This window comes from Brevibacterium sp. p3-SID960 (genome assembly GCF_025144725.1).
In the GTDB taxonomy this organism is placed as follows: Bacteria; Actinomycetota; Actinomycetes; order Actinomycetales; family Brevibacteriaceae; genus Brevibacterium.
Map to the genome: position 1 here is coordinate 1 of NZ_JALXKS010000003.1, position 57,671 is coordinate 57,671.

Genomic DNA, 57,671 nt, shown 5'->3' on the forward strand with positions numbered 1-57,671 from the left:
GGGACCCGGCCGGATGTGGTGCTCACGACGCAGGCGACGCCGGCATCGGCTGGCTAACGGCGGTGGAACACGCTGGCCGGCCACAGGCGGGCGAGCAGCGACGTGCCGCGCGGCGTCACACGGTCGTAGTGCGTGCGTACCGACTCGACGGCCTCGTCGATCCCGGGCTTGTCGATGTGCGGTGCCGCATGCTTCAGGTCGCTGCGCGACCGGTCCAGATAGCGTGCCTGGTCGACAGCCTCCCCGAGATCCTCGAACACAGCCGGCAGGTAGTCGGCATCGGCTGACTGCTCGGCGACCGCATCGCGCAGCTCATTGAGGTGGTCGCGCACCGGGAGCGAGGCGGCCGGCGCCAGCTTGTAGTCGACGCCGAGCGCATGGATCTCCTCCCACACCGCCTCGGGATCAAGCGGTTCAGCCAGGCGCCTGCGGCGCTGCAGAATACGCACCAGCGCCGGCAGCGCGGCCAGCAGGAGCAGCGCCAGAACCGCCATGGGGATCCACCACAGAGGCATGCCGTCGGCCTCAGCGTCAGCTCCGGCGGTCTCGTCTTCGGCTGCCGGGGTGGTCTCCGCGGCTGTCGGCTCCTCGGAGGCCTCTTCTGTGGCCTCCTCGGTCGGCTCTTCCGTCGGCTCATCTTCAGCGCCTGCGCTGCCGTCGGTCTGCGACCACGGTGGGGGAGTGCCGGCTGGCCCGCCGGGGGTCGGCTCGAAACGCACCCAGCCGATGCCGTCGAAGTACAGTTCCGGCCACGCATGCGCATCCGACATCGCCACTTCGTATGCATTCTCCCCGGTCTCCTCACCGGGAGCGAACCCGACTGCGATGCGCGCAGGGATTCCAAGCGAGCGCGCCATCGCGGTCATCGTTCCGGAGAACTGCACACAGTAGCCGGACTTCTCGGAGAGGAAGTCGGCGATCGCATCACTGGAGGCCTCTTCCGGTGCGTCGAGGGAGTACTCGAACTGATCCGAGCGGAAGTACTCCTGAAGCATGACGGCCTGCTCCCACGGGTTGCCGGCACCAGCGGTGACCTCGTCAGCGGTATCGCTGACGACGCTCGGCATGTCATCAGGCAGTGCGAGGGTGTCGGCGAACTGGCCGGCCGTCACCGGCTCTGAGGATGTCAGCTCCTCAGCAGTCGGCTCGACCGAGGTGTAGGTGACGCTGTACTCCTGATCGGCGGCGATCTCTCCGTTGCCGACGATCGTGAGCGTGTCTTTGTCGAAGATCCAGCGCCGTGACACGCCATCGACCTGCGCCGGCGCGTAAGGGGCCGGCAGATAGGACTGATCGAACCCGCCGACGTTGACATTCATCGTCTGCTCCGTCGTCGTCGTGTCGGTGCTGACGCCCTGCGGGTTCGGCAGTCCGTCAACGGCGATGGCGAAGGGATCGATGTCGAACTCTGCGGGCTTCCATGTCTGCCCGTCGAACTCCGAGACCGAGGTCAGCCGGATCGGCGGCTGCAGCGGGTCGCTGCTGGAATAGGCGAGGACCGGTTTGTCACTCTGGTCGGCGAGGTTGCTGCGCAGGTCGAGGAACGGGTTGACGACGGTGATGTCGGCCTGCTGCGCCTGCCGGGGCGGACGCACCGAGACGTCCGGCAGCAGCACTGGGATGCCGACACCGAGCAGCAGCGCCAGACCGCCGGCCAGCAGCGGGGGCAGCGGGCCGAACGATTCCGCCTGCTCGAAGTACGGGGCGAGCATGAGCACGATGAAGGCGGCTCCGACGGCAGCGAAGTGCCACCAGCGCAGTTCGTTCGGGGCCAGGAACACCGGGATGCAGTAGACGAGCAGCAGCAGCACTCCGGCGACCTTGGGCACGTGCAGGTCGGAGACGAGCCCGTCGATGAGCATGGTGATGAGGCCGAAGCCGACGATGAGGATGGTGGTGAACCCGGGAGTCGAATCGGCAGGCGCGATGACCTTGTACATGTCATCGATTCCGGCGCCGAGCCGGGCGAACAGCTCGAGCATCGATGCCGGCGTCGGCAGGATCCCGAACGCCAGGGTGTGCGGCACACACAGGATGAGGACGGCGAGGAGGCCGATGACCAGCTGCAGCAGCACGGTCAGGCCTGAAGCCTGGATCCGGGAGCTCATGCGCAGCAGCGCACCGGAGAGTGCGACGACGAGCACGATGATGAGCACCGGCGGCAGCCAGTTGAAGTCGATGAACACACTCGACATCGCCGCTGCCAGCAGGGACATCGAGGCGATGACGGCCAGTGTGCCGATCCACAGACGTGAGTTCATCTGCGCCTCCTTCCCAATCGCTTCCATTCCTGCGGGATCGCATGCCCGGTGGCGGACACACCGTCGACGCCGCCGGCGTCGAGGTCGAGGTCCGCGGCGATGAGCCGGCGGCTGCGGGTGCCGCGCGGCAGGGCCGACTCCAGTGCGCTCGCCCGCTGTGGGGTCATCGCGCACACCGCCACATCGGCAGCTCCCGAGACCCCGCGAAGGGTGCCCGGCAGCTCGGTGCCGCCGGTTTCGTAGCTGGCCAGGGCCAGGCGCAAACGCTCCGCCCCGCGGGTCTCGCGCACCGGATGCAGTGTGCCGTCGATGCAGCACAGCACCTCGTAGCCGGCCGAGAAGTACACGGAAGCCAGCGACTGGGCAGCCGAGATGAGCACCTCGGCGGCCGGATCGGGATGGTCACCGGCACCTGCGGTGTCGAGCAGGATGACAGCGAAGGGATGCTCCTCCTCGGCCTCGTGGCGGACCATGAGCTCATCGTGGCGGGCAGTGGAGGACCAGTGGATATGGCGCAGGTCGTCGCCGGGGACGTACTCGCGGGTGTCGAAGTCCCTGCTCGTGCCCCCGCGCAGCGCGCGCGAGGTGTCGGCCATCGGCTGGGCGAGCCCGGCCTTGGGCGGGCGCGGCATCTGCTCCAGGCGCGGGGCGACCGCGATGTCGAAGCCGCGCAGCAGCGTGTGCGAGACCGCTGAGAGACCGAAGGGACCCTCGAAGGACACGGCCACCCCGTCGACACCGCTGACCCCGCGCTGGGTGGGTGTGCATTCGGCCTCGACGGTCACCGAGGACGAGGCGCTAATGCCCGGTACTCGGACGCCCTGGTCCTCACCGAGGCCCGGCCGGAAGGTCAGGTCGACGCCGAAGGGGCCGATCGGCAGCGGGGTCCGGTTGCGCAGGGCCGCGCGCAGCAGCAGGGGGCGGCCCACCTCAGCGACGGGGGTGCCGTCGACGCTGCGCACGGCCGCGGTAAGCGCGACCTCCATCCGGCGGCTCGTGATGACCGCCAGCAGCAGGCTGAGGGCGACGAGGCCGATGAGCAGGACCCCGGCCGGCAGCATGCCCGGCAGTGAGAACCGGTATGCGGCGATGATGAGCGCGATGCCGGCGATGAGGAAGACGAAACCCGAGGTGGTGAGCCTCATGAGCGCACGGGCGTGCGGCTCAGCGTCGCCCGGATGATCTCCGCTGCGTGTTCGTGGTCCTCACCGTCATGGGTGATGATCCGGTGGGCGAGCACGTCGACGGCCAGCGCCTGCACATCGGCGGGGGTGGCGTAACCGCGGCCGTGCAGCACTGCGTGCGCCTTCGCCGCGCGCAGCAGCTGCACCCCGCCGCGTGGGGAGGAGCCGAGTGCGACGGCCGGGTCGCTGCGGGTGGCCTCGAGCAGGGCGACGACGTAGGCGCGCAGCTCGTGGGTCGCACCGATGTGGCGGACGATCTCACGGGCCTGCATGATCTCCTCCAGCGAGGTCACCGCCGACAGCTTGGCCAGTGGGTCGTGGTCGACGTGGTGGTCGAGCAGTTCGATCTCCGAGGCCTGATCCGGGTAGCCGATCGAGACTCGGGCGGTGAAGCGGTCGCGCTGCGCCTCGGGCAGCGAGTAGGTGCCCTCCATGTCGATGGGGTTCTGGGTGGCGACCACCATGAACGGCGCCGGCAGCGGATAGGTGGTGCCGTCGATGCTGGCCTGCGATTCGGCCATGCACTCCAGCATCGCCGACTGCGTCTTGGGTGAGGCGCGGTTGATCTCATCGGCGATGACGATGTTGGCGAACACAGGCCCGGGCCGGAACTCGAAGTGGCGTGACTGCTGGTTGAACAGGTTGACGCCGATGACATCGCTGGGCAGCAGGTCCGGGGTGAACTGGATGCGCTTGACCGAACCGTCGACGACGCGGCCGAGCGACTTGGCCAGCAGCGTCTTGCCGACCCCGGGGACGTCTTCGAGCAGCAGATGGCCGCCGGCCAGCAGCGTGATGAGCGCGATCTGCACGACCCGGTCCTTGCCGTCGAGCACCGCGTTCATCGCCCGGCGGGCGTTCTCGGCGATGCGCTGAACATGCTGGATGCGCGGATCGACACCCTGCTGTCCGGCCGGAGCCGCCGGCTGGCTGCTGATGAGCGGCGCCTGGGCTCCGCTCGGCTGCGACCCGACCGCCGATGAACCGTGGGCGGGCTGCTGCGACTGTGGGACGGGATAGCCGGACTCGCGTGCCTGGCGGCGCGAAAGCGGCTGCTGCGGATCGCTCGGAATGCTCATAGGCTCCATTGTCCCCGACGAGGCGGTTCGACTCCACCTCGCCCGCCTCGTCGCCCCCTCTCCACCCCTCAACCCGCTCGCCACCACCGGCTGCACCACTTCCCACCACCGGTCACCCCACATCCCTCCACACAGCCCCCAGAACCTGCCGTTTCAGGCCCGCGGCCGCCTCGGCGACGGCCAGAAGCACACTGCTGCCAGCTCAGCCACGGTCTCGGGTGCAGATCTTTGCCCAAAAACCCCACTTTCTACCACTGGTCTGACCAGCGAAAACATCGAGAAGTTCGCCACAGATAGGCCGGTGTATAGAAAAGGTGGGGGAAAGTGGAGTACAGTGGTTGCTATCGGAACCGGGTGGTTTCGAAAGGGGTGAGCGACATGTTCTTGGGGACGCATCTCCTGCGCCTTGATGACAAAGGTCGGCTCATCCTGCCTGCGAAGTTTCGCAACGAGCTTGAGAACGGTCTCGTTCTCACCCGCGGCCAGGAGCGCTGCCTCACCCTGTTCTCCACGCGGGAGTTCGAGAGCGTCCACGAGCAGATGCGATCGGCGCCGATGACGAGCAAGGAAGCGCGGGACTACCTGCGTGTCTTCCTCTCCGGAGCCTCCGCAGAACAACCGGATAAGCAGGGGCGCATCACCGTTCCGCAGATCCTGCGCCGCTACGCCGGCCTGGGTCGCGACGTCGCAGTCATCGGCATGGGCAACCGTGCAGAGATCTGGGATGCACCGACATGGGAGACCTACCTGGCAGAGACCGAGCAGGGCTTCGCCGATCGGTCCGACGAGGTGATTCCCGGTGTGATCTAGCCGCTGGGCTGAGATCCTCGCCCGCCTGATGGTTTTGGGATACTTCCCCGGTTCCAAAGCCCTCCGGTCCTGACGCACTTCCCCGGTGGCAGGGCACAGGCGGACGAGGTTCTGGCCCCAGCGGCATCGCGCACCACCGCGACCAGCACCATCACCGCTCGACGATGAAGAGGAGGAGACATGGCACAGGCACCGCACACCCCCGTCCTGCTTGAGCGCTGCGTCCAGCTCCTCGGCCATGGGGTCGCCGCCGCCGAGGCGGAGGGCATCACTCCGGTCATCGTCGACGCGACGCTCGGGGCAGGTGGGCACAGCGAGGGCATCCTCGATGCCTTCCCGCAGGTCATGCTCATCGGCATCGACCGCGACCCGCACGCCCTTGAGGTCGCAGGCACGCGGCTGGCCGGTTACGGAGAGCGCTTCGAAGCCTTTCACGCCACCGACGATGAGATGGCGTCGGTCATCGCCCGCGCCGGGCACAGCGCCGTCAGCGGTGTGCTGTTCGACCTCGGGGTCTCCTCGATGCACCTCGATGAGGACGCCCGGGGTTTCAGCTACGCCCGCTCAGCTCCGCTGGACATGCGGATGGATCCCGATGATGAGCTCACCGCCGCGCAGGTGCTCAACACCTACCCGGAGGCGGAGCTGGCACGCATCCTGCGCGACTACGGCGAGGAGCGCTATGCCCGCAAGATCGCCCGCGTCATTGCGGCCGACCGGGAAGAGACGCCCTGGGAGACTTCCGACCAGCTTGTCGCGATGCTCCAGCGAGTCATCCCGCAGCCGGTCGGGCAGCGCAACCGCTCGCATCCGGCCAAGCGCACGTTCCAGGCGCTGCGCATCGAGGTCAACGCCGAACTCGACATCCTCCGCTCAGCCCTGACCCAGGCGCTCGACGCTGTGCATGTCGGCGGGGTCGTCGTCGTCGAGTCCTACCAGTCGCTGGAGGACACGATCGTCAAGCGCGCCTTCCGCACCGGTCTGGAGAGCCAGGCACCGGCTGGCCTGCCGGTCATCCCACCCGAGCTGCAGCCCTGGCTGACCGCACTGACCCGCGGGGCCGAGAAGGCTGCGGCCGAGGAGATCGAGAGCAACCCGCGGGCCGCCTCCGTGCGCCTGCGCGCCGTGCAGAAGACCCGCCGCATAGACCGCACGAAGACAGCAGCATCGCAGATGAAAGGTGACCGTTCCTCATGAGCCCCGTCGCCCGCGCCGTCACGACCTCCGCCGTCCCGTCCCGCACGGCCCGCTCACGCACCGCGCCGCTGACCCGCAGCGAGGCGTCCCGCCTCAAGCTCATCGTTCCGGGCCTGGCCAAACGCCGCACACCGGCGGGCCTGATGTTCGTGGGGCTGCTGCTCATGGGGCTCGTCGCCGTGCTGCTGCTGAACATCTTCATCTCCCACAGCTCCTTCCAGGTCGAGAAGCTCACTGCTGAGCAGCGTCAGCTGCACAGCGAACGCGACCGGCTGACCGAGGACATCTCCTACCGGGAGAGCCCGCAGTCGATCACCAAGTCCGCCGAGGAGATGGGCATGCGCCAGCCGACGCACGTGAAGTATCTGCGCCTGTCCGACGGGTCCGTCATCGACCCCGGCGAGGTGCCGGCTCTCAGCGAAGGCTCAGCAGAAAAGGTGCCGGGCCCGCGTGCCGATACCCGTGAAGCCGTCCGCCCGAACCTACGATCAGATGAGAAGCTCCCGGCAGTCGGCGACTCCGGCGCAGAGGAGCTCAGCCCACCGCAGCTCACCGTCCCGCGCTGACACCGGAACCGGTGCTCGGGGGCTGCAGAGCACACAGGCCGAACAGCAGACAGCCGAACACCTGGGGGCAGACGTCATGGGCAAGCCGCAGCAGCGGAAAACCGCCGCACGCACCGGCGCTTTCCAGCGGCGGCGACCCGCCGGCCAGACAGCGAAGCGATCCGCCCGCACCGGCAGCACCGGCGTACGCACAGCTGGAGGCACTCGCGCCGCAGGCAGCACGTCCCGCACCCCGCGCAGCACCGCAGCCACAGCCCAGAGGCCGGCGGGCAGGGCAGCCGGGCCCAAGCGCACACCGGCGGCCACGCCGAAGACCCGCAAGCCCAAGCCCGTCCGGGTGGCCGATCCGCAGAAGCGGATGAAGCTCATCGCCATCTGCGCCGTCGCCCTCATCATCGCGATCACCGGCAAGCTGTTCTACATCCAGGGGATGGACACCCGCCGGCTCGCCGAGCGGGCTCTCGACTCCCGGCTCGTGACCCTGGCCCTGCCGGCCTCCCGCGGGGTCATCCTCGCCGCAGACGGCACCGTGCTGGCCGACAACGCGATGCGCTACCGGCTGGTGGCCGACCAGCAGAACGTCGGCCAGTACAAGAACAAGGACGGCGTCATCATCGGCGCCTGGGGTGCAGCCGAGCAGCTGGCAGAAGACCTCGACACCGACCCGGGCCTGCTCTACCCGATGCTGCACGGCGACCGGCAGTGGTCGGTCGTCGCCGACGGCATCACCGCCGAGGTGTGGCAGGCGATCAAGGCGCGTGAGATCCCGGGCATCACCGCTGATGAGTACGCCATCCGCTCATATCCGGCCGGTGCGGTCGGCGGCAACCTGCTCGGCTTCGTCGGCTCCGATGGCCAGGCGCTGGCCGGCCTCGAACTCCAGCACGATGACACCCTGCGCGGTCGCGACGGCGAACAGCAGTACGAGCGCGGCCTGTCCGGCGACATCATCCCGCTGGGCGACTCGAACATCACCCCGGCGGTCAACGGCCAGGGCCTGCAGCTCAGTCTTGACTCCGATGTGCAGTACTACGCCCAGCAGGCGATCGCCGACCAGGTCAAGAAGCACGAGGCCGAATGGGGCACGGTGACGATCTTCGAAGTCGGCACCGGACGCATCATCGCCGCCGCCGAGGCGCCGAGCGTCGACCCGAACAACCCCGGCGAAGCCGATGCCGAGGATCGCGGATCGCGGATCTTCTCCGGCTCCTTCGAACCCGGTTCGACAGCCAAGATGGTCACCGCTGCCGCGCTGCTCGACACCGGCAAGGCCGCCCCGACCGACGAGTTCGTCGTGCCGGACAAGTGGAAGGCCCCCAACGGCGAGGAGTTCCGCGACTCCAGCAGCCACCCCGACCAGAAGCTCACCGTCGCCGGGATCCTGGAGGAGTCCTCGAACACCGGTACGATCCTCTCCGGTGACAAGCTCACCCTTGAGGAGCGCTACGAGTACCTGACGAGGTTCGGGTTCGGCCAGCCCAGCGGCATCGACTTCCCCGGCACCACCCGCGGCCTGCTGTACCCGCCGGACGAATGGGACGGCCGCACCAAATACACCGTGATGTTCGGCCAGGGCGTGGCAGCCACCTCACTGCAGACCACAGCGGCGATGGCCACCATCGCCAACGGCGGGAAGAAGGTCGCCCCGCAGCTGGTGACCGGCACCGTCGACGACTCCGGCCGCGTGACCGATATCGCACCAGCCGATCCCGAACAGGTCATCAGCGAGAAGGCCGCAGGCGAGCTCATGCGGATGCTCGAAGGCGTTGTCGCCGAGGGCACTGGCCAGTCCGCGCAGGTCCCCGGCTACCGGGTGGCCGGCAAGACCGGCACTGCCCAGGCGCCGAATGAGAACGGACCCGGCTACGACGGCTACACTGCTTCCTTTGTCGGTGCGGCACCGGCCGAGGACCCGAAGATCGCCGTGTCGGTGACCCTGCAGCGGCCCCGCAAGGGCTACTACGGCGGCACCGCAGCGGCCCCGGTGTTCTCCGACGTCGCAGGATTCACCCTGCGCCATATGGGTGTGCCACCATCGACCGAGGAACCCGATCTCTACCCAGGGGAATGGAAGTAATGCGGATCACCGAACTGCAGCTGCCGGACGACGTCGCCGTCACCGGCCCGGCTGACACCGCCGTGCACGGCGTCAGCCACGACTCGCGGCAGACGCAGCCCGGCTGGCTGTACGCGGCCCTGCCCGGCGCCAACGTCCACGGCGCCCAGTTCGCCGCCCCCCTCATCACCGCAGGCGTGCGCGCCGTGCTCACCGACCCGGCAGGCCGGCAGCTGATCGCCGAGGCCCTGGCCGGCGACCCCGCTGCCCCGCAGATCGACGAGCTGTGTCTGCTCATCACCGCCGACCCGCGGGCTCGGCTGGGCAGCATCGCCGCCCAGCTCTACGGCACCGATCCGGCCGCACCGCAGCTGCTGGGCATCACGGGCACCAACGGCAAGACGACGACGAGCTACATCCTCGACGGTCTGCTCACCGCCTTGGGCCGGACCACCGGGCTCATCGGCACCGTCGCCACGACGATCGCCGGGCAGACCCAGCCGGCCGTGCGCACCACTCCTGAGGCCCCTGAACTGCACGCCCTGTTCGCACGCATGCGCACAGCCGGCGTCGACACATGTGCAATGGAGGTCTCCTCCCACGCCCTGGCCCAGCACCGGGTCGACGGCGCCCGCTTCGCGGCGGCTGGATTCACCAACCTCAGCCAGGATCATCTCGACTTCCACGCCAGCATGGAGGAGTACTTCCAGGCCAAGGCGTCGCTGTTCACTCCGGCGTTCTCAGAACGCGGTGTCATCATGCTCGCCGACGACTACAGCCGCCGGCTGGCAGCCACCGCCTCTGTGCCGGTCGCCACGATCTCCCGTGCGAGCGCCGAAAACCCCACCTACCTCATCGCCGAGGAGTCCGGCCCGCACTTCACCCTGCACACACCAGCCGGAGCGCTTGCCGCCCGCGCCCCGCTGCCGGGCAGCTTCAACGTCGCCAACACCGCCCTCGCCCTGGCACTGCTGCTCGAATCGGGCACCGAACTCAGCGCCTTGGCCGCCGTCTCAGGCTCCTTCGACGTCACCGTGCCCGGCCGTATGGAGCAGGTCAACGACGCAGCACCACTGGCCGTCGTCGACTACTCCCACACCCCGGATGCCATCACGCAGGTGCTCGACGGGCTGGCGTCATCTGGCCGCCCGCTCGTCATCGTCTGCGGTGCCGGCGGTGACCGGGACCCGTCCAAGCGCCCGGATATGGGCGCTGCCGCCGCCCGAGGGGCCGACGTCGTGATCGTCACCGACGACAACCCCCGCTCCGAGGACCCTGCCGCGATCCGCGCTGCGGTGCTCTCCGGTGCCGAGGCGGCCCGCGCCTCGGGAACGGCCCGCGCCGCCCGCATCGAGGAGATCCCCGCCCGTTCCGAGGCGATCATCGCCGGCGTCGCAGCAGCGGGGGAGACCGGCACAGTGCTGGTGGCCGGCAAGGGGCATGAGACCGGCCAGGAGATCGCCGGAGTGGTCCATCCCTTCGATGACCGAGAACACACCCGGCGGGCCTGCGCTTCACGGCCTTCAGGCGTCCCAGCAGGTAGAGTTCAGGATTGATATGAAGAGTTTTTCTGCAGGAGAAGTCGCCGCTGCTCTCAAGGGCAGCCTGTACGGCGTATCTGAAGACACGATGCTCACCGGCGGGGTCGTCACCGATTCCCGCGACGTCGGCCCCGGCGACATCTACGTCGCCCGGCGCGGTGAGCAGACCGACGGGATCACGTTCGCTCCGGCAGCCGTCGAAGCCGGGGCCGTGCTCGTCATCGCCGAGGCGGTGCCCGCCGTCGACGGCGAGCACCTGCCGACACTGCACGTCTCCGACGCCACCGCAGCCCTCGGCCAGCTCGCCTCCCTCAATGTCTCCGCGCTGCGCGAATCCGGCGAACTCACCGTCATCGCCATCACCGGCTCAGCAGGAAAGACCACCGTCAAGGACCTGACATCTGATCTGCTGCTGTCGGTGGGGGAGACCGTGTGGCCGCCGAATTCCTACAACAACGAAGTCGGCGTGCCGCTGACCGCACTGCGGGCAGACGAGACCACCCGGTTCCTCGTCCTCGAGATGGGCGCACGCACGATCGGCAACCTCTCCTACCTCACCTCCCTCATCCGCCCCGACATCGCCGTCGAGCTCAACGTCGGCAGCGCCCACTCCGGCGTGTTCGGCTCCGTGGAGAACACCGCACGGGCCAAGTCCGAGCTCGTCGAATCGCTCACCAGCGGCGGCTGGGCCGTCCTCAACGCCGATGACGCGCGGGTGCGCGCGATGCACGATGTGCTCGCGCCCGGCGTCAACACCCTGTGGTTCTCCTCGAACCCCGGCTCCGAGGGCGCACCGGTCGTGCGCGCCGGCGACATCGAATCCCACGCCTCGGGCCGGACGTCGTTTCAGCTGCAGCTGCCCGACGAGGAGCCCCTGCCGGTCGAACTCGCCCTGCTCGGCGAGCACCATGTCGACAACGCGCTGGCCGCAGCCGCCGTCGCCCACCTGTGCGGTGTCGAATCGCGGACCATCGCCACCACCCTGGGCACCTCCGGTGCTGCCAGCCGGTGGCGGATGGAGCTCATCGACTCGCCCAGCGGCGTGACCGTGCTCAACGACGCCTACAACGCCAACCCCGACTCGATGGCCGCAGCGCTCAAGACGCTGGCCGCGATGGGCCGCGGCGACGACGAGACTCCGCCCAGGCGGACCGTCGCCGTGCTCGGAGAGATGCTCGAACTCGGCGAAGACTCCGTCACCGCCCACGACACCGTCGGCCGGCAGGCTGTGCGGCTCAACATCAACCGCACGATCGCCGTCGGAGAAGGGGCTCGCCCGATCTATCAGGCAGCCCACCTCGAAGGCTCCTGGGGCAACGAGGCTGTCTGGGTGGCCACTGTCGCCGAGGCCCGCGACCTGCTCAACGCCGAGCTGCAGCCCGGTGACATTGTGCTGTTCAAGTCCTCACGCGATGCCGGGCTGCGCTACCTCGGCGATGAGATCGCCGGAATCTCGGGGGCCCAATGATCGCAGTCGTGCTCGCCGCGTGCCTGAGTCTGCTGTTCACACTCGTCGGCACCCCGGTCTACATCCGCCAGCTCGTCCGCCGCGGCTACGGCCAGTTCATCCGCGATGACGGACCCGAATCACACGCCACCAAACGCGGCACCCCGACGATGGGCGGCGTCGTCATCGTCTCGGCGACGATCGCCTCCTATCTCATCGCCCATCTCGTCACCGGCTCCTGGCCGACGGTCTCGGGACTGCTTGTGCTGTGGCTGGCCGCCGGGCTCGGCGCGATCGGCTTCCTCGACGACTACATCAAGGTCTCCAAGCAGCGGTCCCTGGGCCTGCGCCCGCGCGGCAAGATCATCGGCCAGGGCTTCGTCGGCATCACCTTCGCGATCCTCGCGCTCAGCTTCCCCAACCGCTACGGTGTGACCCCGGCGTCCTCGGCGATCTCCTTCATCCGCGACACCAGCGTCGACCTCGCCTTCGCCGGCGTCATCTTCGGCACAGTGCTGTTCATCGTGTGGGCCAACCTCATCATCACCGCCGTGTCCAACGCCGTGAACCTCACCGACGGCCTCGACGGCCTGGCAGCCGGCGCCTCAGCCGTCGTGTTCCTCGGCTACGTCATGATCAACACCTGGCAGTCGACGCAGAACTGCTCGCTCATGTCCCAAGCCCGCGCCGGCTGCTACGAGGTCCGCGACCCCCGCGACCTCACGATCGTCGCGGCAGCCCTGGCCGCAGCCTGCATCGGCTTCCTGTGGTGGAACACCTCACCGGCGAAGATCTTCATGGGCGACACCGGCTCGCTGGCGATCGGCGGTGCGATCGGCGGCCTGGCGATCATGTCGCGCACCGAACTGCTGCTCGTCGTCATGGGCGGCCTGTTCGTCATCATCACCCTCAGCGTCATCATCCAGGTCGCCTCCTACAAGCTCACCGGCAAACGCGTCTTCCGCATGGCACCGCTGCAGCACCACTTCGAGCTCAAGGGCTGGGGTGAGGTGACGATCGTCGTGCGCTTCTGGATCATCGCCGTGCTCTTCGTCGTCGGCGCGATCGCACTCTTCTACGCCGAATGGGTGTCCAACCTTGCCCGCTGACAGCCACGGCAGCCCAGACAACCCGCTGGCCGGGATGAGCTTCTCACCTCCACCGGCCGCCGACCTGCCCCTGCACCCCGAGGGCTGGGAGCCGGTCGACTACCCGCACGCCGAGAACATCCCGGCAGCTCTGCACGGACCGACCCAGAGCCTGGACGGACTCACCATCGTCGTCACCGGCCTGGGGGTCTCCGGCTTCCCGATGGCCGTCCACCTGGCCGAACGCCACGCCGACGTCATCGTCGTCGACGGCGATGCCGAACGCGACCTCAGCGAATGGGAGACGATCCTCTCCGTCTTCGACGTCGACATCCGGCGCGGACCCGAACACGTCACCGACCTGCCGGCCAGCGCAGCCGGTGCGGTCCCCGACCTCGTCGTCACCTCACCGGGCTGGCGGCCGGACCACCCGATCTTCACGGCCGCCCGCGCCCGCGGCATCCCCGTTATCGGCGAAGTCGAACTCGCCTGGCGGGTGCGCGGCCACAACACCGCACCCTGGCTCGTCGTCACCGGCACCAACGGCAAGACCACGACGACCTCGATGCTCGCCTCGATGCTCACCGCCGCCGGCCTGCACGCCAAAGCCTGCGGAAACATCGGCCAGCCGCTCATCGAGGCCGTCCTCGACCCCGCCGCCGAGGTGCTGGCCATCGAACTGTCGAGTTTCCAGCTGCACTGGCAGTACTCGATGAGTGCACACGCCGCCGCCGTGCTCAACCTGGCAGCAGACCACGTCGATTGGCATGGCAGCTACGCCGACTACTGCGCCGACAAGGCCCGCGCCTACACCAATGTCGCCGCCTCCTGCGTCTACAACGTCGACGACCCGGCCACCCGCCGGCTCGTCGAGGACGCCGAGGTCATCGCAGGCGCCCGGGCCATCGGCTTCACCTCCGGCATGCCGGCACCCGGCGAGTTCGGCGTCGTCGACGGGGTGCTCGTCGACCGCGCCTACCTGCACAACCGGCAGTCCACAGCCGCCGAACTCGGCTCCCTCGACGACATCGCCATCGCCGCCGGCAACCCCGGGGCCCCGGCCGCACCCCACCAGATCGCCAATGCACTGGCCGCAGCAGCGCTGGCCCGCAGCATCGACATCCCACCGGCGGCCGTGCGCGAGGGCCTGCGCACCCACCAGCCGGCTGATCACCGGATGGCCGTCGTCGCCGAGACCGGGGGAGTGCGCTGGATCAACGACTCCAAGGCCACCAACCCGCATGCAGCCGACGCCGCACTGGCCGCTGCCGAATCGATCGTGTGGATCGCCGGCGGCCTGACGAAGGGCGCCGACCTCACCGAGCTCATCAGCACCCACGCCCACCGGCTGAGAGGTGTCGTGCTCATCGGCACCGACCCCGGCCCCTACACGCAGGTGCTGAGCGAGCACGCGCCCGCGGTGCCACTCGTGCGCGTCGACCCAGCCACCGGCGAAGGTGAGGCGACCGGCACCTCGGGCCCGGCCGATGAGACCCGGCGGGGCGAGGCGATCATGCGCGCTGCCGTCGCCGCTGCCGCCGACCTGGCCGCAGACGGCGACACCGTGCTGCTCGCCCCGGCAGCAGCGAGCATGGACCAGTTCCTCAACTACGGCACCCGCGGCACGCTGTTCGCCGCAGCCGTGCAGGACCAGGTGAGCTGAGATGGCCTCGCTGCGACACGATGCCGAGACCCGGCGGACGCGCGCGGCTGACTTCTCGCGCGAGACCGGCGTGATGGCCAGCCTGCGCCGGCTGCTCAACCTGCCGGTCACCAGCTACTACCTTGTGCTCATCTCCGTGCTCTCACTCATCGGCTTCGGCCTCATCATGGTGCTCTCGGCCTCCTCGATCACCGCCTACCGGGCCGGTGAGGGCTCCTCGTTCTCCGTGTTCAATCGGCAGGGCATCTACGCCCTCATCGGCGTGACGGTGATGATCGCGCTGTCCTACGCCCCAGTGGCCTGGTTCAAGAAGGCCGCACCGATCATCTTCATCGGCGCGCTCGCGCTGCAGACCCTGCCGCTGGTCCCGGGGCTCGGTCACGAGGTGCAGGGCAACGCCGGCTGGATCAAGATCGGCGGCTTCCAGGGCCAGCCCGCCGAATTCACCAAAGTCGCCCTGGCGATCTGGCTGGCGACGTTCTTCGCCCACAAGGCCGCCAAGCTCACCTCCCTCAAAGAGCTCATGCCCGCCATCATCGGGCTCGTCGCAGTCCTCGGGCTCGTGCTCGCCGGACGCGACCTCGGCACCGCCCTCATCGTCATGGCCACCGCACTGGGCACCGTGTTCGTCGCCGGACTGCCGTGGCGCTACCTCATCACCGCCGTCCTCGGCATCGCCGCCGTCGTCACCCTCCTCGTGCTCACGAGCGCCAACCGCATGGCCCGCATCCGCGCAATGTTCGTCGGCCACGAACACGAGGCGATGGACCCGCTCGGCCAGCACTGGCAGTCCAACCACGGGCTGTTCGCCCTGGCCTCCGGCGGCTGGTTCGGGGTGGGGCTCGGCGCCTCGCGGGAGAAGTGGCTGTGGCTGCCCGAGGCGCACAACGACTTCATCTTCGCGATCATCGGCGAGGAGCTCGGACTGCTCGGCTCCGTGGCGGTGCTGCTGCTGTTCTCCGTGCTCGGCTGCGGACTCATCCGCATCGTCATGCGCACCGACGACCGGATGATCCAGGCCGCCACTGCCGGGATCTTCATGTGGCTGATCGGCCAGGCACTCGTCAACATCGGCGTCGTCTCCGGGGTGCTGCCGGTCATCGGCGTGCCGCTGCCCTTCGTCTCCTACGGCGGCTCAGCACTGCTGGCCACCTGCATCGCCGCCGGGGTCGTACTCGCCTTCGCGCGCGCCGAATCCGGGGCGCAGGAGGCGATGCGCGCCCAGAGCGCCCGGGTGCGCGAATCCCTGGCCGTGCTCGCCTCCTCCCCGCTGCGCCTACGGAAGAAGAAGAGGACATGACCCGACCCCTGACAGCCCTGTTCGCCGGCGGCGGCACCACCGGACACGTCGCCCCGATGCTCGCCATCGCCGAGGACCTGAAATTCCAGGACCCGGCAGCCGAGATCATCATGCTGGGAACCCCCGCAGGCCTGGAGACCCGCCTCGTGCCCGAGGCCGGCTTCGAACTCGTCACCATCGACAAGGTCCCGGCCCCACGCAGCCTCAACGCCGACCTGCTGCGCTTCCCCGGCCGGCTGGCCGGCACCGTGCGCGAAGTCCGCCGGCTCATCCGCAAGCGCCACGTCGACATCGTCGTCGGGGTCGGCGGCTACGTCTGCCCACCGGCCTACCTGGCCGCCAGGCTCGCGAAGATCCCCGTCATCATCCACGAAGCCAACGCCCGGCCGGGACTGGCCAACCGCCTCGGAGCCGGATTCACCCCTGCGGCCAACATCGGCTACACCTTCTCCGGCACCCCGCTCAAGGGCAGCCAGGTCGGCATGCCGATCCGCTCCCAGATCGAGATCGTCGACTACACCGATCCCGCCCAGCGGTCCGCCGCCCGCCGTCACCTGGGACTGCGCGAAGACCTGCCGACGCTCGTGGTGACCGGCGGATCGTCCGGCGCCCAGCGGCTCAACGAAGCCTTCGCCCACGCGATGGACGAGATCGCCGCCGCCGGCGTGCAGATCCTCCACATCACCGGCGCCGGCAAAGCCGCCGGGGTCGCCGCCGCGGCCGCCTCGGTGCCGGACTACCACGTCGTCGAATACGTCGACGGGATGCACAGCGCCTACCTCGCCGCCGACCTGCTCATTGCCCGCTCCGGTGCCGGCACCGTCGCCGAGGTGTCGATCACCGGAGTGCCGACGGTGTTCGTTCCGCTGGCGATCGGCAACGGCGAACAGCGCCTCAACGCCGCCGGCCTCGTCGAGGCAGGCGCTGCGCTCATGATCGACAACGCCGACTTCGACACCACCGCAGTCACCGGCACGATCTTGCCGCTGCTGACCGACCCGGCGCGCCTGCAGGCGATGAGCGACGCTGCCCTGGCCGCCGACTTCCCGATGGCAGCCGCGCGCACGATGGTGCATAAGATGTATGCGGCCCTCGGCCGGGAGCATCCGCACCGGCCGTACCCGCCGGAACTGCTCAACCGCAAAGAACGCACAAAGGACGACTGACAGATGGCAGCAGCCCCTGACACGCCGATCATCCCGGCCGCTGAACTCGGCCGCGTCCACTTCATCGGCATCGGCGGCGCCGGCATGTCCGGCATCGCCCGGATCATGCTCATGCGCGGCATGACCGTCACCGGCTCCGATGCGAAGGACTCCTCCGTCGTCGCGGCCCTGCGCGCCCTCGGCGCACAGATCGCGATCGGGCAGCGGGCGGAGAACATCGCCGACGTCGACACCGTCGTCGTCTCCTCAGCCATCCGCCGGGACAACCCGGAACTGGCCGCCGCCCGCGACCAGGGCCTGCGCATCATCCACCGCTCGGCCGCACTCGCCGGGCTCATGCACGCACGCACGACCGTCGCGATCGCCGGCACCCACGGCAAGACGACGACGACGTCGATGACGACAGTCGCACTGCAGGCCGGCGGCGGGGATCCGTCGTTCGTCATCGGGGGAGTGCTCACCGCCTCGGGCACCAACGCCCACGACGGCACCGGCGAGGCGTTCATCGCCGAAGCCGACGAATCCGACGGCTCCTTCCTGCTCTACGAGCCGGCCGTAGCCGTCATCACCAACGCCGAGGCCGACCACCTCGACCACTACGGCGACTGGGCCGGGGTGCGCCAGGCCTTCGTCGACTTCGCCGGCCATGTGCGCAGCCGCGGCGGTGTGCTCATCGCCTGCGCCGATGACGCCGGATCCCGCGAGATCGCCGCCCAGGCCGCGGCAGAGGGCACCACCGTCGTCACCTACGGCTTCTCCGAGAGCGCCGATGTGCCGATCACCGACCTGCGCCCCGGCGAGGTCGGCACCGCCTTCACCGTCACCCTCGACGGCCGTGACCTCGACGTCGAACTCCAGCAGCCCGGCGCCTACAACGCTGCCAACGCCACTGCCGCGCTCTGCGTCGTCCACCACCTCGGCGGCGACCTCGATGCCGCTGTTGCGGGCCTGGCCGGATTCGGCGGCACCCGCCGTCGCTTCGAGCTGCGCGGCACCGCCCATGGTGTGCGCGTCTACGACGACTACGCCCACCACCCCACCGAGGTCAGCGCCGTGCTCACCGCCGCCCGCTCGGTCGTGGCCCCCGGCGGGCGGGTGCACGCGATCTTCCAGCCGCACCTGTTCAGCCGCACCCAGAACTTCAAGCAGGAGTTCGGCCAGGCGCTCGGCATCGCCGATGAGGCGATCGTGCTCGACGTCTTCCCCGCCCGTGAAGACCCGATCCCGGGAGTGACCGGAGCGATCGTCGCCGAACAGGTCCCGCACGGCAGCGCGACCTTCCTGCCGGCCTTCTCCGATGCCGTGCCGACCGTCGTCTCCCGCGTCCAGCCCGGTGACATCGTCATCACCATCGGCGCCGGCGATGTCACGATCCTCGGCCCCGAGATCGTCGCAGCACTCGAAACGGCCTGGTGACCGGCAGGCGATGACGCAGACGCAGACCGGCCGCACCGAGACGACCGCGAGCCTGTCCGACCGGCTCGCCGCCCGCCGCCGCGCCCGGCTCACGCGCCTCCTCATCATCGCCGTCAGCGCAGCCCTCATCATCGGGCTGCTGGCGGCCGCCTGGTTCTCCCCGGTGCTGGCGATCACCAGCGTCAAGGCGCAGGGCAGTGAGTTCTACACTGCCGAGCAGATCGAAGACGCGGTGCTGACCGACTGGTCCGGCACCCCGCTGCCGCAGGCCATGCCCGGCCAAGTCGAGAAGGCCGCCCTCACACGCCTGCCGAAGGCCGCCTCGGCCGCGGTCCGCTGGGCCGGCCCGCGCGCCCTGGCCGTCACGGTCACCGACCGGGTCCCGCTCATCGCCGTGCGCGCCGGCTCCGGCTGGGACCGAGTCGACGCCACCGGCACGACGATCGACACCGTCACCGGCGAGCCCGAAGGGCTGGCCCGCCTCGAACTCACCTCCGGAGCCGATCGCAAGGCAACGATCAGTGCAGCGCTGGCGCTCCTCGATGAGCTGCCCGACGGTGTGCCGGAGCAGATCAGCGTCGTGCGCGCCGGCAATCCGGCGAAGATCGAGATCGACTACAGCCCCGGCGAGGACGCCTCCCCGGTGACGATCCGGTTCGGCAGCGCCGAGGAGGCGGCGCGCAAATTCGACATCGCCTCCAAGCTCGTCGACACCGGGGCGCAGACGATCGACGTCTCCGTGCCCGAGGTGCCGGTCACCTCGTGAGCGCCCGGCCGGCGATCCGATGGGGGCCGCAGGGGCAGAAGCTTTCGACACACCGCGTGCGAGAGTTGCGCTGAGGGGGAGCGGGCCATAGCGTCGACATGAAGGCAAAATAGGCCCACACGCCCGCATGGGCCCGATGCGTCGAAAGAGGAAACCGACTTGGCTGAATTCCCACAATCCGGAGCGGACATCAAGGTTGCCGGTACCGGCGGCGGCGGTGTCAACGCTGTCCAACGGATGATCGACGTCGGCCTCAAGGGCGTCGAGTTCATCGCAATCAACACCGACGCACAGGCGCTGCTCCTCTCCGAAGCCGACCTCAAGCTCGAGATCGGCCGCGACCTCACCCGCGGGCTCGGCGCCGGAGCCGACCCGGAGATCGGCCGCAAGGCCGCAGAGGACTCCGAAGAGGCCATCACCGAAGCGCTCGAAGGCGCCGACATGGTCTTCGTCACCGCTGGCGAAGGCGGCGGCACCGGCACCGGTGCGGCACCGGTCGTCGCCCGCATCGCCCGCGGACTCGGCGCGCTGACCATCGGCGTCGTCACCCGCCCCTTCACCTTCGAGGGCCGGCGCCGCTCGGCCCAGGCCGAGAAGGGCATCGCCGACCTCCGCGAGGAAGTCGACACCCTCATCGTCATCCCGAACGACCGGCTGCTGTCGATCTCGGACCGCAACGTCTCCGTCATCGAGGCGTTCCAGTCCGCTGACGAGGTGCTGCGCTCGGGCGTCCAGGGCATCACCGACCTCATCTCGACGCCGGGCATGATCAACCTCGACTTCGCCGACGTCAAGTCCGTCATGCAGGACGCCGGCACGGCTCTCATGGGCATCGGCTCAGCCGTCGGCGACGACCGTGCTGTGCAGGCGGCCGAGGCCGCGATCGCCTCGCCGCTGCTCGAAGCCAGCATCGAAGGCGCCCACGGCGTGCTGCTGAGCATCCAGGGCGGGTCCGATCTCGGCCTGTTCGAGATCAACGAGGCCGCCCGCCTCGTGCAGGAAGCCGCGCATCCGGAAGCCAACATCATCTTCGGAACCGTCATCGACGACAACCTCGGCGACGAATGCCGCATCACCGTCATCGCCGCCGGCTTCGACACCCCGGTCGGCGCTGTGGAGGGCTCACCGTCACTGGCAGCCGGCAAGTCCTCGGATGAGCGCCGCTCTGCAGACTCCGGCCGCAGCGAATCCGGTCACCAGTCCGCAGCCCTCGGCGCGGCAGCCGCAGGCACCGGCGCAGCAGCAGGTGCTGCCGGCAGCGACTCCGGTGCCCAGGCCGGCCCGTACAGCCTGCGCTCGGACGAGTCCTCATCGAGCGGATCTGACGATGCGCAGGCTGCGGCAGGTGCCAGCGGAGATTCCGCAGCCCCGGTTCCGCGGGAGCTGCCGGATGAGAAGGTCGACAGCTTCGATGACGACCTCGACATCCCCGACTTCCTCAAATAAGACGGGAACGGCCCATGCTGCACAGCCGCTTCGTCGTTCCGGGAACCCACCGCGTTGCCCACGCGGCGTTCTCGGACCGATGGGGCGGCTATTCCGTTCCCCCCTACAACTCCCTCAACCTCGGGCGCGGAGTCGGCGACGACGACTCCGCAGTGACAGCCAACCGCACTATGCTCGCCCAGGTCCTGGGACTGCAGGCCGACCGGCTGAGCTTCACCTCACAGGTCCACGGCACCGCAGTGCACTCTGTGGACCTCGACGAGCTCAACGCCTCCGTCCCGCTCGACACCGTCGAAGCCGACGCCCAGGTGACCTCATCGACCCACCTCGGGCTCGCCGTCCTCGTCGCCGACTGCACCCCGGTGCTGCTGGCCGACCCTGATGCCGGGGTCATCGCCAGCGTCCACGCTGGGCGTCAGGGCATGGCCGCCGGTGTCGTCACCGCCGCCATCGAGGCGATGCGGCAGCGCGGGGCGCAGAGCATCTCGGCGATCATCGGCCCATCGATCTCACCGCGGCGCTACGAGGTGCCGGTCGAGCTGCGCGAGGAGATCGCAGCGATCGAACCGGTTGCCGCCTCGGTCTCAGCCGAAGGCACCCCAGCCATCGACGTCGCCGCCGGAGTCGCCGAGCAGCTGCGGCGGGAAGGCGTGCGGCTCGAGCGCTGGGTCGCCGCCTGCACCTACGACAGTCCCGACCTGTTCTCCTACCGGCGCGACGCCGTCACCGGCCGCTTCGCCGGAGTCATCTGGATGGAGCCTGCCGCACAGCCGCGGTGAGAACTTCACCCGAACTTTCGACACGCCCGCAGCGCTTTCCCGGCCATCACCTGCCGGTGGGGTACGTTCTCACTAAGACCTTTGCATGTCGAACCGCGAAGGACGCCCGCAATCACGAGGAGTCGCCCATGTCCGCTCTCAAGAAGATCGGCAGCTACCTGGGATTCGTCGAGGACTACGACGAGCAGGACCTGCGTCATCAGCCCACCGAACAGCGCCGTACCTACGAGGACGAGTACGACGACTACGCTGACGACAGCCTCGAAGCCGAACCGGAGCCGTTCGAGCCGCCGGCAGCTGCTGTCACTCCGATCCGCCCGTCCGTTCGTCCTGTGGAAAGTGCACCGGCCACCGCCATGCAGCGCATTCAGACGATCCACCCCCGCAGCTACAACGACGCCAAAGCCATCGGCACCGCCTTCCGAGACGGCGTGCCGGTCATCATGAACCTCTCGGCGATGGACGAAGCGAACTCCAAGCGCCTCGTCGACTTCTCCGCCGGCCTCATCTTCGGCCTGCGCGGATCCATCGAGAAGGTCACCAACAATGTGTTCCTTCTCACTCCCGAGTCGATCGAGGTATCGACCGAAGAAGCCGCAGGCGACCACCAGGCCAGCTTCTTCAATCAGAGCTGAGGCGGCTGGCCGCAGCTGCGGCTCCCGGTTCGGCATTCACGGCAACGGCGGACTACGCTTGAATGTAGTCCGCCGTCTGCGTTCCCTCAGGAGAAGCCTTCGTGTCATTGCTGTTTTGGATCATCGGCCAGGCTCTGAGCCTGTACGTCTTCGTGCTCCTGGCGCGCGTCGTCATCGACCTCATCCAGGTCTTCGCGCGAGACTGGCGGCCCACCGGCTTCATCCTCGTGCTCGCCGAGATCATCTACACGCTCACCGACCCGCCGGTGAAGCTCGTGCGCCGGATCATTCCGCCGCTGCGCCTGGGCCAGATCTCTCTGGACCTGGGCTTCATCCTCGTGTTCATCGCAGTCCAGATCCTCGCCGGCGTGTTCTTCAGCCTGGCAGCCCAGGGAATGTGACATTCCCTTTTCGCGGTTGTGAAAGCCGCAGCCGGACTCTGCACACAGCTATTCGCCTCGCGTGAATGTGACAGAACTGCAATATCAAGCACGTGATGGATTCCGCGCCGTGCCCGGTGATCGAGACCCGGCTGAAGGGCAAGACGTATTATGATGCGAATCATGGCATGGCCTGCACGAGAAATAAGCTGGCGTTGCTGTACAGTGGCATCGACATCTGTTGTATAACAGTAGAGTAAAGACGATTTCCGATCGAAGGTGGCCTCATGGCGCTTACGCCTCAAGATGTTGTCAATAAGCGGTTTCAGCATGTGAAGTTCCGCGAGGGATACGACCAGGAGGAAGTCGATGACTTCCTCGATGAAGTCGTCCTTGAGCTCCGTCGCCTCTACCAGGAGAACGACGAGCTGCGTCAGAAGCTCTCGGCGTGCGAGCAGCGCAACCAGGAGCTGAGCCAGGGTCAGGGTGCTGCAGGCACCGAGCAGACCGGCGCCCAGACGATCGGATCGCAGTCGGCCGCCCAGCAGCCGGCTGAGGACCCCCAGGCAACCCAGGCAATGCCCGCCGCCGTGCCGGAGCAGGACGTCAACGAGGCCCCGGCCGCCGACGAGAAGAAGGAGCAGGCCGCCTCGCCGCTGGTCGCCCCGCAGCAGTCGGCCGACGCACCGCGTGAGCAGGCTGACGAGAAGCCGCAGCAGACCCAGCAGGGCGCTGCCGCCAACGGCTACGGCTCCAACGCAGCCGCAGCCGGCACCGGTGCCGCCGTCGGCGCTGTCGCCGGTGGAGCAGGCGGAGGTGACCAGGACGCCCACGGCCTCATCTCGCTGGCACAGCGCCTGCACGACGAGCACGTCGCCGAAGGTGAGCGCACCCGCGATAAGCTCATCTCCGAGGCCCGCACCAAAGCCGACCAGATCGTCAAGGACGCTGAGAAGAAGCGCGACGACACCCTCAGCACCCTGGAGAGCCAGAAGACCAGCCTCGAGCGTGAGATCGACGGTCTGCAGAACTTCGAGCGCCAGTACCGCACCCGCCTCAAGAGCTACCTGACCGATCAGCTGCGCGACCTGGAGAACTCCGGATCGCTGGCCCCGGAGACTCTCGGCGGCAATCAGCAGCCGGGTCACTCGATCTGAGGCACCTGATCTGACTCACCTGCGCTGAGTCAGCAGATCCCGCCGGAACGGCCGGCCGCCATCGGGCGGCCGGCCGTTGCGCGTGTGTGCGAAGCTGCCGGTCATCGGTATGATGGACAGCTGAATCACCGAACCGAGGAGGACGCCCGTGCCGCAGACGAGCAGCCGACGTCTGCGCATCGTGCTGTTCGCGATCGCTCTCGCCGTGCTCGCTGTCGACCAGCTGACGAAGTTCATCGCAGTCCAGACGCTTGAAGGCCGTGAGCGCATCCCGGTCATCGGCGAACTCGCCGGCTTCACGTTCTACCGCAATCCCGGTGCTGCTCTCGGCATGGGAGAGAACACCACCTGGCTGTTCGCTCTCATCGCCATCGGCGTCTTCATCGCCATCCTCGTCCTCAGCCGCAGGCTCGGGTCCCGCGCATGGACGGCCGGCCTGGGGCTGCTGCTCGGAGGTCTGACCGGCAACCTCGTCGACCGGCTGTTCAGGCCGCCGGGCTTCTTCCACGGCGCCGTCGTCGACTTCATCGACCTGTACTTCTTCGTCTGCAACGTCGCCGACATCGCGATCTCGGCGGCGGCCGTGACCATCGTGCTCACGACCCTGCGCAACATCAGTGTCGACGGCACCGCGGCCGGAGACGACAAGTCACCACGCGGCGACCACGACACCCCTACAGAGGAGGCGCGAGCGCAGCCATGACCGAGCGATCATTCCTCGTTCCCGAAGGCCTCGAAGGCGAACGGGTCGATGTGGCCCTCAGCCGGCTGCTGGGCCTGTCCCGGTCCGCGGCAGCAGCCATCGCCGCCGATGACGGCGTGCGCGTCGACGACACCGTCGTCGGCAAGTCCGAGCGGCTCATCGCCGGATCCCGCATCGACGTGAAGATGCCAGCCGAACCCGAACCCCTGGGCATCGACGCCGAGCCGGTGCCGGGCATGCGCGTCATCTACGACGACGACGCCTTCGTCGTCGTCGACAAGCCGATCGGAGTGGCCGCCCACTCAGCGGCAGGATGGCACGGCCCGACCGTCATCGGCGGTCTCGTCGCCGCCGGATACGACATCGCCACCTCGGGTGCGGCCGAACGCCAGGGGATCGTCCACCGCCTCGACGTCGGAACCTCCGGCGTCATGGTCGTCGCCAAGGGCGAACACGCGTACTCCGTGCTCAAACGCGCATTCAAGCAGCGCACGGTGAAGAAGACCTACCACGCGCTCGTCCAGGGACTTCCCGACCCTGTCATCGGCACGATCGAAGCGCCGATCGGCCGCAACCTGCGCCGCGACGGGCTCTACGCCGTGCGCACCGACGGCAAGCATGCCGTGACCCACTACGAGGTCATCGAAGCCTACCGCTCGGCAACCCTGCTCGAAGTCCAGCTGGAGACCGGCCGCACCCACCAGATCCGCGTCCACATGGCCGCCACCAAGCATCCCTGCTGCGGTGACCTGCCCTACGGCGCTGACCCGGTGCTGGCGAAGAAGCTCGGCCTCGAACGCCAGTGGCTGCACGCCGTCGAACTCGGATTCACGCACCCGGAGACAGGGGAGTGGGTCGAGTTCACCAGCGACTATCCCGAGGATCTGCAGACCGCCCTCGACCGGCTGCGCGTCGCCCAAGGCTGAACACGCGAAACGGGTCCACCTCATAGCCGCGATGTCCCTGATGATCGCTAGACTGGTGTGCGTCGCCGGGAGCGGGACATGCCGACTGTGAGAAAGAGGATCCGTGGCTGAGGACTTCGTACACCTGCACGTGCACACCGAGTACTCGATGCTCGATGGGGCCGCCCGCCTGGGCGACCTGATGCAGGCGACGAAGGCCTCGGGAATGAACGCGATCGCCACGACCGACCACGGGTACCTCTTCGGCGCCTTCGACTTCTGGAAGCAGGCCACCGACGCCGGCATCAAACCGATCATCGGCGTTGAGGCCTACCTGACTCCGGGCACCGCGCGCACCGACAAGACCCGCGTGAAGTGGCGCACCGATGAGAGCCAGCGCGGCGACGACGTCTCCGGCGGCGGCGCCTACACGCACAAGACGCTGCTGGCGGAGAACAACACCGGCATGCGCAACCTCTTCAAGGCATCCTCGCTGGCCAGTCTGGACTCCGCATTCGCGAAGTACCCGCGCCTGGATCGCGAGCTGCTCAACACGTACTCCGAAGGCCTCATCGCCACCACCGGCTGCCCCTCGGGAGAAGTGCAGACGCGGCTGCGACTCGGTCAGTACGACGAAGCCGTCAGAGCCGCAGCGGAGTTCCGCGACATCTTCGGCAAGAACAACTACTACTGCGAGATCATGGACCACGGTCTGACGATCGAGCGACGCGTCGTCAAGGACCTGCTGCGCCTGGCGAAGGACCTCGGCCTGCCGCTGGTGGCCACCAACGACCTGCACTACACCCACGAATCCGACGCCAAGGCCCACGAAGCGCTGCTGGCCCTGCAGTCAGGTTCGAAGCTCATCGAACCGACCTACGACCAGGGCGGCAGCCGCTTCGCGTTCTCCGGCTCCGGCTACTACCTCAAGACTCCGGCTGAGATGCGCGCACTGTTCAAGGAGCTGCCCGAGGCGTGCAACAACACCCTTGAGATCGCCGAGCGCTGCGAGATCTCCTTCGACACCAGCGCCAACTACATGCCCCAGTTCCCCTGCCCGCCCGGTGAGGACGAGACCTCGTGGCTGGTCAAGGAAGTCGAGAAGGGCCTGCACTACCGCTACCCGAACGGCATCCCCGACGACGTGCGCAAACAGGCCGACTACGAACTCGACGTCATCATCTCGATGGGCTTCCCCGGCTACTTCCTCGTCGTCGCCGACTTCATCAACTGGTCGAAGGAGAACGGCATCCGAGTAGGCCCCGGCCGCGGCTCGGGTGCCGGTTCGATGGTCGCCTACGCCCTGCGCATCACAGACCTCGACCCGCTGGAGCACGGACTGATCTTCGAGCGGTTCCTCAACCCCGACCGTGTGTCGATGCCCGACTTCGACGTCGACTTCGATGATCGTCGCCGCGGTGAGGTCATCGACTACGTCACCGAGAAGTACGGCGACGAGCGCGTGGCGATGATCGTCACCTACGGCACCATCAAGACCAAGCAGGCGCTCAAAGACTCCGCCCGCATCATGGGCAAGCCGTTCTCCCTCGGCGAGAAGCTGACGAAGGCGCTGCCGCCGGCGGTCATGGCCAAGGACATCCCGCTGGCCGACATCGAAGAGCCCCAGGCACCGCGCTACGGCGAAGCAGGGGAGTTCCGCGAACTGCTGGAGACCGATCCCGAGGCGCGGGAGACCTTCGAGACCGCGAAGGGCCTGGAGGGCCTCAAACGCGGGTGGGGTGTGCATGCCGCCGGCGTCATCATGTCGTCTGACCCGATCATCGACGTCATCCCGATCATGCGCCGGTTCCAGGACGGGCAGGTCATCACGCAGTTCGACTACCCCACCTGTGAGGGCCTCGGCCTCATCAAGATGGACTTCCTCGGCTTGCGCAACCTCACGATCATCTCCGACGCGATCGAGAACATCCGGCTGAACAAGGACTTCGAACTCGACCTGGAGCACCTGGCCCTCGACGACGAGGAGTCCTACAAGCTGCTCTCCCGCGGAGACACCCTCGGTGTGTTCCAGCTCGACGGCGGCGGCCTGCGCGGACTGCTGCGGATGATGCGCCCGGACAACTTCGAAGACATCTCCGCCACCATCGCGCTCTACCGGCCCGGCCCGATGGGCGCGGACTCGCATACGAACTTCGCGCTGCGCAAGAACGGCCTGCAGGAGATCACCCCGATCCACCCCGAGCTGGCCGAACCGCTCGCTGAGATCCTCGACACCACCTACGGCCTCATCATCTACCAGGAGCAGGTGATGGCGATCGCGCAGAAGGTCGCAGGCTACTCGCTCGGCCAAGCAGACATTCTGCGCCGCGCAATGGGCAAGAAGAAGAAGGCCGAACTGGACAAGCAGCAGGTCGGCTTCTTCGGCGGCATGAAGGAACGCGGCTATTCCGAGGCGGCGGCCCAGGCGCTGTGGGACATCCTGCTGCCCTTCTCCGACTACGCCTTCAACAAGGCCCACTCAGCAGCCTACGGGCTCGTGTCGTACTGGACGGCCTACCTCAAGGCCCACTATCCGGCCGAGTACATGGCCGCCCTGCTGACCTCAGTCGGGGACAACAAGGACAAGCTCGCCCTCTACCTCAGCGAGTGCCGGCGCATGCACATCACCGTTCTGCCGCCGGACGTCAACGAATCCGCCAACAACTTCACGCCGGTCGGCGACGATATCCGCTTCGGCATGGGAGCGGTGCGCAACGTCGGCGGCAACGTCGTGCAGGGCATCGTCGAAGCCCGGCAGGACAAAGGCAAGTTCACCTCCTTCAATGACTTCCTCGACAAGGTGCCCAGCCAGGTGTGCAACAAGCGCACCATCGAATCGCTCATCAAAGCCGGCGCCTTCGACTCGCTTGACCACAACCGGCGCAGCCTCGTCGAGATCCACGAAGAGGCGGTCGACGCCGTCATCGGCGTCAAGCGCCAGGAAGCCGCCGGCCAGTTCGACCTGTTCGCCGGCCTCGGCGAGGAGGACGAGTCGAGCTTCGCGGTCAAGATCCCCGAGCGCACCGAGTGGGAGAAGAAGGAGCTGCTGGCCTTCGAACGCGAAATGCTCGGCCTCTACGTCTCCGACCATCCGCTCAACGGGCTCGAGGACATCCTGCAGTCGGAATCAGAGGGCTCGATCGCTCAGCTGCTCGACCCGGAGAACAAGCGCCCGGACGGATCCCAGACCACGATCTGCGGCATGATCACCCAGGTCTCGCGGAAGGTCTCGAAGAACTCCGGTCGCCCGTACGCGATCGTCACCATCGAAGACCTCGAAGCGAGCATGGAGGTGATGTTCTTCGGCGACACCTACGAGCCGGTGGCGACCCTGCTGACCAATGACCTCGTCATCACCGTCACCGGCCGGATCCGCCGCTCCGATGACCGGCCGACCTCGCTCATGGCGATGTCGATGACGATCCCGGACGTCACCGATCGCGCCGACCGGCCGCTGTACGTGTCGATGCCGGTCGAACGCTGCACACCGGACCTCGTCGAGAACCTCAAGATGATCCTGCAGGCCAACCCCGGCCAGACCGAGGTGCGGCTGTGCCTGACGAACCGCGAGCGCACGACGATCATGCGCCTCGACCGCGGCCTGCGGGTGACGGCGGACCCGAGCCTGTTCGGCGATCTCAAGGGCCTGCTCGGGCCCAGCTGCCTGACGGCCCCAGCGACCACGTCGATCTTCTGACCACCGACAGGCACTGCGCTTCTCGCTGTGCGGGGCGCCGGACGGCAGGAAGGCAGAGGACGTAGAATGGAGCGCGTGACCCACGCGCTCATGAATGTCCTCGACCTCACCGACACGCCGCTCGACCGTCGCACGCTGCGCCGGTCCGTGCCGCGCGCCCGCCTCGATTCCGCCTCCGCTGCCGAGGCGGTCATCCCGATCGTCGACGATGTCGAGACCCGCGGTCGGGCTGCGGTGCTGGAGTACACGCAGACGTTCGACGCGGTGCTGCCCGAGCGGCTGCGGGTGCCCGCCGAGGAGCTCACCGCTGCCTGTGCGAGCCTCGACGCCGGGCTGCGCACAGCGCTGGAGGAGACCATCCGCCGCTGCCGGCGGGTCGCTGACGGCGATCGGCGCTCCTCAGCCACGACCGCATTCTCCGGTGGTGGTTCCGTGACATCACGCTGGCTGCCGATCGAACGCGTCGGTCTCTACGTCCCCGGCGGGCTGGCCGTCTACCCCTCAACCGTCATCATGAACGCCGTTCCCGCCCAGGCCGCCGGCGTCGACTCGATCGCCATCGTCTCGCCGCCGCAGGCCGACGGCCTGCCCCACCCGACAGTGCTCGCAGCTGCTGGACTCCTCGGCATCGACGAAGTATGGGCCATGGGCGGAGCTCAGTCTGTCGCCGCGCTGGCCTACGGGTTCGATGACGGTGAAGAGCTCGAGCCGGTCGATCTCATCACCGGGCCCGGCAATGCCTTCGTCGCAGCCGCCAAAGCACGGGTGCGTTCGGTCGTCGGCATCGACACGATCGCCGGGCCGACTGAGATCATCATCCTCGCCGACGACACCGCGGACCCGGCACTCGTGGCAGCCGATCTCATCAGCCAGGCCGAACACGACCCGATGGCCGCCTCGGTGCTCGTCACCGAAAGCCAGGACCTCATCGACGCCGTGCAGCAGGAGATCACGCGCCAGGCTGCCTGTGCGACACACTCCGAGCGCATCCGCACCGCACTGTCCGGGGAGCAGTCCGCGATCCTCAGGGTCGCCTCCCGGCAGGCTGGCCTGGCCGTGGTCAACGCCTATGCCGGTGAGCACGTCGAAGTGTTCGTCAGCGACCCACACGCCGCAGCCGAGCAGATCACCAACGCCGGTGCCGTGTTCATCGGCCCGTTCTCACCGGTGGCCCTCGGAGACTACTGCGCCGGGTCGAACCACGTGCTGCCTACCGGCGGAACCGCCGCCTACGCCTCGGCGCTCGGCGTGCAGTCCTTCCTCAAGGGAAGCCAGGTCATCGACTACCCGGCTGCGGCACTGGCCGCGGTCGCCGACCACATCGAAACGCTGGCAGCTGCCGAGGATCTGCCCGCCCACGGTGAAGCCGTTCGGCTGCGCCGCAGCAAGCCGGGAATGGAGGCCTGATGCACTGCCCATTCTGCCGCCACCCTGACTCGCGCGTCGTCGACTCGCGCACCGCCGAGGACGGCTCGTCGATCCGCCGGCGCCGCCAGTGCCCGCAGTGCTCCCGCCGGTTCACCACCATGGAGGCCACCAGTCTGTCGGTCGTCAAACGCTCGGGCGTGTCCGAGGAGTTCTCCCGGCAGAAAGTCGTTGCCGGCGTGCGCAAGGCATGCCAAGGCCGACCAGTCGGGGAGGACGATCTGGCCAAGCTCGCCCAGCAGGTCGAGGAGAAGATCCGCTCACAGGGAATCGCTGAGATCGAAGCCGACGAAGTCGGCCTGGCGATCCTCGAACCGCTGCGCGAACTCGACCAGGTCGCCTACCTGCGGTTCGCCAGCGTGTACCAGAGCTTTGACTCCCTGGAAGACTTCGAGGCAGCGATCGAATCGCTGCGCGCCGAGCGCGACGAAGAAGCATGAGCACCCTGCTGAACGAATTGCGAGAAGAAGCTGGATCCAGTTCGTGAAACGGCCGGAAGTATGTGTAAGATAAAACGTGCGCCCAAGGCGCACGCCGCCTGTGGCGTCGGAGGGGAAGCCGACGCCACGGGCGGCTTTCACTTTGCCCCGAAGAAGATGCGCCTGAGCACCCGATGAGGATGCTGAGGCGCGCGCTGGCCTTATGTGCGGTTCTCTGCTGCGATGAAGGGTGCGAGGACCGATTCACCGATGCTGAGGATCCTCAGCCGGGCGGTCGAACGGGTCAGCGAGACATACAGCTGGCCGACTCCCGCCGCACTGCCGGCAGGGGCGATCGACGCCGGATCGACGATGATGACGCTGTCGAACTCGAGGCCGCGGACCTCACTGGGATCGAGGACGGCGACTGCGTGATCGATCCCGGCAGGACCGGCAGCGAAGTCGACATCAGGGTCGGAGGCCAACGCCGCCGCCACCCGATCGGCGTGCTCGGGCATCGCGATGACGGCCAGCTGGCCGCCGCCGAGTTCGGCGCGTTCGCTGCGCACGATCTCCGGCAGCTTCCGGCACAGCGTCTCGATGTCGTCGAAGCACTCAGCCAGCGGGTCATAGGTCCCCTCGCGCACCGGCGAGGGGACTGACAGCTGCGGGAAGTACTCCCGCAGCAGTTCGTTGGCCACGGTCATGATGCGTCCCGGAGTGCGGTAGGAGACCGTCAGCTCCTCCATCTCGAAGCGATCGCCGATGTGCGGCGCCAAGACCGAGGACCAGGTGCGCGTCGCATCCATCGTCGAAGCCTGGGCGAGGTCGCCGACGACAGTCGCCGACTTGCTCGGCACACGCCGGAACAGCACCCGCCACTGCATGGGACTGAGCTCCTGCGCCTCGTCGACCACGAGGTGACCGTACGTCCACTCGCGGTCCTGTGCGGCCCGCTCAGCCAGGGTCCGCTCATCGGTGTCCTGCTGATAGCGCTGGGCGATCGTCTCAGCTGACACCATGTCACCGGTGCCGGTCATATCGAGCACCGCCTGGGCGTACTCCAGCTCGGCATTCACGGTGCCGGCCTGCTCCTGGGCCTCGAGCACCTCGGTGCTCGGCCCGATGAGTTCAGCGATCTCATCGAGCAGCGGCACATCCTCAACGGTGACCTGTCCGCCGCGAACCCGGCGGATGAGGGCCATCTCCTCCAAGCTCAGGATTCCGTCGGCGGCGGGCACCAGCCGGTGCGGTTTGCTCAGCAGCGCATCGAGCACTCCGCGCGGGCTCAGTGGCAGCCAGCACAGGTTGATCGCCACGCGCACATCGCGGGCCCGGCGCAGCTCGTCGGTCAGCTCAGCCAGCACCTCGGGCGTGGGCTCGTAGTGCTTCGCGGCCGCCAGCGCACCGGCGAGCAGGCTGAGCAGGTGCTTGACGAAGGTCAGGCGCGCCCCGTTGTGCGGCTTGCCGCTGCGACGTGCCCGGTCCTGTGCCTCCTTGACCATCGCCGGGGTCATGGTGATGGTGTGACTGATCGTCTTGAGCTGCTGCGGGTCGTCAGGCACTCGCTGGTAGGCGCGCACCGCCCGCTTGATGACCTCAACCATCCGCAGGTCACCCTTGACCGCAGCCGTCGGCGCGGTGTCATGGGCGGTGGCGTTGACCTCGGGCATGAGCTGACCGGGGGTCAGCAGCACGGCACCGGTCTCACCGAGGCTGGGCAGCACCTGCTCGATGTACTTGAGGAATACCGGCGAGGGCCCGATGAGCAGCACACCGGACTTTGCGATGCGCTCCCGGTGCTGGTACAGCAGGTAGGCTGCGCGGTGCAGCGCGACTGCGGTCTTGCCGGTCCCCGGTCCGCCCTGTACGACCACGAGCCGATCGAGGGGACGGCGGATGATGCGGTCCTGTTCGGACTGGATAGTTGCGACGATGTCGCCCATCCGGCCGGTGCGATGGGCGTCGAGGGAGGCGATGAGAGCGCCTTCGCCGTGCAGCCCGGCGCGCTGCTGGGCACTGAGCGCCGACAGGTCGAGGACATCGTCCTCGACGCTGATGACTCGGCGGCGTCGCGTAGCGATGTGCCGGCGGCGGGTGAGGTCACCTGGGTTCTCGGCAGTCGCGCGGTAGAACGGCTCGCTGGCCGGGGCCCGCCAGTCCATCAGCAGCTGGGTGCGGTCCTGAGCGGAGATCCCGATGCGCCCGATGTAGGTTGTGGCGCCGGTGACGGTGTCGATGCGGCCGAAGCACAGCCCCTCTTCGGCATTGCGCAGGCGGATGAGCTGATCCTCATACATGCTGGCGAAGGCATCGCGTTCGGAACGGTTCTGGTGGTTGCCCCCGACATGCGTCCGGCGCACGTGGTTGAGGCTGGCAGCGGTCTCCTCACGCAACGCGTCGAGACGCGCGTAGACGGTGTCGAGGTGCTGCTGTTCGTGGCTGATCTCGGTCTCTTCGCTCACCTTCCGCCTTTCTGGTCGGCAATCAATTATGCCGTGTTCTCACGCCCCCGTCACCACAGGCATGTCGGCGGCACAGAATTGAGGAGGAGTTCACCTGCCTGTTGCCGGCCATCCGCAGAAGTCAGCGAGCTTCCGGCCCGCCAGCACCGAGGCGACGGCAGGGCCGGCGCGCAGCGTCTTGTCGACGTGTCGGGTTTGACCGGCGTACCTACCAGGCAACGAGGGAGGTCGTCATGGACGGCACAGCAGCAAGCAGTGGCATGGAGCAGGTGGTGGTGTACCTGCGCATCTCCGAGGATCGTACCGGTGCGGAGGCCGGGGTCGAGCGGCAACGCCAGGACTGCCTGGAGCTGTGCGCGCGGCTCGGGATCAGCGACCCGGCGATCTTCATGGACAACGACATCTCGGCCTACTCGGGCAAGAAACGCCCCGGCTACCTCGACCTACTCGAACGCGTGAAGCTGGGGCCGTCGCGGATTGTGGCATGGCATGTGGACCGCCTCTACCGTCGCCCCCGCGAACTGGAAGACCTCATCGACCTCGTGGAGACGCATCCGATCCGGATCGAGACGGTCAAGGGCGGCGCGTTCGACCTGAACACCCACGAAGGCAGGCTCATGGCCCGTCGGCTCGTCGCGATCGCCTCCTACGAATCCGGCCACAAAGCCGACCGCATCCGCCGGGCGAACCAGCAGAAAGCCGAGCGCGGCGACTGGCACGGCGGGGCAAAGTACGGGTACGGCATCGGCGGCGTCCTCATCCCCGAAGTAGCCGCCGTCATCCGCGAGATGGCCGACCGGTTCCTCGCAGGGCAGTCGGTGCGGCAGATCACCAGGTGGCTCAACCGCGACGACGGACCAACACCGCCGTCGAAAGGCAAGAGCCGGTTGAACGTGTGGCACGAGAGCACCGTCGGCTCGATCCTGTGCTCCGCGCGCATCTCGGGGCAGCGCGCCTACGAACCAGCATCCAAGACGACGGCGACGTGGGAACGGCGCGATCGGGCGATCCTGGGGCCGGGGAACTGGGAGGCGATCATCACCCCGGAAGAGACGATGCGTATCCGGGCGGTGTTCAACCATCCCGACCGGCGCGTGGGCCGCTCCTCCAAAAGCCTGCTCGCCGGGCTGATTTCCTGCGCGAAGTGCGGGAACACGCTCGTGTCGTCGGGGTTGCACCGAGGCGAGACGTCTATCGGGAAGCGCCGCTTCTACCGTTGCCTGCCCCTGCCCGGCAGGCCCGAGCGGGGCGGGCTCGTCGTGTCCGCGCACGGCATCGAAACCCTGGTAAGCGAAGCGATGATCGCGCGCCTAGCCGCGACCACGCTGCCGACCGCCGCGCCGGGCGAGGACGCCGGGATCACCGCGGCGATGGAGCAGATCACCGCCGCCCGTCAGCGGATGGAGGACATGGCCCGCGACTACGGAGCCGGGCTGCTCTCCCGCACCGAGCTCCACGCCGCGAAGACCGCCGCCACCGCGGCAATCAACAACGCAGAACTCGTCCTGGGACGTAACGCGAAGTCGTCCGCGTTGAAGGGTATCCCCATCGGCGACGAGCAGGCACTACGAGAGGCGTGGGAAACCGAGTGGTCGATCCCGCAGAAACGAGCGATCATCGCCGCACTGATCGACACCCTCATCGTCAAACCCGCACAGCCCGGCAAGACCGGGGCGAGGTTCCGACCCGAACGCGTCGAACTCACCTTCAAAGCCTGAACCAACACGGCACGCGCGAGGTCATCGCTTGGGGCGAGTGAGGACGCGGAGCTTCGCCAGGGCGACCGGATCGGTCACACCGACCGGCACCCCGGAACACTCGCACGCCTCGCGCGTCCACACCACCGGGTCAAACCCCGGCGGCAGACCGCTCGGAACCCGGCTCTGCCGCTCACGAGCCGAGGGTGCCGGGGAAGCCTTGGGGGTGCTGTGTGCTGCTGTGGTTGCCATGCCAGACAGGTACGCAGCATCAACCACAATATCTAGTGCGAATGAAGCGATGCAAACGCTATATGTAGATGTTGTCGCGAGTAGCGCCACCCGGTCGATGCCACCCGGAGGCCGGGCCGCACCACCGAGGAGGTTCACCGTTCAGGCGTCGGGTTGGGGTGGGCGGCGCGTATGGCGTCTGTCAGCGCGTTGTCGTCGCGGAGTGAGTCCGGCGGTTCACCGTTGAGCAGGCGCAGCAGTATGCCGTCGCCGGTCGGGGTGCCGGTGTGCTTCGCCGCGGGATGGCCCAGTACGATCCGCAGCAGCGCAGTCCAGGACCGTGGCGGCAGACCCAGCACGACCGGCACGGTGCGGTCGCGGCGCAGCACCTCCACCGCACGGGACCGCGAAGACAGGTCAGCCAGCCGATAGGCCACATGCTCCACGCAGTCGGCCACGAGCGCGGCATCCCAGCCCTCCAACACGAACAGTCCCACCACCTCCGACAGCACGGCAGCGACCGGCCCGTCATCCTCACCGGACTCTGGATCATCATCGTCGGGAGCGACCGCGAACGCAGGATGGTAGTCGGCCAGGCCCTCTCGGTCCGCGAACCGCACGGCATCATGGAATCCGGCGATCCTGGGCGTGCGGCGGGCCTTGCTCGTCGCCACCAACAGCCCAGCAGCCCGAGCCTCGACGCCGCAGGTGATCTGCACGGCGCGGGTGACCACGGCCCACGGGTTCCCTGCGTTCCGCGTCGAGGGGGCGAGCATGACCTCGAACGCCGCCGACGCGATATGCCACGGGTCGAGGTTGTGTTTCCTGGCCAGCCGTCGATACCGCTCGGCGGTGTAGCGCATCAGATCCGCCGCCTCCCGATCACCCTGCCACGCCCCAGGCCCAGACTCGTGCAGGCGGAGGAGCAGGGCGCGTAGCCCTTCGGGCGTCTCGAATCCTCGGCTGCCCGGCTCCGCAGCGTCGTCGGCGGCGGGCGGGGTGTGTTCGGCCACGGTGGTACCTCCCGTGAAGGAGGTGGCCCACCAGGAGCCAGACCAGGACGCTCACCAACGCGCCCCTATGCCCGCCGCTCGTCAGCATTACTGTTCGACTTATCCCAGTGCCATTTCGAAACTCTCGGCTGACCGTTGAGATGGCGACGGAGGAATTACCTGGGGTGGATACCTTGTGCTCCGGGGGCGCAGCCGTGGCTCAGTTCGCGGCGCTCGGGCGTTGTTCTGTTCATGCCGTTCGTGTGCCTTCTGGTGAGGGAAGTTGCTAGACGGCGGCGAGTCCGATGGTGACGAGGATGAACCCGAGGAGCTGAAGCGATCCTCGGGTGATCTGGAAGACATCCCAACGGCGGCGCATTGCGATGAAGCCTTCGGGTGCGGTGTCCTGTTTGATGCGTCCGGTGCGGAAGTTGATGGGCACGTTGCCGAAGATGGTGACGATGAGCGCGATCCCGAGGGCGACGGCGGCGGAGATCAGCCAGGCCGAGGGCGTCGGGATTGCGACGGTGATCGCGAGGACGGTGGCGGCGGTCATGCCGATGGGCATGATGCGTCCGTAGGTCTTGAGCAGCCCTTTCTCGAAGGTGAGCTGGTCGTCGGGAGCGAGTTTTCGGATCACGGGGTGCACGAGTGCGACAGAGGCGAACTCGGCTGACCCGACGAATCCGGTGACGAGGATGGTGGCAGTCTCCAGCCAGTTCATGATGTTGACCTTTCGGCGGCGTTGTCGCGCTGTAGCGCGATCCACCTGGCGAACGGGGTGGGAGGGGTGCCGAAGTCCTGGAACCACGCGGTGGTGTCGGTCACGTCGCCGTGGCGGTCAATGCTGTCGAGGATGCCCAGGGGTCTGGTCATCTCGCCCTTCAGGAATAGGCGATTGATGGCGCGCATGAATCCGAGCGGCATGACCCGCACCGCGTTCGATGCAACGGGCTTGCCGGATATTGCGCCCGCGTATGCGGCGGTCGCCTCCCGCAATGTCATCGTCTGCTCCCCGGCCACGTCGTAGACCTTGTTCGCGGTTTCGGGCATCTCGAACGCGCGGGAGGCAGCCGCCATGATGTCGTCAGCGGTGACGGGGTGGATCGGGTGCGGTTGGTTGCCGATGAGTACCGGGCGGCCGCCTCGGATGAACTTCGCGAGCGTTTCATTGATGAACCCGACACGGAACACGGTGGATGCCACCGGGCTGGCCATCAAGAGTTGCTCGCCACGGGCCTTGGAGTGTTCCCAGGGATAGTCGGCATAGGCGGGCTGTGCGAACATGCCGGAGATCAGCACCACGCGCCGCACCCCAGCCGCTTCAGCGGCGGCGGCAACGTTCGCAACGCCGTCTTCCTCGATGTGTCGCGCCCGCTCAGGGTCGCTCCCACCGTTGAGGGTCAGCAGCACGCCATCAACGTCGGTGAACGCGGCCACCAACGTGTCGGGGGCCGTGACGTCACCCCGCACGGTCTCGACACCCTTTGGTAGCGATGCCTTCTCTGGCGACCGCACGATCGCGCGCACTGTGTGGCCGTCTGCCAGCAGGCGGGTAAGGGCGTACCCACCGAGGTACCCGGTTGCTCCTATGACAGCGATGCGTGCCATCCCCGCCTCCTCATGGATAGTGCGATTATCTATTTATGGATACTAGTATTATCCATCTGAAAGCGCCAGCGCGATGGGAACGAGGTGCAACGTGGAGATGCGGATGGCGGAGCTGTCACGGCGGTCAGGGCTCAGCGTGCCCACGATCAAGTACTACTTGCGCGAAGGGCTGTTGCAGCCGGGGCGACGGACGAGCGTGAATCAGGCCAGATACGACGATGCCCATCTCGAACGCCTCCGACTGATCCGCGCGCTCGTGAAGGTTGCCGGGCTTCCGCTCGACAAGGTTCGGGAGGTCGTGCAGGCGGTCAGCATTGAGCCTTCCGTCCTCGATGCGATGGGCGTCACCCAAGACGCACTCGTTGGCGACGTTGGAGCCGTCCCAGGCGAGGAGGCTGCGTTACAGCTACTCTCGGAGCTCGTCACCGCGCGCGGTTGGCGATGCCAGGAGGGGTCGCCCGCGCACGCCGCAGCGGTTCAGGCGATAGCTGAGCTGCAGGCCGAAGACCTCACCCTTCTTCTGGATCGTCTCGATGAGTACGCCGACGCCGCGGACGCGGTTGGACGCATCGACGTCCGGGCCGTCGCTGAGGCCGAGAACCTCGAAACGATGATCCGCGGTGTCGTCCTGGGCAGCGTGCTTCGCCGCCCACTCCTGGACTCCCTCGTGCTCCTTGCCCAACAGCACTACGCCAACCAGCTCAACCAGAAGATCGAAACCACCAGGCACGACACTCCCACACGTCAAGCTCGCGCATAGCGCTCATCGCTCGACACGGATCACCTGCCCTGCCATCGCTAGAGCCAGACCCCCTACTTCTCTGGATCCAGCCCCGCTACTTCTCTGGATGCACGCATTTTACGGCGGGGCCGTGGTGCACACCTCCCTCATGAGACCACTCATGAGGGAGGGCCAAGATGAAGGGCGGCGTGATCCTGTTCCGCGGCAGCGGTGCTGCCGCCCGCCGCTATGTCGAGGCCGACCGGTCCCGCGCCGACGAGTACTACCTCGGCGCAGAAGACGCCGTAGCGGAGTACGCCGTGATCGACTCCACCGGCGAGCTCACCTTTGCCCGGTCGCTGTCGGCGGACGAGTACGAGGGGTGGGTGGACTGGATCAACCCGGACACCGGGGAGTCGATGGGCACGCCGCGGAAGCCCGGCGACGTGCGGAAGGGGTCGCCGTTGTTCGCGGAGATGACGATCAATGCCCCCAAGTCCCTGTCGGTCGCCGCCGCCCTCCACCCGGCGGTATCGGAGGCGTTGGATATGGCGCAGCGTGACGCGGCGACAGAGATTCAACGGTTCCTTGGCCAGCACTCGGTCACCCTGGCGGGGCCGCGCGGCGCGCAGGAAGTCCTCCCGGTCGAGCACATGCAGACCGTCGCGATCACGCACAAGACCTCGCGGGCGGGTGATCCGCACCGGCATATCCACTTCCAGATCGGCACCCGGGTGTGGGCGGCCGGGAAGTGGCGGGCACTGACCACCGCGGCCCTGTTCAAGCAGCAAGGAGCGATCCGCGCCCTCGGCACCGCGGTCATCGCCGCGCACCCCGAACTCGCGCAGACGCTCGCGGAGCACGGTCTGACCCTCGACCCGGTATCCGGTGAGGTGACCGAGCTGGAACCGTTCAACGCGGTCATGTCGAAGCGGTCGGCGCAGATCAGACGCAACCTGGACCGCATGGTCGCCGAGTGGCAGGCGGAGCATCCCGGCGAGACTCCTGGCCCGGCACTCACAGCACGGTTGCAGGATGCCGCGTGGGCATATCAGCGTCCCGGTAAGAGGCCTGCCGACCTCAAAGATGAGCAGTGGTGGGTGAACGAACTCACCGAGGCCGGATACGACCCGGCCCGCTTGCATCGGCGGGAGACGCCCGCGCCGGTATCGCTGGATGACCTGTCGGTGCAGGAGGTCGCCAGTCGCGCGCTGGACCGGAGCGCCGCAGGAGCGTCAACGTGGACGCGGCACACCGTGGCCGAGCACGTCACGAGGGTCATCACCGAGGCGGGCGCGCGGGCGACGCCCGCTGAGTTGCGGGAGTTCATCGGTCTGGCGACCGGGCTTGCTGTCTCGGATTGCTTCTCTGTTCTGCCGCCGGGCGCACTCACGCCGGAGCATGTCGCGCATCTGACCAGCCTCAGCGTCGTCGCCGCCGAGACCGCGCTACGCGACCAGATCACCACCGCTGTGCCGGATCGGGAGCCGGAACACCCGGACGTGACCCGCGTGGCGCACGCCACCGGACTCGATGCCGGACAGACCGTTGCGGCAGCGGCGGTGGCTTCTACCGATCCGCTGGTGATCGTGGAGGGTGCGGCGGGCAGCGGGAAGACGACCATGCTGCGCACCGCGATCACCGTCGCCGCCGGACACGGCAGGGCGTCGCGGGTGGTTGCACCGACGTTGCGGGCGGCGCAGGTCGCGCACGACGAACTCGGCGTACCCGCGACATCGATTGCGGCGCTGGTGCACGCGCACGGGTGGCGGTGGAACCGTGACGGCGTGTGGACACGCCTGAACCCCGGCGACACCGATCCCGCAACCGGCGGCACCTATACCGGGCCACCCGAAGACGCGCGACTGGATCGCGGCACACGGGTGATTGTGGACGAGGCCGGGATGCTCGACCAAGACACTGCCCACGCCCTCCTCACCATCACCCAAGAAGAAGGCGCCACCGTCGCGCTCATCGGTGACCGCGCCCAGCTCCCCGCGGTCGGCCGGGGCGGTGTGCTCGACATGGCCGAACAGATCAGGGGCCGCACCTACGACATGACCGAACTCCATCGGTTCACCGACCCCGACTACGCGGCCCTCACCCTCGCCATGCGCGACCGGGAGAACCCCGGTGACGTGTTCGACCGACTCGCCACCCTGGGCCTCGTCATCCTGCACGCCGTCGAGGACGCGGCCCGCGAGCATATCACCGCCCACGCCCGTGACGGGGAGGCAATCACCGTCGCCACCAACGAAGAAGCCGCTGCGGTGAACGAGCGCATCCGCGCCGGGAGGGTCGAGCGTGGCGAGGTAGACGACACCACGACGGCGACCGGCAGCGACGGCTTGAGCATCGGTGCCGGTGACCTCATCCAGACCCGCCGCAACGACAGCACCCTGGGTGTGGCGAACCGGCAACAGTGGATCGTGCAGCACGTCACCGACGAGGGCACGGTGTATGCCTACGAGGTCGGCAGCGACCGCAAGCACCTGCGCACCGTCGCGCTTCCACCCGAGTACGTGGCCGAGCACGCGCACCTGTCCTACGCCGCGACCGCGTACGGCGTCCAAGGCGCAACCGTTGACGGCTCCCACACGCTGCTCAGTAACGCGACGAGCGCGGCGGGCGTGTACGTCGGCATGACCCGAGGCCGCGACACCAACCGGCTCCACATCGTCGCCGAGAACATGGACGACGCCAAGATTCGGTTCATTGAGGCGATGGAACGCGACCGGGCAGACCGGGGCCTCGACCACGCCACAACCCAAGCCGTCGAAGCAGTGCGCGGTCTCGTCAGTGACGGCCCGGCCAAGCTTGTCACCGCTGAACTCGTCCGCCTTGACCAGGAAGCCGAGCGCGCCCGGAGACAGGCGGAGCGGTGGGAGCAGATCGCCGCACGCCTCGACGCCCAACGCACCGCTCATCGAGCGGGGGACGATAAGAGCACTGCCGTGCTCCGCAAGGCCGAAGACGAGGCCGCACGAGTGCGCGCCGAGGTCGCTGGACCGCTCACCGCTCAAGCCGCACACGACGGTGCGACCTATCTCAGTGCTGTCGAGGGTGAAGACACCGCACGCGCCCGACTCGCCACCGTGGGCAGGTTTGGCCGACGCAAAGCCCGCGCCGAGCACCGCACCGCAACCGAACACACTCAGACGTTGCGCGGACAGGTCACCACCGAATGGGGCACCACGCCGAGCGGCTCTGACCGTCTCCCGGAATGGGCAGCCCGAGTCGCCGCTAAGCGCGCCGAGACCGATCCGCGCGTGACCGACGCCGCCCAAACCCTCGAGGCCGCCACCGCCGACCGGAAAGCGACACTCGGGCGGCACGAGCAGGAGCGGCTGGCGTTGCTGGTCAGCGAGTACGGGGCGGAGCGAGCACGTCGTGACCATCTCGGCATGCGGATAGCGACCCCCCACCGCGACGCCCGCGACGCCCGAGCGCGAGCCGCCACGACCCGTGCTGAAGCCGACGAACTGCGCGGTCTCCCCATCACCGACGCCGCCCGACGCATCGAAGCCAAGCGTGCCGATCAGGAGCACGCTCGACAACGAGCAGCGGAACGGGCGCGGCAGGTCCATGACCCGTTTGCGCTTGATCCTTACCGCCACGACCCCCGTCGCGAGGGGCCGGCACGCGGGCTGTAGCCGTGTTCGTGCACCTATCCTGATTATGTGGAGACAGCAGTGCGGGGATGCGGACCGGTACTGGCGGCAGGCCGACGGCACTCAGTTGCGCTGCGACAGGATGGCACCGTGGTCGCCGTTGGTGATGGCAGAGCTGGTGAATGCGATGTCGACCGCTGGGAAGACGTGATCGCGGTAGCAGCGGGCAACGTCCATACCGCCACGAACACGGGCAAATCGCACACCATCGGTCTTCGCTCAGACGGCACAGTGCTGGCGACTGGATGGAACGACGACCAGCAGTGCGAAGTCGGAGGATGGCGAGACATCGCAGCGGTAGCGGCGGGTTGGCGACGCACCCTCGGTGTCGCCTCGGATGGCACGGTGCTGGCTACCGGACGCATCAGCGAGGGCGCGTGCGATGTGCGATCCTGGCGAGACATCGTGGCAGTCTCGTGCGGCGACTGGCATTCGGTCGGCCTATGTGAGGACGGTTCAGCCGTAGCGGTCGGTAACAACCGACGAGGGCAATGCGCTGTTGGGCACTGGCGGAACCTCACGGCGATTGCGGCAGGTTACCTCCACACGGTCGGGTTGAGACACGACGGGCGAGTACTCACTACTGCGGCACCGGCCACAGGAGCGGGCAACGTCAGCCGGTGGGAGGAGGTCGTCGCGGTGGCCGCCGGGAGTCGCCACACAGTGGGCGTGACCGCTTCCGGCCGGGTTCTGGCCGTTGGGGATAACAGCCACGGGCAGTGCGATGTCGAGGGCTGGGACAACATCATCGCAGTCGCAGCAGGCTCCGCCCATACCCTCGGCCTGTGCGCTGATGGTGCCCTCGTCAGCGCAGGAAACAGCGCCGACGGCAGGCGAGACGTCACGTCGTGGATAGGCCTGCACTGCCCTGAAAGAGACTAGAAACCACAGGAACACGACGACCAAGACCGGACCCCTGCGCCTATGCCGCTACACTGGTGGTGGGACAATAGTGTGCACGAGCGGGAGGAATGTCATGGCAGCTTCCATCGATCTGGAATACCCGTTCACTGGCCGCTGGATCGTCCAGAACAGCCCCGCCAACCGAGTACCCAGCCATGGCACGGCGCTGCTGGCCACGTCCTACGCCATCGACTTCGTTCCCGCCGATGGCGCCGGGCGCTCCGCACCCATCACGTTCAGTTCGTTCATACGACCCGAACCGGCAGAGAAGTTCTCGGGCTTTGGCCGCATGCTCCTGACGCCTGTCGAAGGGATCGTCGTCTCCGCGCACGACACCGAACCCGACCACCCTGCATATCGCGGACTACCGTCTATCGGCTATGCCCTCACCCAGCAACGCCGAGCCCGAGCAGGGTGGATCGCACTTGCCGGTAACCACGTACTCATCGAGTCCGATGGTGTCGTGGTCGCCCTCTGCCATCTCCAGCAAGGCAGCCTGAAAGTCCGGACGGGACAGCGCGTGCAGATAGGCACCGGGCTCGCGCGCTGCGGGAACTCCGGCAACAGCACCGAGCCGCACGTCCACATCCAAGCGATCACCACCCCCGATATCGAGCGCGCCGCAGCCGTGCCCCTCACGTTCAGGGGCACCCTCCCGCGCAACGGAGCGGTCATCGACATCAGCGATTAGTGGTGTCAAACACAACATGTGGTATTGGCCAGTGCGATGTCGTCGATGTCCGTTCCCGAGGCGAGGGCGATGAGATTGCCGAATCGCCGGCCGCGCAGCTGGCTGGGATCGGCGATGAGCACGATGTGCGCAAAGTGCTGCCGCATCCGTGTCAGCTCTTCGCGAGCGCTGGCGTGCGGGGGACGGTCGGCGATGTTGGCGAGGTAGATGCCCTGGGGTCGAAGCGTGCGCGCGGCGTGGGAGAAGAACGTGTCGTCGGCAAGCTGGCCCGGCGTCTCATCGGCGCTGAAGGCGTCACGGACGACGAGGCTGAGGGCGTCGTCGCAAAACGTGGCGATCTCGACCGCACCGTCGCCTGCGCGCAGCTTGAGCGCAGGGGAGCGGGGCAGGTCGAACCACTCGCGGACGTATTCGAGGAGCTTCTGGTCGATGTCGATGGCGGTCTGCCGGGACCCGGGCCGGGTCGCGTCGATGTAGCGGGCCAGCGAGCAGCCGGCCGCCCCGATGTGCCCAGCACGCAGGGTCTGACCTGTGTCGAAGAGCGCGTCGATCGTGCGGGCCATCCAGTCGAGGTACTCGAAGTCCAGGCGGGTCGGGTCGCTGAGCGTGATGCACGAGCTCGGCACGCCGTTGACGTAGAGGACCCACGAATCGGGTTCGGCTGGCACCGGTTCGATGCGTGCGGTGCCGGTGGAGATGGCGTACTCGCGCTGCTGTGCCTCGTCCTTGGCCCGTCTGCGTCCCATGCGCCTTACTGTAGACTGCCGGCGACTGCTGCACGCCAGCCGGGCACGACTGGTCGGCGTCGGTGTGCACAGCCTGCCGCTGTCCACAGCTGGGGCACGGCCCGCTGCCCGCAGCGGCGGCACGGCACACAGTGAGGACATGAATGCTGCTCCTGAACACCTCGCCCCTGAACTCATCAGCGCGGTCCCGCACCTGCTGACCTATCAGCCGACCGAGTCCCTGGTGCTGGTCAGCTACGACCATGACTGCGGACGCATCAGCTTCGGTCCGGCCCTGCGCATCGACTTCGGTTTCGAGGCCGTCGCCGCTGCCACCGAGACGGACCTGCTCGAACCGGTCTGTGCCTTAGCCCGGGTCTCGGCATCGCAGTACGTCATCCCGGTGCTCTTCTCCGCTGACATGGACGGAGCGGCGCGAGCGCGCTGGGCAGATGATCTACTCGACAATGTCTTCGATCACTATGCGGTGCCCCTGAAGCTCATCGGCGAAGCACTGGAGTGCACCGGCTTCACCGCCCACAGCGCATGGTGGGTCTCACAGCTCGGGTACGGCTCCTTCACAGCGGGCATGCGCTCGGGGACGGTCTGCGAGCTTGAGCGCACCCAGTCCTTCCGCCAGCTCAGCCGCGCCAACGGTGACCCCTTCGCAAGCTTCTCAGCCGCCACCGCCCTGCCGGAATGCGACCTGGCCCTCGAAAGCGTCATCACCGGCACCCGGGGAGTGGCCCACGAGCGGGATGAGCTGTTCGAGGCGTGGCTGGCTGAGGTGCTGCGCTATGCCGAGCTCATCGAATCCGGTCAGCAGCACAGCCTCAACACGCTTCCGGCTCCGGATCCGAAGGCGGTGCTCGGACTGGAGGCTCTGTGTCAGGAGAAGTGGGGTCGCGATGCGGTGCTGATGCTCGTGAGCTTCGAACACAGCGCGTTTCTGCCCGAGGACATGCGGCGCCTGGAACCTGGCGAGTTCGCCGCCTACGCCGAGGCGGTCGCCCCGCTGGCGGAAGCTACCGCCGAGCTGCCGGGCTTGAGCTCACGGCGACCGAACGCCCGCGCGTCCGCCTACGGGATCCTGCTGCTCAAGACGATGGCCACCTACGTGCGGATGGAGCACCTGCCTGCGGTGCTGTCGATGATCGCCTGGATGGAATGGTCGATCGGGCGTGCATCTTTCGCCTTGTGCTTCGCCCGCAATGCGCTGACCATCGACAGCACGTGCACGCTCGCCAGGCTCGTCTCCCGAGCGGTCATGACGCCCACGCTGCCGCTGTGGGCGCATGAACCGGTGCCCGAACAGATCCTGGGTGATGAGCCTGCGACGTTGAGATCCGGATCCGCCCCTGTCGCGTCGCTGCCGCCCCGCAAAGAGCCTGAGCCGCAGGAGCTTTCGCTCGACAGAGATGATCCTCCCGTGCTGGAGGGCTGAACCGTCGGATCAGCCGCGCCTGCCAGGTGGTGTGGCAGACATCACCTGGAAGAGGTCTTGTCAATCGGTGCGCTGCGTGCGTGTGATTAGCGCAGTGGGGAATATCGTGCCAGAATGGCGTGTTGACCCGGTCAGGCGGACGAGCTGTCCACAGGCTCGCCCTGCTTGACAAGGGTCTTACTGATGCTCGAAGAGTGTCAGCTGGGCCAGACACGACTCCTCCGAAAGGTGATCCAGTGCCGACAGACGCCAAGGGTTCGAGCACCACTGCCGCATCGACGGACACTTCGTCGAAGTCAACCGCATCGAAGAAGTCGGCAACGACCACGGCGAAGGCATCGGCCGCTTCGAAGAAGCCGGCGGCAAAGAGCACCGCTGCGAAGAAGACGAGCACCGCGAAGTCGACCACGGCTTCGAAGACGGCTGCTGCAAAGAAGCCAGCGGCCCAGACGACCACCACCGCCAAGAAGACCACCACCGCCAAGAAGACCACCACCGCCAAGAAGACTACGACCGCTAAGAAGGGCACCACCGCTAAGAAGGGCACCACCGCCTCCTCGGCCGGGGCCAAGAAGACCACGTCTGCCACGTCGACCGCGGAGAAGAAGACGACGTCGACGGCGAAGAAGACCACCGCGGCCAAGAAGACGGCGGCCGCCAAGAAGTCCGAGGATACGGACAAGAAGACAACTTCGAGGGCGACAGCCGAGAAGAAGCCTGCGGCTCGGAAGTCGGCCGCTTCGGCGACCGCTGCCAAGAAGACCGCCTCCACGTCGACGGCGGCGAAGAAGACCACCGCTAAGAAGACGACCGCCAAGAACGCGGGGCTCGACGCTGAGGCCAAGGACGCCGCAGCTGCCGCCAAGGGCGCCGACGGCGCAGCCCCAGAGGCGCCGGTCGAGCAGCTCGAGGCAGAAGCCCTGGCCAGCGAAACCGAGACGAAGAACGCGCAGGAAGAGAAGAAGGACGAGGCTGTCAAGGAAGCCGGAGGCTTCGTCGTCTCTGACACCGACGACGACGACCAGCCAGCCCAACAGGTCGTCTCCGCAGGCGCGACCGCTGACCCGGTCAAGGACTACCTCAAGCTCATCGGCAAGGTCGCGCTGCTCAATGCCGCTGAAGAGGTCGACCTCGCCAAGCGGATCGAAGCTGGCATGTATGCCGAGCACCTGCTCAACGCCGGTGAGGTCACCGAAGCCAAGGACGTCCGCGACTACAAGTGGATCATCCACGACGGGCGGCTAGCCAAGAACCACCTGCTCGAAGCCAACCTCCGCCTCGTCGTCTCCCTGGCCAAACGCTACACCGGCCGCGGCATGCTCTTCCTCGACCTTATCCAGGAAGGCAACCTCGGCCTCATCCGCGCAGTCGAGAAGTTCGACTACACCAAGGGCTTCAAGTTCTCGACCTACGCTACGTGGTGGATCCGCCAGGCCATCACCCGTGCCATGGCCGACCAGGCGCGCACCATCCGCATCCCGGTGCACATGGTCGAGGTCATCAACAAGCTCGCCCGCGTCCAACGCCAGATGCTGCAGGACCTCGGTCGCGAACCGACCCCGGAGGAGCTCGCCAAGGAACTCGACATGACCCCGGAGCGAGTCATCGAGGTGCAGAAGTACGGTCGTGAGCCGATCTCGCTGCACACCCCGCTCGGCGAGGACGGCGACTCCGAGTTCGGTGACCTCATCGAGGACTCCGAAGCCGTTGTGCCGGCCGACTCGGTCAGCTTCACCCTGCTGCAGGAACAGCTGCACTCAGTGCTCGACACGCTCTCTGAGCGCGAAGCAGGCGTTGTGTCGATGCGATTCGGCCTCAACGACGGCCAGCCGAAGACCCTCGACGAGATCGGCAAGGTCTACGGGGTCACCCGAGAGCGCATCCGCCAGATCGAATCGAAGACGATGGCCAAGCTGCGCCACCCCTCGCGCTCGCAGGTCCTGCGCGACTACCTCGACTGACACATCCGAAAGACATACTGAGCCGGGTTCCATTCTGGGACCCGGCTCCTGTCATCAGCGAACCCGAAGACAGACCCCCGGTGTCGCTGGTCAGCCAAATGCGGTCACTGCTCGGCGAAGTGCGCTTCGAGACCTGCGACGATCGCCTCGGCGTAGCGCTGCCGGCCCTCTTCGGACTCCATCAGCGCGGCCTCATCGCGGTTGCGCATCTCACCGCATTCGATCATCACCGCCGGCACCTCGGCGTGATTGAGCCCGGCGATGTCGGTGCGGGCGACAACCCCGTCCCTGCCGTAGGCGGGATTCGGATCGAACTCGGCGTCCTCGAATGCGGTGACCATCTGCTCGGCGACCGCCCGGCTGGGCTCCTCCACATCCGCGTGGACGGCATCGTCGACGACGATGACATGGAAGCCGCTCGCCGAGGTCTCAGCGGTGCCGTTGGCATGAATGCTGACAAGCGCATCGGCGCCCGCCTCACCGGCGAACTGCCCGCGCTCATCGACACACGGCCCGACGCCATCGTCATCGGCACGCGACATCACCACCTCGGCGCCGGCGTCTTCGAGCAGATCCCCGGCGCGCACGGCGACATCGAAGGTGAAGGCGTGCTCCGGGTAGTCGCCTGCAGTGGCGGTGCCGGTGGTGTTGCAGGCCTTCGTACCGCCCCGACCGTCGGGCACCTTCCGACTGATCTCCGAGGGATTCCTGCTGTTCCTGCCGTTGTGGCCGGGATCCAAGGCTATCGTGAGCCCGTCGAGCGCCTCCGCGGTCGCAGACGGGCTCGGCGAACCGGAGCCGACCGTCTCACCCGCTACCGGCGTCGCCACGGGCGCCGAGGTGGCAGGCGCCGTGGGTGTCTGCGCGGACTGGCTGCTGCAGCCGCTGAGCAGCAGACCAGCACTGAGCAGTACGGCGGACACCGGGCCTGTCGTGCCAGCCAAGGGAGGGGAGAACATCACACGTCCAGCGTAGCTGAGAGCCGATCCTGCGGTGCACGGCATGGCAGCGGGCGATCGAGCGCATGAGCGCATAGACTCTGATGGCGGCCCAGCAGTGACCGCAGAGCAGCAGCGACGACGAAAGGGTGGAAGCGTGGCAGTCAAGAAGGCCTCGGACAAGGAATACGGAGCGCGTCAGCTCTCCGTCCTCGAAGGGCTTGATGCCGTGCGCAAACGCCCGGGAATGTACATCGGTTCGACTGATTCGCGCGGGCTCATGCACTGTCTGTGGGAGATCATCGACAACTCCGTCGACGAGGCCCTCGGCGGCCACGGTGAGGACATCGACATCACCCTGCACCCGGACGGCTCCGTCACCGTGGCCGACAACGGCCGCGGCATCCCCGTCGACATCGAGCCCAAGACCGGGCTGACCGGCGTTGAGGTCGTCATGACGAAGCTGCATGCCGGCGGCAAGTTCGGCGGCGGATCCTACGCTGCTGTCGGCGGACTGCACGGCGTCGGCGCCTCTGTCGTCAACGCGCTCTCGGCCCGCCTCGACGTCGAGGTGACCCGCGCCTCGAAGGTCTTTCGGATGTCCTTCCAGCGCGGCAAGCCCGGCCGCTTCGACGACAGCAGCGGCGAGCCGTCCCCGGACAACCCGTTCACCCCCTTCAAGAAAGCCTCCGAGCTCGACACCGTCGGCAAGGCCAAACGTGGAGCGACCGGCACCCGCGTGCGCTACTGGGCGGATCCGCAGATCTTCCTCAAGGACGCCGACTTCGCCTATGGCGCACTCATCGACCGCGCCCGCCAGACGGCCTTCCTCGTTCCGGGCCTGACGATCCGGGTGACCGACAACCGGGGAATCGCCCGCGACGAGACCGGCGAGATCATCGAATCGCGGGCCGAGGAGTTCCGCTTCGACGGCGGCATCTCCGAGTTCGTCGATCACCTCGCCCATGACGAAGCTCTGACCGACACGTGGCGGCTGACCGGTTCCGAGACCTTCAAGGAGACCGTGCCCGTCCTCGACGAGCAGGGCCATATGGTCTCGACCGAAGTCGAGCGAGAGGTCGGTGTCGACATCGCGCTGCGCTGGGGCCGGGATTACGAAACCCGGGTCAAGAGCTTCGTCAACATCATCGCCACACCTAAGGGCGGCACCCACGTCGCCGGTTTCGAAACAGCGCTGCTGCGCACCGTGCGCAAAGCCGTAGAGGCCAACGCCCGCAAGCTCAAAGTCGGCAAGGACAGACTGGAGAAGGACGATGTGCTCGCCGGCCTGACAGCCGTGGTCACTGTGCGCATGGCCGAACCGCAGTTCGAGGGCCAGACGAAGGAGGTGCTCGGCACCTCGGCGGTGCGGCAGATCGTGGCGCGTGCAGTCGACCGGCAGCTCGGGGAGATCCTCTCGTCGGCGAAGCGGCCGCACAAACAGCAGGCCACCCTGCTGCTGGAGAAGATCGTCTCCGAGATGAAGTCCCGGATCTCCGCACGGACGCACAAGGAGAACCAGCGGCGCAAGACCGCCCTCGAATCCTCGTCCCTGCCGGCCAAACTCTACGACTGCCGCAAGAACGACCTCGACCGCTCCGAGCTGTTCATCGTCGAAGGCGACTCGGCGATGGGCACTGCCAAGCAGGCCCGGGACTCCGAGTTCCAGGCGCTGTTCCCCATCCGCGGCAAGATCCTCAACGTGCAGAAGGCTTCGGTCGGCGACATGCTCGCCAACGTCGAATGCTCGGCCCTCATCCAGGTCATCGGTGCCGGCACCGGCCGTACCTTCGATGTCGATGCCGCCCGTTACGGCAAGATCATCATCATGACCGACGCCGATGTCGACGGCGCCCACATCCGCACGCTGCTGCTGACGCTGTTCTTCCGGTACATGCGCCCGCTCGTCGAGGCGGGCCGCGTCTATGCCGCCGTGCCGCCGCTGCATCGCATCGAGGTGATCAACCGCGGCAAGGCGAACGACTACATCTACACGTACTCGGAGAAGGAGCTGGCCGGCGAGCTGCGCAAGCTCGACCGGGCGAAGAAGGCGTACAAGACACCGCAGCGATACAAGGGCCTCGGCGAGATGGACGCCGACCAGCTGGCGGAGACGACGATGGATCCGCAGCTGCGCTCCCTCAGGCGGGTGACGATGACCGACGCCGAAGCCGCTGAGACGACGTTCGGCCTGCTGATGGGCTCCGAGGTCGCACCGCGCAAGCAGTTCATCGTCTCCGGTGCCGCAGTCCTCGACGCCGAGAAGATCGACGCCTGATCCCGGCTGCTCAGACGCTGAGCAACTCGACCACTGCGACCACCGGCGGACTGACGACGAGCGCTGCCGAGACGATGACGACTGCCGAGCGCAGCGCCCCAGACGGCTGGGGCAGCGGATGCTCCAGCCGGGCGAGCCGCTCAGCACTCAGGGTGCGGCTGTAATGCCCGGCCTGCAGGCGGCTCATCTCCCGGACAGCGGCCGCGAGGTCGTCAGCGGGCACCGCGCGGCGGGCCACATCATCGGCCATCACCTCGATGAGCCGGGTCACCTGATCGAGAGCCTGGCGTGCTGCCGGCAGGAAGGGCAGTGCATGCTGCCATGCGGCGAAGGGCAGCACGACGAGTTCGTGCCGGCTGCGCAGGTGGGCGCGCTCGTGGGCGACGACGGCATCGCGTTCGGCAGGACTGAGGGCAGCGATCAGCCCCGTTGAGAGCACCGTGGTACCGTGCTCGCCCTGCGGCAGACAGTAGGCGACGAGCTCATCGACCTTGAGGATCCTCGTATGCGGAAGTTCCTGCGAGGGCTCGGTGAGCACCGCGACAAGTGCGGCGTGCCGGCGTCGCTGACGCTGCACCCTGATCCAGTGGATCACCAGGCTGCTGAGCAGCCGCAGCAGCAGTGCGGCCCCCAGCCCGACGAGCAGCCAGTTCCACCAGCTCAGAGCGCTGAGGCTGCGCCCGTCTGCCGGCCCTGGCGCGCCGGTGAAGGGCATGAACGCGAGGATGAGGACAGCCGAGGTCAGTGAGAGCCCTCCGGCTAAACCGATGGCCTGCCACAGCAGCAGACGCGCCGCCGGATCACGGCTTCCGGGATAACGGGCGAAGAGACGGGGGATCGGCCAGGCAAGGACGATCGCGAGCGCTGTGAGCAGCACTGCGCTGAAGAGCATCAGATGAGGGGACGTTCAGCTGTCGGCGCCGCGGCGCTGGAGGAGCCTGCTGAGGAATGCCGTGTCGGAATCGGAGACAGTGCCGAGGAAGCGCGCAAGTACGGCCTGGCGGTCCGACGCCTGATCGAGGACTTCATTCATGAGTTCGGCGACATGCTCCTCACGCGTGAAAAGCGCAAGATAGCGGTGCGGGCGCCGGGAGCGATCCCGGCGGGCGAAGCCCTTCTTCTCCAAGCGCGTGAGCACCGTATGGACTGTGGTCAGCGCGAGGTCGCGGTCAGCCAGCGCGATCCGGAGATCGGCAGCGGTCATGCCGTCGACTGAGTTCCACAGCGCATTCATGACACTGCGCTCGAGTTCACCCAGAGTTGCCACCTACGTACTCTCCCTGTCGTGGTTTCGCCTGCTTTTAGCAAAAGTTTAGTGCGGATAATGACGAGCACTTGGCGTGGTCCGCAACGGCGTGTCCGTTTCAGGCCATCTCCCAGTAAAGCCCAGGGGCACAGCACGGTCAAGGAAGATATGGCCAGCGGGCTCTTCGGGCCTGTCTCCTCGCAAGTTCAGCCAATGAGACAGCAGGGCGTGCGATGTGGGCTTTCGAACGCAAGCGCAGTCAAGCCGATACTCTACTTGCAGGTAGATTTCCCAGCCCGCAGGCAGGAATTCCCCCAGCCCGCGCGGAGACAGGAGGAGAAGGTGGATCCGGTACTGATCGGCCGATGGCAGTTCGGCATCACCACGGTGTACCACTTCTGGATGGTGCCGCTGACCCTGGGACTGGGTCTGCTCGTCGCCGTTCTGCAGACGATGTACCATCGCACCGGCAACGAGATGTGGCTGCGTGCCACCAAGTTCTGGGGCAAGCTGTACCTCATCAACTTCATCATGGGCGTGGCCACAGGCATCGTCCAGGAGTTCCAGTTCGGCATGGCGTGGTCAGAGTACTCGCGCTTCGTCGGCGACGTCTTCGGAGCTCCGCTGGCGATGGAGGCGCTCATCGCCTTCTTCCTCGAATCCACCTTCCTCGGCCTGTGGATCTTCGGCTGGGGACGCCTGAATCGCAAGGTCCACCTCGGTGTTCTGTGGGCTGCCGTCATCGGCTCATGGATCTCCGCCTACTTCATCATCGTCGCCAATTCGTGGATGCAGCACCCTGTCGGTGTGGAGATCATCGACGGTCGCCCGCAGATGGTCGACGTCGGGGCGGTGCTGATGAACAACACCGCGTGGGCGGCCTATACCCACACACTGGCCGGTTCGGTCGCCGTCGGCGGCGCCTTCCTCCTCGGCATCGCCTGGTACCACCTGTGGCGCCGCCGGGTCGACGGCATCGACACGATCGACGAGAAGACCGGCAAGGTGATCGTCGGCTCCGCTCCCGAGGTGCCCGGCCGTGACGAGAAGGACCATACTGTGTGGTACAAGTCGCTGCGCATCGGCGCCTGGGCGGCGGTCATCGCCTTCGTCTTCGTCGCCATCACCGGTGACATCCAGGCCAAACTGATGTACGAGCAGCAGCCGATGAAGATGGCCTCGGCAGAGGGCGCCTGCCACGACGGGAACGAGTTCTCCGTGCTCACGATCGGCAACCTGGCCTCGAACCAGTGTGACGACGTCACCCCGGTCATCGAGATCCCCGGACTGCTGTCCTTCCTGGCCAACGGCGACTTCGACACCGAGGTGCCCGGCGTCAACACCCTCATCCCTGAGTACCAGGAGAAATACGGCACGACGCTGCCGGAAGGTGAGATGTACGGCGCCTACTCCGGGCAGGAAGTCGACCACCAGCCGCTCATGATCGTCACCTACTGGGGCTTCCGCCTCATGATCGGCTTCGGCGTTCTCGGCGCAGCTGCGGCAGTCTACGCGCTCATCGTCACCCGCAAGGGCACCGTGCCACGCTCGAAGTTCCTCTCACGCCTGGCACTGTGGGGAATCGCGGCACCGTTCATCGCGAACTCCGCCGGCTGGGTGTTCACCGAGATGGGCCGTCAGCCGTTCGTCGTCGCACCGAACCCCGACCCATCGGGAATCGACGGGGTGTTCCTCTACACGGCGGCTGCGATCTCACCATCGGTCAGCGCAGCGGAGATGCTCTTCTCCCTCGTCGCGCTCACGCTCATCTACGGAGTGCTCATGGTCTTCGAGCTCAAGCTCATCATGGTCTACTCCCGCGGCGGCGTCGTCTCAGCCATGCCGGAGATCGACAAGGCCAACTACAAACCCACAGTCGACAAGAGTGACGACGACGTGCTGTCGTTCGCGTACTAAGGGGAGAACATGGATCTTCTGCCGACAATCTGGTTCATTCTCATCGCCGTCCTCTGGCTCGGCTACCTGTTCCTCGAAGGATTCGACCTCGGCGTCGGGATGCTGCTCAAGGGCTTCTCCCGCGACGAGAAGGAGCGCCGCGTGCTGCTCAACACCATCGGCCCCGTCTGGGACGGCAACGAGGTGTGGCTGCTCACCGCTGGCGGTGCGACCTTCGCAGCCTTCCCGATGTGGTACGCCTCGCTGTTCTCAGCGCTGTACCTGCCGCTGACGCTCGCGCTGCTCGCACTCATTCTGCGCGCTGTCGCCATCGAGTACCGCGGCAAGGTCCACACAGAGGCCTGGCGCAACGGCTGGACCTGGTGCCTGGCCGGCGGCTCCGCCCTCGCAGCGTTCTGCGTCGGTGCGATGCTGGCGCTGACCACCACCGGTCTGCCGCTCAACGAGAACGGTGACAACATCGGCGGTGCCTTCGCCTGGGTCAACATCTACGCCATCATCGGCGGACTCGGCGTCGTCGGGTTCTGCCTGCTGCACGGCCTGCTGTTCATCTCACTCAAGACCGATGGCGAGGTCCGGTTCCGGGCCCGCGCGCTGGCCGCCAAGCTGGCGCCGGTGTTCCTGCTGCCGCTCGTCGCCTGGGTCGTCATCGTCCAGTTCATGCACGGCGGACTCATCGGCTGGGGACTCATCGTCGTCGCCGCAGTGCTCGCCGCGGTGATGTGGCTGCAGATCCGCAAAGACGCTGAGAAGTCGGCGTTCTTCGCCCAGGCATTGTTCCTCGCCGTCGGCGTGACGGCGGTGTTCCAGGCCATCTACCCGAAGGTGCTGCCCTCGACGGTCGACGACGCATTCTCGCTGACGGTCTCGAACGCCTCGTCCTCGGGATACACACTCACGGTCATGCTCATCGTCGCCATCGTCTTCGTGCCGATCGTGCTGGTCTACCAGATCTGGAGCTACTCGGTCTTCGCCACGCGCCTCAAGACCGAGCACATCCCGCCAGCCCACCAGGTGCCGGTCGCAATCCGCAGCCACCATCAGTGAGCCGGACACAGCACCGATCGCCTGTCGCCATAGCGCATGCCGCCCCACAGGGCCGGCGGGAGCTATGGCTGCTCGGCCTCATCGCCGCAGCCCAGGCCCTCGGCCTCATCCTCGTCGCTGACGGCATCGCCCGGGGCATCGTCGCAGCGATGGAGGGCCGGGCGATCACCACGGCTGCCGCGCTCGGCATCACCGGCGCCCTCATCCGCGGTCTGACAACCTGGGCGTCGAAGACAGCCGGGGCGCGTGCCGCCGTGGGATTCAAGACGACGCTGCGCTCCCGCCTCGTCGACCGCAGCCTTGCCGGCTCAGGTCGCGACCTGCCGGCCTCAGACGGGGCGCTCGCGCTCACCGCAACCCGCACCCTCGACGATCTCGATGACTACTTCACCGGGGTACTGCCCGCGCTGCTGGCCAGTGCGCTCATCCCCGGCCTCATCATCGCCCGGGTCCTCTTCACCGACTGGGTCAGCTCGCTGATCCTCATCCTGACCCTGCCGCTCGTGCCGATGTTCATGATCCTCATCGGCCGCTACACCGAGAACCGCGTCGCCGACGCCACGCGCGCGCTCGACCAGCTCTCGACCAACATCGTCGAACTCGCCCGCGGCCTGCCCGTCCTCGTCGGCCTCGGCCGAGTCGCCGCGCAGACCGCCGCACTGCGGCGCATGAGCACCAGCTATCGCACCACCACCATGCAGACCCTGCGCGTGGCCTTCATCAGCGCTCTGGCATTGGAGCTCATCGCCACCATCTCAGTCGCGGTCGTAGCAGTCTTCATCGGCGTGCGGCTCGTCTACGGTCACATGGGCCTGGAGGCGGGGCTCTTCGCCCTCATCCTCGCCCCGGAGTGCTTCCTGCCGCTGCGCCGCCTGGGGGCGGCATTCCACTCAACTGAGAACGGCGTCGCCGCCTACGACCGTGTCTCGGCCATGACCGAGCACCCTGCCGCCGAGCGCCTCGGACTCACACCGGCATCTGACAGCCCGGAGACGGGCCCGGCCGGCACCCCGATCACCTTCACCGAGCTCAGCGTCTCCTACGCCTCCCGCCAGCAGCCAGCACTGCCGCCGCTGACCGCCGAGGTGCCGGGCACCGGCCTCACCGCGGTCACCGGCACCTCCGGATCGGGGAAGAGCACGCTGCTCGGCGTGCTCGCAGGTTTGGTCCGCAGCACCGAGACAGGGGAATGCCGCATCACCGGCAGTCTCAGCGGCGTCCCCGCCCGCGTCGCCTATGCCGGGCAGGGCCCGCGGATGTTCGCACCGACGGTCATCGAAGAGCTCTCGCTGTACGCCGGCCGTGGGCTCACTGCCGAGGAGACCATCGAGATCTCCGCCGCTGCAGCTCTCGACGTCGACCCTGAGATGCCATGCGCCGCGCTGAGCCCGGGGGAGCAGCGCCGGCTGGCCATCGCCCGTGTGTGCGCCCAGCGCGACGCCGAGCTCATCCTCGTCGACGAACCGACCGCCCACCTCGACGCTGGTGCCGCAGCCGCAGTGCGGCAGACCCTGCACCGGCTCGCGCGCACCCGCCCGGTCATCGCCGCGACCCACGACGAGACCCTCGTCTCCGAAGCCGACACACACATCCGTCTGACATCCGCCGCGCGACCGGCGGTCACCGATCGGTCCGTCCCCGCTGCATCCGCAGCCGACGCGACGTCAGGCTATCGAGAATCCCCGCCTGGGAACCGGGACACAGCTGCCTTCGATGAGCAGACGGCTGTGCCGGCCGCGCCGACGGGCACGCTGCTGCGCCGGCTGGCAACGGCAGTCGACATGCGCTCGGCGAAGTTCTGGCTGGCCGTCTTCTACGGCGTCGCCGCCGTCGCCGCCGGTGCTGCGCTCACCGGTGTCTCCGCCTGGCTCATCGTCCGCGCGTCTGCCCAGCCGCCGATCATGTACCTGCTCGTCGCGATCGTCGGCGTGCGCTTCTTCGGACTGTCACGTGCGGTGTTCACCTACCTGCAGCGACTGGCTCTGCACGACGCGGTGCTGCGTGCCCTCATCGACCTGCGGGAGCGGATGTGGATCGGCTTCGCCCG

44 protein-coding genes (1 of these 44 running past the window's edge) are annotated in these 57,671 nt (G+C 67.5%); 33 read left to right on the plus strand and 11 right to left on the minus strand.

Features of this window, described 5'->3' with window-relative positions; all coding sequences use genetic code 11:
- Positions 1–53 precede the first annotated feature (53 nt).
- Genes M3B11_RS01360 through M3B11_RS01370 form a run of 3 tightly spaced genes read right to left on the minus strand, consistent with a single transcriptional unit; the run spans position 54 to position 4,524 of the window.
- Entirely contained in the window at positions 54–2,261 is a 2,208-nt protein-coding gene (locus M3B11_RS01360) for a DUF3488 and transglutaminase-like domain-containing protein (protein ID WP_259832698.1), read from the minus strand.
- Positions 2,258–3,406, minus strand: coding sequence for a DUF58 domain-containing protein (locus M3B11_RS01365; RefSeq protein ID WP_259874816.1), 1,149 nt, complete (start codon positions 3,404–3,406; stop codon positions 2,258–2,260). The genes M3B11_RS01360 and M3B11_RS01365 overlap by 4 nt, the downstream gene beginning before the upstream one ends.
- The gene (locus M3B11_RS01370) at positions 3,403–4,524 is read right to left on the minus strand and encodes a MoxR family ATPase (RefSeq protein ID WP_259874818.1); all 1,122 of its coding nucleotides are present in this window, start codon (positions 4,522–4,524) and stop codon (positions 3,403–3,405) included. Before M3B11_RS01370 ends, M3B11_RS01365 begins: the two co-directional genes overlap by 4 nt.
- Positions 4,525–4,902: 378 nt before the next feature.
- Between M3B11_RS01370 and mraZ the strand changes: the two genes are divergently transcribed.
- The 22 genes from mraZ (at position 4,903) to nrdR (ending at position 31,107) form a co-directional block, all read left to right on the plus strand.
- Positions 4,903–5,334: a division/cell wall cluster transcriptional repressor MraZ gene (gene mraZ, locus M3B11_RS01375; RefSeq protein ID WP_259874820.1), complete on the plus strand. Its 432-nt coding sequence runs from the start codon at positions 4,903–4,905 to the stop codon at positions 5,332–5,334.
- 180 nt (positions 5,335–5,514) lie between these two features.
- Complete coding sequence (gene rsmH / locus M3B11_RS01380) at positions 5,515–6,531, plus strand: 16S rRNA (cytosine(1402)-N(4))-methyltransferase RsmH (RefSeq protein ID WP_259874822.1); 1,017 nt, start codon at positions 5,515–5,517, stop codon at positions 6,529–6,531.
- Positions 6,528–7,097, plus strand: coding sequence for a cell division protein FtsL (locus M3B11_RS01385; RefSeq protein WP_259874823.1), 570 nt, complete (start codon positions 6,528–6,530; stop codon positions 7,095–7,097). The genes rsmH and M3B11_RS01385 overlap by 4 nt, the downstream gene beginning before the upstream one ends.
- Positions 7,098–7,173: 76 nt before the next feature.
- Positions 7,174–9,174 carry a penicillin-binding protein 2 gene (locus M3B11_RS01390; protein ID WP_259874825.1) on the plus strand — a complete coding sequence of 667 codons (2,001 nt, stop codon included), beginning with the start codon at positions 7,174–7,176 and terminating at the stop codon, positions 9,172–9,174.
- Positions 9,174–10,709 carry a UDP-N-acetylmuramoyl-L-alanyl-D-glutamate--2,6-diaminopimelate ligase gene (locus M3B11_RS01395; protein ID WP_259874827.1) on the plus strand — a complete coding sequence of 512 codons (1,536 nt, stop codon included), beginning with the start codon at positions 9,174–9,176 and terminating at the stop codon, positions 10,707–10,709. The genes M3B11_RS01390 and M3B11_RS01395 overlap by 1 nt, the downstream gene beginning before the upstream one ends.
- Before the next feature lies 1 nt (position 10,710).
- Positions 10,711–12,162 carry a UDP-N-acetylmuramoyl-tripeptide--D-alanyl-D-alanine ligase gene (murF, locus tag M3B11_RS01400; protein WP_259874828.1) on the plus strand — a complete coding sequence of 484 codons (1,452 nt, stop codon included), beginning with the start codon at positions 10,711–10,713 and terminating at the stop codon, positions 12,160–12,162.
- Positions 12,159–13,250, plus strand: coding sequence for a phospho-N-acetylmuramoyl-pentapeptide-transferase (mraY, locus tag M3B11_RS01405; protein WP_259874829.1), 1,092 nt, complete (start codon positions 12,159–12,161; stop codon positions 13,248–13,250). The genes murF and mraY overlap by 4 nt, the downstream gene beginning before the upstream one ends.
- On the plus strand, positions 13,240–14,892 hold the full coding sequence (murD, locus tag M3B11_RS01410) for a UDP-N-acetylmuramoyl-L-alanine--D-glutamate ligase (protein WP_311197707.1): 1,653 nt from the start codon (positions 13,240–13,242) through the stop codon (positions 14,890–14,892). Before mraY ends, murD begins: the two co-directional genes overlap by 11 nt.
- Before the next feature lies 1 nt (position 14,893).
- On the plus strand, positions 14,894–16,192 hold the full coding sequence (gene ftsW / locus M3B11_RS01415; protein ID WP_259874831.1) for a putative lipid II flippase FtsW: 1,299 nt from the start codon (positions 14,894–14,896) through the stop codon (positions 16,190–16,192).
- Positions 16,189–17,358 carry a glycosyltransferase gene (locus M3B11_RS01420; RefSeq protein WP_259874832.1) on the plus strand — a complete coding sequence of 390 codons (1,170 nt, stop codon included), beginning with the start codon at positions 16,189–16,191 and terminating at the stop codon, positions 17,356–17,358. The genes ftsW and M3B11_RS01420 overlap by 4 nt, the downstream gene beginning before the upstream one ends.
- 3 nt (positions 17,359–17,361) lie before the next feature.
- Complete coding sequence (gene murC / locus M3B11_RS01425; protein ID WP_175294947.1) at positions 17,362–18,774, plus strand: UDP-N-acetylmuramate--L-alanine ligase; 1,413 nt, start codon at positions 17,362–17,364, stop codon at positions 18,772–18,774.
- Between the two features lie 10 nt (positions 18,775–18,784).
- Positions 18,785–19,540, plus strand: a complete 756-nt coding sequence (locus tag M3B11_RS01430; RefSeq protein ID WP_259874835.1) for a cell division protein FtsQ/DivIB — start codon at positions 18,785–18,787, stop codon at positions 19,538–19,540.
- 159 nt (positions 19,541–19,699) lie between these two features.
- Positions 19,700–20,986 carry a cell division protein FtsZ gene (ftsZ, locus tag M3B11_RS01435; RefSeq protein WP_259832723.1) on the plus strand — a complete coding sequence of 429 codons (1,287 nt, stop codon included), beginning with the start codon at positions 19,700–19,702 and terminating at the stop codon, positions 20,984–20,986.
- 14 nt (positions 20,987–21,000) lie between these two features.
- Complete coding sequence (pgeF, locus tag M3B11_RS01440) at positions 21,001–21,765, plus strand: peptidoglycan editing factor PgeF (protein ID WP_175294944.1); 765 nt, start codon at positions 21,001–21,003, stop codon at positions 21,763–21,765.
- Between the two features lie 128 nt (positions 21,766–21,893).
- Complete coding sequence (locus M3B11_RS01445; RefSeq protein WP_175294943.1) at positions 21,894–22,400, plus strand: cell division protein SepF; 507 nt, start codon at positions 21,894–21,896, stop codon at positions 22,398–22,400.
- A 101-nt stretch (positions 22,401–22,501) separates the two neighbouring features.
- A complete protein-coding gene (locus M3B11_RS01450; protein WP_165882732.1) occupies positions 22,502–22,801 on the plus strand; it encodes a YggT family protein in 300 nt (99 codons plus the stop codon).
- Positions 22,802–23,067: 266 nt separating this feature from the next.
- The gene (locus M3B11_RS01455; protein WP_259874837.1) at positions 23,068–23,937 is read left to right on the plus strand and encodes a DivIVA domain-containing protein; all 870 of its coding nucleotides are present in this window, start codon (positions 23,068–23,070) and stop codon (positions 23,935–23,937) included.
- A gap of 148 nt (positions 23,938–24,085) precedes the next feature.
- Positions 24,086–24,640, plus strand: a complete 555-nt coding sequence (lspA, locus tag M3B11_RS01460; RefSeq protein ID WP_259874839.1) for a signal peptidase II — start codon at positions 24,086–24,088, stop codon at positions 24,638–24,640.
- On the plus strand, positions 24,637–25,566 hold the full coding sequence (locus M3B11_RS01465) for an RluA family pseudouridine synthase (protein ID WP_175294940.1): 930 nt from the start codon (positions 24,637–24,639) through the stop codon (positions 25,564–25,566). The genes lspA and M3B11_RS01465 overlap by 4 nt, the downstream gene beginning before the upstream one ends.
- A 148-nt stretch (positions 25,567–25,714) precedes the next feature.
- Positions 25,715–29,242, plus strand: coding sequence for a DNA polymerase III subunit alpha (gene dnaE, locus M3B11_RS01470; RefSeq protein ID WP_396121514.1), 3,528 nt, complete (start codon positions 25,715–25,717; stop codon positions 29,240–29,242).
- Between the two features lie 66 nt (positions 29,243–29,308).
- Positions 29,309–30,649, plus strand: a complete 1,341-nt coding sequence (hisD, locus tag M3B11_RS01475) for a histidinol dehydrogenase (RefSeq protein ID WP_259874843.1) — start codon at positions 29,309–29,311, stop codon at positions 30,647–30,649.
- On the plus strand, positions 30,649–31,107 hold the full coding sequence (gene nrdR, locus M3B11_RS01480; protein ID WP_102160528.1) for a transcriptional regulator NrdR: 459 nt from the start codon (positions 30,649–30,651) through the stop codon (positions 31,105–31,107). Before hisD ends, nrdR begins: the two co-directional genes overlap by 1 nt.
- 200 nt (positions 31,108–31,307) lie before the next feature.
- On the opposite strand, the gene M3B11_RS01485 is transcribed toward nrdR, so the two are convergent.
- A complete protein-coding gene (locus M3B11_RS01485; RefSeq protein ID WP_259874845.1) occupies positions 31,308–33,551 on the minus strand; it encodes an AAA family ATPase in 2,244 nt (747 codons plus the stop codon).
- Between the two features lie 233 nt (positions 33,552–33,784).
- Here M3B11_RS01485 and M3B11_RS01490 point away from each other — a divergent pair, with 233 nt between their 5' ends.
- Complete coding sequence (locus tag M3B11_RS01490) at positions 33,785–35,269, plus strand: recombinase family protein (protein WP_259874847.1); 1,485 nt, start codon at positions 33,785–33,787, stop codon at positions 35,267–35,269.
- Positions 35,270–35,634: 365 nt separating this feature from the next.
- Here the strand turns inward: M3B11_RS01490 and M3B11_RS01495 are convergent, their stop codons facing one another.
- From M3B11_RS01495 to M3B11_RS01505, 3 genes are all read right to left on the minus strand, one after another.
- The gene (locus M3B11_RS01495) at positions 35,635–36,492 is read right to left on the minus strand and encodes an exopolyphosphatase (protein WP_259874848.1); all 858 of its coding nucleotides are present in this window, start codon (positions 36,490–36,492) and stop codon (positions 35,635–35,637) included.
- A gap of 265 nt (positions 36,493–36,757) precedes the next feature.
- Positions 36,758–37,195: a DUF1772 domain-containing protein gene (locus M3B11_RS01500; RefSeq protein WP_068483897.1), complete on the minus strand. Its 438-nt coding sequence runs from the start codon at positions 37,193–37,195 to the stop codon at positions 36,758–36,760.
- Positions 37,192–38,082, minus strand: a complete 891-nt coding sequence (locus M3B11_RS01505; protein WP_259874850.1) for an SDR family oxidoreductase — start codon at positions 38,080–38,082, stop codon at positions 37,192–37,194. Before M3B11_RS01505 ends, M3B11_RS01500 begins: the two co-directional genes overlap by 4 nt.
- A gap of 97 nt (positions 38,083–38,179) precedes the next feature.
- On the opposite strand from M3B11_RS01505, the gene M3B11_RS01510 reads away from it, so the two are divergent.
- From M3B11_RS01510 to M3B11_RS01525, 4 genes are all read left to right on the plus strand, one after another.
- Positions 38,180–38,842: a MerR family transcriptional regulator gene (locus M3B11_RS01510; protein WP_259874951.1), complete on the plus strand. Its 663-nt coding sequence runs from the start codon at positions 38,180–38,182 to the stop codon at positions 38,840–38,842.
- A 158-nt stretch (positions 38,843–39,000) separates the two neighbouring features.
- Entirely contained in the window at positions 39,001–42,456 is a 3,456-nt protein-coding gene (gene mobF, locus M3B11_RS01515) for a MobF family relaxase (protein WP_259874851.1), read from the plus strand.
- A 39-nt stretch (positions 42,457–42,495) separates the two neighbouring features.
- Positions 42,496–43,356 (plus strand): chromosome condensation regulator, encoded by an 861-nt coding sequence (locus tag M3B11_RS01520; protein ID WP_259874953.1) that lies wholly within the window; start codon positions 42,496–42,498, stop codon positions 43,354–43,356.
- Between the two features lie 94 nt (positions 43,357–43,450).
- A complete protein-coding gene (locus tag M3B11_RS01525; RefSeq protein WP_119932700.1) occupies positions 43,451–44,068 on the plus strand; it encodes a M23 family metallopeptidase in 618 nt (205 codons plus the stop codon).
- Between the two features lie 5 nt (positions 44,069–44,073).
- Here the strand turns inward: M3B11_RS01525 and M3B11_RS01530 are convergent, their stop codons facing one another.
- On the minus strand, positions 44,074–44,814 hold the full coding sequence (locus tag M3B11_RS01530; protein ID WP_259874853.1) for a spermidine synthase: 741 nt from the start codon (positions 44,812–44,814) through the stop codon (positions 44,074–44,076).
- 139 nt (positions 44,815–44,953) lie between these two features.
- Here M3B11_RS01530 and M3B11_RS01535 point away from each other — a divergent pair, with 139 nt between their 5' ends.
- Positions 44,954–46,237, plus strand: a complete 1,284-nt coding sequence (locus M3B11_RS01535; protein WP_259874855.1) for a DUF4192 domain-containing protein — start codon at positions 44,954–44,956, stop codon at positions 46,235–46,237.
- A 236-nt stretch (positions 46,238–46,473) separates the two neighbouring features.
- Positions 46,474–48,198 (plus strand): RNA polymerase sigma factor, encoded by a 1,725-nt coding sequence (locus M3B11_RS01540; RefSeq protein ID WP_259874857.1) that lies wholly within the window; start codon positions 46,474–46,476, stop codon positions 48,196–48,198.
- 104 nt (positions 48,199–48,302) lie between these two features.
- Here M3B11_RS01540 and M3B11_RS01545 read toward each other — a convergent pair whose 3' ends face one another.
- Positions 48,303–49,157, minus strand: coding sequence for an N-acetylmuramoyl-L-alanine amidase (locus M3B11_RS01545; RefSeq protein WP_259874954.1), 855 nt, complete (start codon positions 49,155–49,157; stop codon positions 48,303–48,305).
- Between the two features lie 136 nt (positions 49,158–49,293).
- Between M3B11_RS01545 and M3B11_RS01550 the strand changes: the two genes are divergently transcribed.
- The gene (locus M3B11_RS01550; protein WP_259874859.1) at positions 49,294–51,414 is read left to right on the plus strand and encodes a type IIA DNA topoisomerase subunit B; all 2,121 of its coding nucleotides are present in this window, start codon (positions 49,294–49,296) and stop codon (positions 51,412–51,414) included.
- A 10-nt stretch (positions 51,415–51,424) separates the two neighbouring features.
- On the opposite strand, the gene M3B11_RS01555 is transcribed toward M3B11_RS01550, so the two are convergent.
- Positions 51,425–52,306: a M56 family metallopeptidase gene (locus tag M3B11_RS01555; protein WP_259874860.1), complete on the minus strand. Its 882-nt coding sequence runs from the start codon at positions 52,304–52,306 to the stop codon at positions 51,425–51,427.
- Positions 52,307–52,321: 15 nt separating this feature from the next.
- The gene (locus M3B11_RS01560; protein WP_259874861.1) at positions 52,322–52,681 is read right to left on the minus strand and encodes a BlaI/MecI/CopY family transcriptional regulator; all 360 of its coding nucleotides are present in this window, start codon (positions 52,679–52,681) and stop codon (positions 52,322–52,324) included.
- Between the two features lie 321 nt (positions 52,682–53,002).
- Here M3B11_RS01560 and M3B11_RS01565 point away from each other — a divergent pair, with 321 nt between their 5' ends.
- The 3 genes in view from M3B11_RS01565 to cydD are tightly spaced (at most 9 nt apart) and all read left to right on the plus strand, a layout consistent with a single transcriptional unit that may run on beyond the window.
- Positions 53,003–54,577, plus strand: a complete 1,575-nt coding sequence (locus tag M3B11_RS01565; RefSeq protein ID WP_259874863.1) for a cytochrome ubiquinol oxidase subunit I — start codon at positions 53,003–53,005, stop codon at positions 54,575–54,577.
- Between the two features lie 9 nt (positions 54,578–54,586).
- Positions 54,587–55,624 carry a cytochrome d ubiquinol oxidase subunit II gene (gene cydB, locus M3B11_RS01570; protein WP_259874865.1) on the plus strand — a complete coding sequence of 346 codons (1,038 nt, stop codon included), beginning with the start codon at positions 54,587–54,589 and terminating at the stop codon, positions 55,622–55,624.
- A protein-coding gene (cydD, locus tag M3B11_RS01575) for a thiol reductant ABC exporter subunit CydD (protein ID WP_259874866.1) crosses the window boundary here: on the plus strand, positions 55,621–57,671 show its 5' portion. It continues 1,354 nt past the right edge of the window; the window shows 2,051 of its 3,405 coding nt (coding positions 1–2,051); its start codon is at positions 55,621–55,623; its stop codon lies off the right edge, out of view. Before cydB ends, cydD begins: the two co-directional genes overlap by 4 nt.

Excerpts from the sequence above, each read along its gene's own strand:
- M3B11_RS01555 (WP_259874860.1), bottom strand. The coding sequence starts at position 52,306 with ATGCTCTTCAGCGCAGTGCTGCTCACAGCGCTCGCGATCGTCCTTGCC.
- M3B11_RS01465 (WP_175294940.1), top strand. The coding sequence starts at position 24,637 with ATGACCGAGCGATCATTCCTCGTTCCCGAAGGCCTCGAAGGCGAACGG.
- M3B11_RS01390 (WP_259874825.1), top strand. The coding sequence starts at position 7,174 with ATGGGCAAGCCGCAGCAGCGGAAAACCGCCGCACGCACCGGCGCTTTC.
- M3B11_RS01505 (WP_259874850.1), bottom strand. The coding sequence starts at position 38,082 with ATGGCACGCATCGCTGTCATAGGAGCAACCGGGTACCTCGGTGGGTAC.
- M3B11_RS01395 (WP_259874827.1), top strand. The coding sequence starts at position 9,174 with ATGCGGATCACCGAACTGCAGCTGCCGGACGACGTCGCCGTCACCGGC.
- mobF (WP_259874851.1), top strand. The coding sequence starts at position 39,001 with ATGAAGGGCGGCGTGATCCTGTTCCGCGGCAGCGGTGCTGCCGCCCGC.
- M3B11_RS01510 (WP_259874951.1), top strand. The coding sequence starts at position 38,180 with ATGCGGATGGCGGAGCTGTCACGGCGGTCAGGGCTCAGCGTGCCCACG.
- M3B11_RS01370 (WP_259874818.1), bottom strand. The coding sequence starts at position 4,524 with ATGAGCATTCCGAGCGATCCGCAGCAGCCGCTTTCGCGCCGCCAGGCA.
- M3B11_RS01360 (WP_259832698.1), bottom strand. The coding sequence starts at position 2,261 with ATGAACTCACGTCTGTGGATCGGCACACTGGCCGTCATCGCCTCGATG.
- murF (WP_259874828.1), top strand. The coding sequence starts at position 10,711 with ATGAAGAGTTTTTCTGCAGGAGAAGTCGCCGCTGCTCTCAAGGGCAGC.
- rsmH (WP_259874822.1), top strand. The coding sequence starts at position 5,515 with ATGGCACAGGCACCGCACACCCCCGTCCTGCTTGAGCGCTGCGTCCAG.
- M3B11_RS01525 (WP_119932700.1), top strand. The coding sequence starts at position 43,451 with ATGGCAGCTTCCATCGATCTGGAATACCCGTTCACTGGCCGCTGGATC.
- nrdR (WP_102160528.1), top strand. The coding sequence starts at position 30,649 with ATGCACTGCCCATTCTGCCGCCACCCTGACTCGCGCGTCGTCGACTCG.
- M3B11_RS01535 (WP_259874855.1), top strand. The coding sequence starts at position 44,954 with ATGAATGCTGCTCCTGAACACCTCGCCCCTGAACTCATCAGCGCGGTC.
- M3B11_RS01455 (WP_259874837.1), top strand. The coding sequence starts at position 23,068 with ATGGCGCTTACGCCTCAAGATGTTGTCAATAAGCGGTTTCAGCATGTG.
- M3B11_RS01430 (WP_259874835.1), top strand. The coding sequence starts at position 18,785 with ATGACGCAGACGCAGACCGGCCGCACCGAGACGACCGCGAGCCTGTCC.
- hisD (WP_259874843.1), top strand. The coding sequence starts at position 29,309 with ATGGAGCGCGTGACCCACGCGCTCATGAATGTCCTCGACCTCACCGAC.
- murC (WP_175294947.1), top strand. The coding sequence starts at position 17,362 with ATGGCAGCAGCCCCTGACACGCCGATCATCCCGGCCGCTGAACTCGGC.
- M3B11_RS01365 (WP_259874816.1), bottom strand. The coding sequence starts at position 3,406 with ATGAGGCTCACCACCTCGGGTTTCGTCTTCCTCATCGCCGGCATCGCG.
- cydB (WP_259874865.1), top strand. The coding sequence starts at position 54,587 with ATGGATCTTCTGCCGACAATCTGGTTCATTCTCATCGCCGTCCTCTGG.
- M3B11_RS01500 (WP_068483897.1), bottom strand. The coding sequence starts at position 37,195 with ATGAACTGGCTGGAGACTGCCACCATCCTCGTCACCGGATTCGTCGGG.
- ftsW (WP_259874831.1), top strand. The coding sequence starts at position 14,894 with ATGGCCTCGCTGCGACACGATGCCGAGACCCGGCGGACGCGCGCGGCT.
- dnaE (WP_396121514.1), top strand. The coding sequence starts at position 25,715 with ATGCTCGATGGGGCCGCCCGCCTGGGCGACCTGATGCAGGCGACGAAG.
- M3B11_RS01420 (WP_259874832.1), top strand. The coding sequence starts at position 16,189 with ATGACCCGACCCCTGACAGCCCTGTTCGCCGGCGGCGGCACCACCGGA.
- M3B11_RS01445 (WP_175294943.1), top strand. The coding sequence starts at position 21,894 with ATGTCCGCTCTCAAGAAGATCGGCAGCTACCTGGGATTCGTCGAGGAC.
- M3B11_RS01530 (WP_259874853.1), bottom strand. The coding sequence starts at position 44,814 with ATGGGACGCAGACGGGCCAAGGACGAGGCACAGCAGCGCGAGTACGCC.
- mraY (WP_259874829.1), top strand. The coding sequence starts at position 12,159 with ATGATCGCAGTCGTGCTCGCCGCGTGCCTGAGTCTGCTGTTCACACTC.
- M3B11_RS01385 (WP_259874823.1), top strand. The coding sequence starts at position 6,528 with ATGAGCCCCGTCGCCCGCGCCGTCACGACCTCCGCCGTCCCGTCCCGC.
- M3B11_RS01490 (WP_259874847.1), top strand. The coding sequence starts at position 33,785 with ATGGACGGCACAGCAGCAAGCAGTGGCATGGAGCAGGTGGTGGTGTAC.
- M3B11_RS01545 (WP_259874954.1), bottom strand. The coding sequence starts at position 49,157 with ATGTTCTCCCCTCCCTTGGCTGGCACGACAGGCCCGGTGTCCGCCGTA.
- pgeF (WP_175294944.1), top strand. The coding sequence starts at position 21,001 with ATGCTGCACAGCCGCTTCGTCGTTCCGGGAACCCACCGCGTTGCCCAC.
- mraZ (WP_259874820.1), top strand. The coding sequence starts at position 4,903 with ATGTTCTTGGGGACGCATCTCCTGCGCCTTGATGACAAAGGTCGGCTC.